The 57,671-nt window shown below is 70.0% G+C and carries 43 protein-coding genes (2 of these 43 cut by a window edge); 22 read left to right on the forward strand and 21 right to left on the reverse strand.

Annotation, left to right across the window (positions count from 1 at the left end; genetic code table 11):
• From ABD143_RS09620 to ABD143_RS09645, 6 genes are all read left to right on the forward strand, one after another.
• Positions 1-2,059 carry the 3' portion of a type I restriction endonuclease subunit R gene (locus ABD143_RS09620; RefSeq protein ID WP_343974460.1) on the forward strand. It extends 983 nt beyond the left edge of the window, so 2,059 of the gene's 3,042 nt are visible here — the last part of the coding sequence; its start codon lies beyond the left edge, outside the window; it ends in the stop codon at positions 2,057-2,059.
• Between the two features lie 30 nt (positions 2,060-2,089).
• Positions 2,090-3,586 carry a serine/threonine-protein kinase gene (locus ABD143_RS09625; protein WP_343974462.1) on the forward strand — a complete coding sequence of 499 codons (1,497 nt, stop codon included), beginning with the start codon at positions 2,090-2,092 and terminating at the stop codon, positions 3,584-3,586.
• Positions 3,587-3,610: 24 nt separating this feature from the next.
• Positions 3,611-4,027, forward strand: coding sequence for a hypothetical protein (locus tag ABD143_RS09630; protein ID WP_343974465.1), 417 nt, complete (start codon positions 3,611-3,613; stop codon positions 4,025-4,027).
• Between the two features lie 126 nt (positions 4,028-4,153).
• A complete protein-coding gene (locus ABD143_RS09635; RefSeq protein WP_343974468.1) occupies positions 4,154-9,988 on the forward strand; it encodes an anti-phage protein ProA in 5,835 nt (1,944 codons plus the stop codon).
• Complete coding sequence (locus tag ABD143_RS09640; RefSeq protein ID WP_343974470.1) at positions 9,982-10,896, forward strand: HNH endonuclease; 915 nt, start codon at positions 9,982-9,984, stop codon at positions 10,894-10,896. The genes ABD143_RS09635 and ABD143_RS09640 overlap by 7 nt, the downstream gene beginning before the upstream one ends.
• Before the next feature lie 122 nt (positions 10,897-11,018).
• A complete protein-coding gene (locus ABD143_RS09645; RefSeq protein ID WP_343974473.1) occupies positions 11,019-11,333 on the forward strand; it encodes a DUF2695 domain-containing protein in 315 nt (104 codons plus the stop codon).
• Positions 11,334-11,515: 182 nt separating this feature from the next.
• On the opposite strand, the gene ABD143_RS09650 is transcribed toward ABD143_RS09645, so the two are convergent.
• A complete protein-coding gene (locus tag ABD143_RS09650) occupies positions 11,516-12,397 on the reverse strand; it encodes an SDR family oxidoreductase (RefSeq protein WP_343974476.1) in 882 nt (293 codons plus the stop codon).
• An 85-nt stretch (positions 12,398-12,482) separates the two neighbouring features.
• Between ABD143_RS09650 and ABD143_RS09655 the strand changes: the two genes are divergently transcribed.
• Positions 12,483-13,061 (forward strand): TetR/AcrR family transcriptional regulator, encoded by a 579-nt coding sequence (locus ABD143_RS09655; RefSeq protein WP_343974479.1) that lies wholly within the window; start codon positions 12,483-12,485, stop codon positions 13,059-13,061.
• A gap of 113 nt (positions 13,062-13,174) precedes the next feature.
• Here ABD143_RS09655 and ABD143_RS09660 read toward each other — a convergent pair whose 3' ends face one another.
• Positions 13,175-13,474 carry a hypothetical protein gene (locus ABD143_RS09660; RefSeq protein ID WP_343974482.1) on the reverse strand — a complete coding sequence of 100 codons (300 nt, stop codon included), beginning with the start codon at positions 13,472-13,474 and terminating at the stop codon, positions 13,175-13,177.
• 38 nt (positions 13,475-13,512) lie between these two features.
• On the opposite strand from ABD143_RS09660, the gene ABD143_RS09665 reads away from it, so the two are divergent.
• The 5 genes from ABD143_RS09665 (at position 13,513) to ABD143_RS09685 (ending at position 20,408) form a co-directional block, all read left to right on the forward strand.
• A complete protein-coding gene (locus tag ABD143_RS09665) occupies positions 13,513-13,965 on the forward strand; it encodes a phospholipase D-like domain-containing protein (RefSeq protein WP_343974485.1) in 453 nt (150 codons plus the stop codon).
• Between the two features lie 114 nt (positions 13,966-14,079).
• The gene (locus ABD143_RS09670; RefSeq protein ID WP_343974488.1) at positions 14,080-15,222 is read left to right on the forward strand and encodes a helix-turn-helix domain-containing protein; all 1,143 of its coding nucleotides are present in this window, start codon (positions 14,080-14,082) and stop codon (positions 15,220-15,222) included.
• Entirely contained in the window at positions 15,222-15,695 is a 474-nt protein-coding gene (locus ABD143_RS09675; RefSeq protein WP_343974491.1) for a flavoprotein, read from the forward strand. The genes ABD143_RS09670 and ABD143_RS09675 overlap by 1 nt, the downstream gene beginning before the upstream one ends.
• A 459-nt stretch (positions 15,696-16,154) precedes the next feature.
• Positions 16,155-18,104 (forward strand): 7-cyano-7-deazaguanine synthase, encoded by a 1,950-nt coding sequence (locus ABD143_RS09680; protein ID WP_343974494.1) that lies wholly within the window; start codon positions 16,155-16,157, stop codon positions 18,102-18,104.
• A 48-nt stretch (positions 18,105-18,152) separates the two neighbouring features.
• A complete protein-coding gene (locus ABD143_RS09685) occupies positions 18,153-20,408 on the forward strand; it encodes a helicase-associated domain-containing protein (RefSeq protein WP_343974496.1) in 2,256 nt (751 codons plus the stop codon).
• 239 nt (positions 20,409-20,647) lie between these two features.
• On the opposite strand, the gene ABD143_RS09690 is transcribed toward ABD143_RS09685, so the two are convergent.
• The 11 genes from ABD143_RS09690 to ABD143_RS09740 form a co-directional block, all read right to left on the reverse strand.
• A complete protein-coding gene (locus ABD143_RS09690) occupies positions 20,648-21,862 on the reverse strand; it encodes a M24 family metallopeptidase (protein ID WP_343974499.1) in 1,215 nt (404 codons plus the stop codon).
• Positions 21,863-22,083: 221 nt separating this feature from the next.
• Entirely contained in the window at positions 22,084-22,593 is a 510-nt protein-coding gene (locus ABD143_RS09695) for a (2Fe-2S)-binding protein (RefSeq protein ID WP_343974502.1), read from the reverse strand.
• A complete protein-coding gene (locus ABD143_RS09700; protein ID WP_343974505.1) occupies positions 22,590-23,507 on the reverse strand; it encodes an FAD binding domain-containing protein in 918 nt (305 codons plus the stop codon). Before ABD143_RS09700 ends, ABD143_RS09695 begins: the two co-directional genes overlap by 4 nt.
• Positions 23,504-25,729: a xanthine dehydrogenase family protein molybdopterin-binding subunit gene (locus ABD143_RS09705; RefSeq protein ID WP_343974508.1), complete on the reverse strand. Its 2,226-nt coding sequence runs from the start codon at positions 25,727-25,729 to the stop codon at positions 23,504-23,506. Before ABD143_RS09705 ends, ABD143_RS09700 begins: the two co-directional genes overlap by 4 nt.
• Positions 25,730-25,848: 119 nt before the next feature.
• Entirely contained in the window at positions 25,849-26,544 is a 696-nt protein-coding gene (locus tag ABD143_RS09710; RefSeq protein WP_343974511.1) for a GntR family transcriptional regulator, read from the reverse strand.
• Between the two features lie 161 nt (positions 26,545-26,705).
• The gene (locus ABD143_RS09715) at positions 26,706-27,716 is read right to left on the reverse strand and encodes an amidohydrolase family protein (RefSeq protein WP_343974514.1); all 1,011 of its coding nucleotides are present in this window, start codon (positions 27,714-27,716) and stop codon (positions 26,706-26,708) included.
• A gap of 27 nt (positions 27,717-27,743) precedes the next feature.
• A complete protein-coding gene (locus ABD143_RS09720; protein ID WP_343974517.1) occupies positions 27,744-29,036 on the reverse strand; it encodes an MFS transporter in 1,293 nt (430 codons plus the stop codon).
• A gap of 410 nt (positions 29,037-29,446) precedes the next feature.
• Positions 29,447-30,355 carry a polysaccharide deacetylase family protein gene (locus ABD143_RS09725; protein WP_343974520.1) on the reverse strand — a complete coding sequence of 303 codons (909 nt, stop codon included), beginning with the start codon at positions 30,353-30,355 and terminating at the stop codon, positions 29,447-29,449.
• The gene (locus ABD143_RS09730; RefSeq protein WP_343974523.1) at positions 30,342-31,049 is read right to left on the reverse strand and encodes a fumarylacetoacetate hydrolase family protein; all 708 of its coding nucleotides are present in this window, start codon (positions 31,047-31,049) and stop codon (positions 30,342-30,344) included. Before ABD143_RS09730 ends, ABD143_RS09725 begins: the two co-directional genes overlap by 14 nt.
• Positions 31,046-32,296, reverse strand: a complete 1,251-nt coding sequence (locus tag ABD143_RS09735) for an MFS transporter (RefSeq protein WP_343974526.1) — start codon at positions 32,294-32,296, stop codon at positions 31,046-31,048. The genes ABD143_RS09730 and ABD143_RS09735 overlap by 4 nt, the downstream gene beginning before the upstream one ends.
• Before the next feature lie 42 nt (positions 32,297-32,338).
• Complete coding sequence (locus ABD143_RS09740) at positions 32,339-33,691, reverse strand: amidohydrolase family protein (RefSeq protein WP_343974529.1); 1,353 nt, start codon at positions 33,689-33,691, stop codon at positions 32,339-32,341.
• Positions 33,692-34,011: 320 nt separating this feature from the next.
• Here ABD143_RS09740 and ABD143_RS09745 point away from each other — a divergent pair, with 320 nt between their 5' ends.
• The 4 genes from ABD143_RS09745 (at position 34,012) to ABD143_RS09760 (ending at position 36,670) form a co-directional block, all read left to right on the forward strand.
• Complete coding sequence (locus ABD143_RS09745; RefSeq protein WP_343974532.1) at positions 34,012-34,671, forward strand: GntR family transcriptional regulator; 660 nt, start codon at positions 34,012-34,014, stop codon at positions 34,669-34,671.
• A 196-nt stretch (positions 34,672-34,867) separates the two neighbouring features.
• Complete coding sequence (locus tag ABD143_RS09750) at positions 34,868-36,016, forward strand: acetamidase/formamidase family protein (protein ID WP_343974535.1); 1,149 nt, start codon at positions 34,868-34,870, stop codon at positions 36,014-36,016.
• Positions 35,985-36,356 carry a hypothetical protein gene (locus ABD143_RS09755; protein ID WP_343974538.1) on the forward strand — a complete coding sequence of 124 codons (372 nt, stop codon included), beginning with the start codon at positions 35,985-35,987 and terminating at the stop codon, positions 36,354-36,356. The genes ABD143_RS09750 and ABD143_RS09755 overlap by 32 nt, the downstream gene beginning before the upstream one ends.
• Positions 36,335-36,670: a C-terminal helicase domain-containing protein gene (locus tag ABD143_RS09760; protein WP_343974541.1), complete on the forward strand. Its 336-nt coding sequence runs from the start codon at positions 36,335-36,337 to the stop codon at positions 36,668-36,670. Before ABD143_RS09755 ends, ABD143_RS09760 begins: the two co-directional genes overlap by 22 nt.
• A 12-nt stretch (positions 36,671-36,682) precedes the next feature.
• On the opposite strand, the gene ABD143_RS38175 is transcribed toward ABD143_RS09760, so the two are convergent.
• The gene (locus ABD143_RS38175) at positions 36,683-36,886 is read right to left on the reverse strand and encodes a DUF2726 domain-containing protein (protein WP_379659885.1); all 204 of its coding nucleotides are present in this window, start codon (positions 36,884-36,886) and stop codon (positions 36,683-36,685) included.
• A 240-nt stretch (positions 36,887-37,126) separates the two neighbouring features.
• On the opposite strand from ABD143_RS38175, the gene ABD143_RS09765 reads away from it, so the two are divergent.
• Together ABD143_RS09765 and ABD143_RS09770 are read left to right on the forward strand one after the other, a co-directional pair.
• A complete protein-coding gene (locus ABD143_RS09765) occupies positions 37,127-40,207 on the forward strand; it encodes a DEAD/DEAH box helicase (RefSeq protein WP_343974641.1) in 3,081 nt (1,026 codons plus the stop codon).
• A 245-nt stretch (positions 40,208-40,452) separates the two neighbouring features.
• A complete protein-coding gene (locus ABD143_RS09770; RefSeq protein WP_343974544.1) occupies positions 40,453-41,778 on the forward strand; it encodes a serine hydrolase domain-containing protein in 1,326 nt (441 codons plus the stop codon).
• On the opposite strand, the gene ABD143_RS09775 is transcribed toward ABD143_RS09770, so the two are convergent.
• On the reverse strand, positions 41,759-42,991 hold the full coding sequence (locus tag ABD143_RS09775; protein WP_343974547.1) for a helix-turn-helix domain-containing protein: 1,233 nt from the start codon (positions 42,989-42,991) through the stop codon (positions 41,759-41,761). The two genes, ABD143_RS09770 and ABD143_RS09775, sit on opposite strands and share 20 nt — an antisense overlap.
• Positions 42,992-43,446: 455 nt before the next feature.
• Between ABD143_RS09775 and ABD143_RS09780 the strand changes: the two genes are divergently transcribed.
• The gene (locus tag ABD143_RS09780) at positions 43,447-45,273 is read left to right on the forward strand and encodes an ABC transporter ATP-binding protein (RefSeq protein WP_343974550.1); all 1,827 of its coding nucleotides are present in this window, start codon (positions 43,447-43,449) and stop codon (positions 45,271-45,273) included.
• Positions 45,274-45,431: 158 nt separating this feature from the next.
• Here ABD143_RS09780 and ABD143_RS09785 read toward each other — a convergent pair whose 3' ends face one another.
• Positions 45,432-46,319, reverse strand: coding sequence for a hypothetical protein (locus ABD143_RS09785; protein ID WP_343974553.1), 888 nt, complete (start codon positions 46,317-46,319; stop codon positions 45,432-45,434).
• A complete protein-coding gene (locus ABD143_RS09790) occupies positions 46,316-46,702 on the reverse strand; it encodes a hypothetical protein (RefSeq protein ID WP_343974556.1) in 387 nt (128 codons plus the stop codon). Before ABD143_RS09790 ends, ABD143_RS09785 begins: the two co-directional genes overlap by 4 nt.
• 94 nt (positions 46,703-46,796) lie before the next feature.
• Between ABD143_RS09790 and ABD143_RS09795 the strand changes: the two genes are divergently transcribed.
• Positions 46,797-50,069 carry a CHAT domain-containing protein gene (locus ABD143_RS09795; protein WP_343974559.1) on the forward strand — a complete coding sequence of 1,091 codons (3,273 nt, stop codon included), beginning with the start codon at positions 46,797-46,799 and terminating at the stop codon, positions 50,067-50,069.
• A 371-nt stretch (positions 50,070-50,440) separates the two neighbouring features.
• Here the strand turns inward: ABD143_RS09795 and ABD143_RS09800 are convergent, their stop codons facing one another.
• The 4 genes from ABD143_RS09800 to ABD143_RS09815 all read right to left on the reverse strand — a co-directional run bounded on the left by ABD143_RS09800 (position 50,441) and on the right by ABD143_RS09815 (position 55,350).
• Positions 50,441-50,878: a hypothetical protein gene (locus ABD143_RS09800; protein WP_343974562.1), complete on the reverse strand. Its 438-nt coding sequence runs from the start codon at positions 50,876-50,878 to the stop codon at positions 50,441-50,443.
• A gap of 162 nt (positions 50,879-51,040) precedes the next feature.
• A complete protein-coding gene (locus tag ABD143_RS09805; RefSeq protein WP_343974565.1) occupies positions 51,041-52,042 on the reverse strand; it encodes a zinc-binding alcohol dehydrogenase family protein in 1,002 nt (333 codons plus the stop codon).
• An 87-nt stretch (positions 52,043-52,129) separates the two neighbouring features.
• Positions 52,130-53,425 carry a helicase-associated domain-containing protein gene (locus ABD143_RS09810; RefSeq protein ID WP_343974568.1) on the reverse strand — a complete coding sequence of 432 codons (1,296 nt, stop codon included), beginning with the start codon at positions 53,423-53,425 and terminating at the stop codon, positions 52,130-52,132.
• Positions 53,426-53,457: 32 nt separating this feature from the next.
• Positions 53,458-55,350: a hypothetical protein gene (locus tag ABD143_RS09815; RefSeq protein WP_343974571.1), complete on the reverse strand. Its 1,893-nt coding sequence runs from the start codon at positions 55,348-55,350 to the stop codon at positions 53,458-53,460.
• A gap of 138 nt (positions 55,351-55,488) precedes the next feature.
• Between ABD143_RS09815 and ABD143_RS09820 the strand changes: the two genes are divergently transcribed.
• Complete coding sequence (locus tag ABD143_RS09820) at positions 55,489-56,883, forward strand: MFS transporter (protein ID WP_343974574.1); 1,395 nt, start codon at positions 55,489-55,491, stop codon at positions 56,881-56,883.
• Between the two features lie 313 nt (positions 56,884-57,196).
• On the forward strand, positions 57,197-57,671 hold the beginning of the coding sequence (locus ABD143_RS09825; RefSeq protein WP_379659886.1) for a YeeE/YedE family protein. The gene runs 794 nt beyond the window's last position; 475 of the gene's 1,269 nt are visible here — the first part of the coding sequence; it begins with the start codon at positions 57,197-57,199; the stop codon falls past the right edge of the window.

A 57,671-nucleotide genomic window follows, 5' to 3' on the forward strand; every position in this document is an offset into this window, starting at 1 on the left:
CACGGAGAACGAGTCGGTGTTCGACAAGGTCATCGTGATCACCGACCGCTCGGTCCTCGACGCGCAGCTGCAGGACACGATCTACCAGTTCGAGCACCACGGCGGGGTCGTCCGCAAGATCAGTGACAAGGACCCGGGCGCGAAGTCGGAGCAGGTCGCCGAGGCGCTGTCCGGCGAGACGACCAAGATCCTCATCGTCACCCTCCAGACCTTCCCGCACGTGCTGGACAAGGTCAGCGGGCTGCGCGGCAAGAAGTTCGCGATCGTCGTCGACGAGGCGCACTCCTCGCAGTCGGGGGAGTCCTCGGCCGCGCTCAAGAGGGTGCTGCTGAAGCTGGGCAGCGACGACCTCGACGAGGACGGCGACCCGCTCACCGCGTCAGCGCTGGCCCGCGGCCGCCACAAGACCCTGTCCTATTTCGCCTTCACCGCCACCCCGAAGGCCAAGACGCTGCATCTGTTCGGTACGCCGCACCCGGCTACGGGGAATCCGCAGCCGTTCCACGTGTACTCGATGCGCCAGGCGATCGAGGAGGGCTTCATCCTCGACGTCCTCAGCAACTACGTCACGTACAAGACGTACTGGCGGCTCGCGAATGCGAACTCCGACGACCGCGACGTCGACGAGCGCAAGGCGAGGACTCAGCTCGCCCGGTTCGCGGTGCTCAGCCCGGCCAGCCTGGAGCAACGCGCCGAGATCATCCTCGAGCACTTCCACGAGAAGGTCGCCGGCCGCCTGGGCGGCCGGGCGAAGGCGATGGTGGTGACCAGCTCGCGGGACCACGCCGTGCGGCTGTACCGCAAGCTTGTCGCCTACGCGGAGATGCGGGGTTACGACGACTGCGGCCTGCTCGTCGCGTTCTCCGGCGAGCTCGCGGTGGACGGCAGCCAGGAGGACAAGGTCACCGAGGTCGGCGTCAACGGGTTCAGCGAGACGGAGCTGCCGAAGAAGTTCGCCTACACGCGGGCCGACGACCCGCACGCCGACGTCAACCCGAAGCCCGAGTACCGGATCCTCGTCGTTGCGGACAAGTACCAGACCGGCTTCGACCAGCCCCTGCTCACGACGATGTACGTCGACAAGAAACTGCAGAACGTCGCGGCCGTGCAGACGCTCTCGCGGCTGAACCGCACGCACCCGCTCAAGAGCCAGGAGGATCTGCTCGTCCTCGACATGGCGAACGAGGCCGAGGACATCCGCACCGAGTTCAAGCCGTTCTACGAAACGACCACGACCCCGCCCGCCGACCCGAACCTGCTCTACGGCGCCGAGCGCGCGGTCATGGGCTTCGCTCTGCTCGTCGAGTCGGAGATGGAGGCGTTCGCGGCGGCGTACCTCGCCGCGGAATCCAGGTCAAGCACCGAGGCGCAGTGGCAGCGCGCGCACGCCGATCTCTACCGGTTCACCGACCCCGCGCGGGACCGGTTCGCGCAGCTGATGGACGACGAGCCAGAGGCTGCCGAGGAGTTCCGGTCGGCATTGCAGAGCTACGTCCGGATGTACGGCTTCCTCTCCCAGGTCGTGTCGTATCAGGACCGGGATCTCGAACGGCTCTACGTCTACGGGCGGCACCTGCTCACCCGGCTGCCGCGGCGCGAGGACCCCGGCATGGACCTCGGCCAGGTCGACTTGACGCACCTGCGGATCGTGCGCACCGGCGACCACGACGTGAGCCTCACGCCCGAGGGTGAGCAGGTGCTCCCCGGGTTCACGGGCGACGGCACGGGCCGCAAGCAGGAGCCGGAGCAGGTGCCGCTGTCCGAGCTGATCGCCGACCTCAACGACCGTTTCGGCGTCAACCTCAGCGACGAGGACCTGATTGGTGGCTCGGCGAGAGCGGCGATGAGCGTGCCCAAGGTGCGCGCCGCGGCGATGGTGAACGACGAGGAAAACTTCGGCCACGTCTTCGACGCGGTGTTCGAGGACAAGCTCATCGAGCGCATCGAGGACGACACCAAGGTCCTGCAGAAGTTCACGGACGACACCGGCTTCAAGGCGGAGCTGACGCAACTGGCGCGCCGGTACGCGTACGAGGCACTGCGGCGGGACGTGGCCTGAGCTGTGGCAGCACCGGGGGGAGCGGCGCGGGTGATCGCGAGTCGCTACGAGGTCACGGCCGCAATCGGGCGAGGCGGCATGGGCGAGGTGTGGGCAGGCTACGACACCCGCCTGGACCGGCGGGTCGCGCTCAAGCTCCTGCGCCCCGACTTCGTTCCGGCCGGGAGCCAGGGCCGATCAGCCATTGCCCGGTTCAAGCGGGAGGCGCGGCTGACCGCGCGCCTCGAACACCCGGGTGTCCCGGCGGTCTTCGACGTCGGCGCGGACGGCGACGTCCTCTACATCGCCATGCAGCTCGTTGACGGCAAGGACCTGAGCGACGTGCTGGACGGCATGGGAGCGCTGCCCATCGAGTGGGCGGTGGCGATCGGGGCGCAGATCGCCGCGGTCCTCGCAGCGGCCCACGCCGTCTCGCTAGTCCACCGTGATCTCAAGCCGCGGAACGTGATGCTCGCCCGCGGCGGCACGGTTCGTGTGTTGGACTTCGGCGTCGCCGCCCTGCTCGATCCGGAGATCACCCGGGTGACGGCGGCCGGGGAGACCGTCGGAAGCCCGGCTTACATGGCGCCCGAGCAGCTCACGTCGGCGACGGCCAGCCCCCGCACCGACCTCTACGCGCTCGGTTGCGTCCTGCACGAGATTCTCGCCGGTGAGGAGGTCTTCGCCGCCGCGACCCCGGCCGCGCAGATGTACGCGCACCTCGAGCGCGAACCTGTGCCGCTGCGAAGCCTGCGCGACGACGTGCCGGAGGCGGTCGAGCACCTCGTCCTCGACCTGCTGGCCAAGGATCCGGAGGCGCGGCCCCCGGACGCGGCGGAGGTGTACCAGCGCCTCCGGCCGCTTCTGCCGCTGCCCGACGCGCGAGGTGTCGCCGAGGACCCGCTTGATCCGACCAGCCCCTACCGCCGACCCCTCGCACCGGCACCCCGGCGTCGTCATCAACCAGTCGCGCCTGACGCCGCCAACGTGCCGCTGGAGCAGATCCGAGCCGAGGCCGTGGAGCTGGCCGAGCAGGGACGGTTCACGCAGGCGGCGGAGCTGCTCGACCGGCGCCTCCGCCGTGCCCTTGAGCCCGCGGCTCAGCTGCGCGGTACTCGCCTTCAGCTGGCGAACACGCTGCTGCTCGGTGGCGAGTTCGCCCGGGCACAGCCGGAGTTCCAAGCGCTCGTGACGGAGCTGACCGCGCTGCGCGGCGCGGGCGACGAGGACGTCTTGCGGTGCCGGATGCAGGTCGCCACTTGCCGGGCCGAACTCGGCGACTTGTCTGCGGCCGTTGACGAACTGACCGACGTGCTCGACCTCGTACGTGTCGAACGGGGCGCGACAGACCCTGAGGTCGTCAACCTCCGGCGGCAGGTTGCTCTGCTCCTGGCGTCGTCGGGCGCGCTTGAAGAGGCCAGCAGGGCTCTGCGCGGTCTTCTCGCCGACCTTGAAGAGACCGTCGGTGAGGACCACATGACAGCGCGAGACATCGCGGAACTGCTCGAACGCGTGGATCGCGGGCGAGGGCGTCGTAGGAATCAGTAGTACCGAGAAGCGCAGTGGGGCGATATGGAGCAGGCCGACGATATCCACCTGGTCGTAGCAGAGGACGGCGACAACGCTCGGTCGCCTGCTACGCCATCGATCCGTGCCGACGGGACCGTCCTCTACGACGGCTGCTATGACGGCCGCATCGGCGTGCTCAACCCCTCGCCCGGCCACGTGATCGTCACGAAGACCGGGGACACAATTCACCATGATCCCGACTGTCAATTCCTGCGCAGATCGCATCGCGCTGACTGGGTGACGTATCAGGATCCCGGCGGCAGTCTGTGGCGGGAGGTGCTTCTGGTCGGCCCGATCGATGATGAAAAAGCTCGTGCCCGGTTCGCGCGGGCCAGAGGTCTGGAGAACGGAAAGGGCGATCCGATCCTGTGGGTGTGTCAGGTGTGCGTTGTGCGTGTGCCACCGAAGCGGGCTCGGTAGTTCCCGCACCGGGTCAGCGCCGTGTTCTCGATGCAGGAACGCGCCGCGAGCATGGGAAGCACAGGCGATGAGACAAGTGACGGTCACGTCGACCGGCTGCGTGGAGCAGTGAGCGAGGAGAAACGAATGACGCAAGAACGGGCCGTGCCGCGGACCACGATCACCCTCGAAGCCCGGCCCGTCCTCAGCTACGCGATGGCGCACAACGAGATCCCCGTGATCTCGCGCCTCGCCATCGAGCACGTCCCCACCGACGTCCAGGCGGCCCGCCTGCGGCTGGAGGTTGCCGACGCCAGCGGCTCGATCGGCGCCCCGCAAGAGATCCTCCTCGACCTGCGAGCCGGTCAGCCCACGGTCCTGACCGATCTCAAGCTCCTCCTCGAGCCGGCTGCGATGCTGCAAGTGGAGGAGCAGCGCCCGGCCGCCATTCGAGCGCGCTTGGAGATCGGCGGTGAGCTGCGAGCCGAGCAGATCTTCCGGACGCGGGTCCTCGCCGCGCACCAGTGGCTCGCCACGCCGCCAGCGCTCGCGCTGGAGATGCTCGCCGCGCACGTCATGCCGAACCACCCGGCGATCACAGCCTTGATGCCGGAGGTTGCCCAGCGGCTGCATAGCAGCACGGGCAGCCCGTCGCTGGAGGGCTACCAGTCCGGCCCGGAGCGCGTAGACCAGATCGTCACCGCCGTGTACGCGGCGATGCAGGCACGGGGCATCCGCTACGCCGAACCGGCGGCCAGCTGGGCAGACATCGGACAGAAGGTGCGGACGCCCGCCGAGGTGCTCGACGACCGCGTCGGGACCTGCCTGGACACCGTCGTCGTCATGGCTGCGGCGCTGGAGCAGGCCGGCGTCCGGCCACTTATCTGGGTCGTCGACGGCCACGCCTTCCTCGGCTACTGGCGTGAGGCGTCCTCCCTCGGCACCGTGGCCGAGTTCGACACCGGCGGTGTGGTCAACCGGATCGATCTGGGGCAGATCGGCCTGGTCGAAACCACGGTGCTGACGGTTCGTCCCGATCCGGTGCCGTTCGCCGAGGCGCAGCGGTTGCCGTACACAGCTCACCTGACCGGTGACCTGGAGAGCGTCATCGGCGTCGTCGACGTCCACCAGGCGCGAGTGGACCGCATCATCCCGCTGCCCGCGCGGACGCGCGGCGACGACGGCCAGGTGATCGTCACCCAGTACGTGCCGGCGGCGACCGCGCCGGGGTACGCGCCGGAGACTGCTCCCGGCCGGGCAGCAGCCGGGAGGACCAGCGAGCCCCCGCGCGTCGCCAACTGGAAGAACGCCCTGCTCGATCTCAGCCTGCGCAATCGGCTGGTCAACTTCACCGCGCGGTCTGCGCTGTCGCTGGCCGTGCCCGAGGGGCGGCTCGGGCAGCTCGAAGACCTGCTGAACAGGGACACCTCGATCACCTTGCGCCCGGCGGACGACCTGGCTGCGATCGACCGTGAGCGCGGAGTCCGCCACGGACGGGACCTGCCGCAGGCACAGCTGGTCGACTTGCTGGAGGGCAAGCGCACGGTCCATGTCGACGTCACCGACGGCGCGTATGCGTCGCGCATGCGTGGTCTCGCCTACAAGGCGAGGACGATCCTCGAGGAGACCGGTGCTAACAACCTCTACCTGGCCCTCGGCTCACTTGTGTGGGACCTCGACGGGCGTGCGCTCCGCTCCCCGCTGATCCTGGTGCCGGTCGTCCTGAAGGCGGCAGGCCGTGGCGGCCGCTACCGGCTTTCCATTGACGAGGCGGGCTCCTCGACCCCGAACTACTGCTTGGTGGAGAAGCTGCGGCAGGTGCACGGGCTGGACGTCCCCGGGCTCGCCGATCCGGTCGCGGATGATTCGGGCATCGACCTCGATGCCGCGTTCGACGCGACGCGTCGCGCGATCGCCGGGCGTGGGCTGCGGTTCCGGGTCGAACCGACTGCAGACCTGGCCGTGCTGCAGTTCGCCAAGTTCCGGCTGTGGAAGGACCTCGACGAGAACTGGTCGACGTTCGCCGAGAACCCGCTTGTCGCCCACCTGATCAGGACGCCCACAGACGCCTTCGTCGACCCCGTTGGCTCGCCGGTCGGCCACGACCTCGACGGGCTCGACGAGCGTTGCCCTGTGCCCGCCGATGCCTCCCAACTACGGGCCATCGCGGAGGCCACTGCCGGCCGCACGTTCGTTCTGGAGGGGCCGCCGGGAACGGGCAAGTCGCAGACCATCACGAACCTGCTGGCGCACGCGGTGGCGGAGGGCAAGCGGGTCCTGTTCGTCGCCGAGAAGCGGGCCGCGCTCGACGTCGTGCAGAAGCGGCTCGATGCCGTCGGCATGGGACCGCTATCTCTCGACCTGCACGACAAGGGGAGTAAGCCCGCTGCCGTCCGCGAGCAGATCAAGCGAGGCCTCGACCACGTCGTGATCGCGGACGGCCAGGACCATGTGATCAAGACCGAGGAGTTGCGTGCTTCGCGCCGGGGGCTCACGCGCTACGCGTACAAGCTGCACGAGCGCAACGGTGCCGGCCTCTCCCTCTACGCCGCCCGCGGCGCAGAGCTCGCGATCGGTGAGGACGTGGGACCGATTCCGGTCTCCGAGTCGCTGCTCACCGGGGGCGGCCCCGACAGCGTCACGCGGCTGCGGCAGCTCTTCAGCACACTGCCCGACCGCGCGGACGCCGCGCGGCCCCGACGCGAGCACCCGTGGGCGTTCATCGACTCCGCCGTGGGGATCGACGTCGGCGCCGTCTTGCTCGCGGCGCGGCGATTCGACAAAGTGCTGCCCACGCTGCCGGGCGTTCTCGGCCCGGCGCTCGCGGCGGTTCGGGTGCCGGCGGATCTCGCCGTCCTCGCCGAGCTGGCCGACGCGGCGATCCCCCTGGACGTGCTCAACAAATCCCGCACGCCCCGGTGGGACGGGGCCGTCCGTGCGATCGTCGACGAGGTCGCGGTCTTCGCCACGGCACCGCACGCCGGGCTCGACGTCGTGACGCCCGAAGTTCTCGGCCTGCCGATCGGCGAGATCGACGCCGACGCCAAGGCCGCAGCCGCGTCCGGATTCCTCGGGCGGAGGAAGCGCCTGATCGCCGTACGGGAGCGGCTCGGGCCTGCGCTCCGGCCCGGATCGAGCGTCAAGCCGAAGCGGCTCACCGAGCTGACCGGCATGCTGGTCGAGCTCGAGACGGCGGTTGGTGCACTCGCCGCCAAGATCTACGCGATCCCCGGCTTGGTGCTCCCGCCCGGCTGGAACCCGTTCACCGAAGAGGGTCGCCGCGTACTCGACGCGCGGATCGATCGGGTGCGACGGGCCGGCCAGGTGGTCGATCCGGCGAACCCCGACCCGGAGCGAGCGCGGTTCGCGCCGTCGTTGCAGATGGTTCTTGCCGCCCGGGTCAAGGCTGATCCCCGGCCCATCCGCGAGGCTGCTACCGCAGGGGAGATGCTGCTGCAGTCGTGCAGGGTCAGGCCGGCCGCAATCGCTGAGTGGGCGGGCGACCCCGGTCTGCTGGGCCGTTGGAGGCTCACCGCGGCGGAGCGTGCGCTGGCCGACCCGCAGCTCGGCTCGCTGCGGCGTTGGCTCGACCTGCTCGCACACCTCGAGCCACTGCGCGCCGAACGCCTCGATGATGCCCGGGCCACGGTGCTCTCTGGCGCGCTCGACCCGGATGACGCGCGCCGCTCGTTCGAGCTGGGGCTCGCCCGCGCCTCGATCGGGGAACGGTTGCGGACGACCGGGCTCGAGACGTTCGACTCCGCAGCGCACGAGCGCTCAATCTCGAGGTTCGTCACGGCCTCCCGCGCGGTGCGGGGCCACCTCGCGACCGTCGTCCCACATCAGGTCCTCGCGGCGCGCGGGTTCAACCCGCGCGCGGCCGGGGGTCAGGTCGGCCAATTGCAGCGCCAGCTGACGGCCAAGCGTGGCGGCATGAAGGTGCGCGAGCTGATGAGCACGTTCGGTGATGTGATCACTCGCGCCCTGCCCTGCGTTCTCGTGAGTCCGGATTCCCTCTCGCGGTTCTTCCCCGCGACCGCCGGCCTCTTCGACATCGTCGTGTTCGACGAGGCCTCTCAGGTGCGCGTCGCCGACGCGATCGGCGCAATGGGCCGAGCCAAGTCTGTGGTCATCGTTGGCGACAGCATGCAGATGCCACCGACGTCGTTTGCGGAGAGCAGCTTCGGGGCGGACGACCTCGACGCTGACGGCTCCACAGAGGTTGTCGAGGACGAGGAGTCGATCCTCACCGAATGCGTGCAGGCGCGAGTAGAGCGCCACAGACTGTCATGGCACTACCGCAGCCAGGACGAATCACTGATCGCGTTCAGCAACCACCATTACTACGACGGTGGGCTGTCCTCGTTCCCCGCTCCCGCGACGAGCGGGACCGGGATCTCCCTCGTGCGGGTGGACGGACACTTCCACCGTTCCGGGCCTCGCGCGACGCTTCGGACCAATCCGGTAGAGGCCGAGGCGGTCGTCGCCGAGATCCGGCGGCGCTTCGCCGCGTCGCCGGACGCTCCGCCCTCGCTCGGCGTGGTGACGTTCAACCAGCAGCAGCGCACGTTCATCGAGGGTCTGCTGCGCGATGTCGACGACCAGCGGCTGGTCGACGCTCTGGAGAACCCGGACGGTCTGTTCGTCAAGAACCTCGAAAACGTGCAGGGCGACGAGCGCGACGTGATCCTCTTCTCGACCGCGTTCAGCGTCAACGACAAGGGCGTGCTGCCGCTTAACTTCGGTCCGCTCAACCGCGCTGGCGGCGAGCGCCGCCTGAACGTCGCGGTGTCCCGCGCTCGCCGGCAGGTGATCGTCTACTCGAGCTTCGATCCGGGGCAGTTGCGCACGGAGGAGACGTCGTCTGTTGGGCTGAGGCACTTGCGCACATACCTCGAGATGGCGGCCAACGGGCCTTCCGTGCTGCCGCGCAAGGCGCAGCGCGGCAGCGTTCCCGACCGGCACCGCGAGGAGATCGCCTCGCGGCTGAGGGACAGAGGCCTGGCGGTGCAGGCGAACGTCGGGCTCTCCGAATTCGCGATCGATCTCGTGCTGGGCGATCCCGACGAGCCGCGGGTCGCGGTTCTGCTCGACGGGACCGCGTGGTCGAATCGCCTCACCGTGCGAGACCGAGACGCGCTCCCGCGTGAGGTCCTGACCGATGTGTTGCGCTGGCCTGCCGTCGAGCGAGTGTGGTTGCCGACGTGGCTCGCGGATCCGGATGCGGTCGTCGAGCGCCTGGTGGCCACGGAGGCCAGCCGACCGGCGGCGCCGGTCACTGAGAGTCCGCCACCGGTCGCGTCCCCGGACGACACGCGCGAACTACGAACGGTGGAGGTATCGGCGCGCGTCGCCGAGACGCCGGTTGTGCCGCTCATCGCCTCAGCCGCGAGCGTGGCGCCACCGATCGTCGATGTCGCATGGCCCACGGCCATCGAGGTGTTCGTCCCGTGGGCGGTGCGTCACCTCGGGCGCGTCGACGTGCTGGACGCCCTTCCGACGCGGTCGGCGGCGTCGGCGGTTTCCGCCGCGCTCGCCGAGGTCGTGGCCGCAGAGGGGCCGATTCACACCGACAGGCTGGCGCGGCTGGTCGCGAACGGATTCGGCCTCAACCGCGTCGCGGAATCCCGAAAGTCCGCGATCTTGCGGCACCTGCCGCCTGCGCTGCGCCAGGACAGCGTGGAATCGGTCGTCTGGCCCGCTGCCCGGGTCCCCGAGGAGTGGACGGGGTTCCGCAGCACTCCGGAGGGGGTCGATCGCCCGCTCGAGCACGTGCCGCTGCGCGAGATCGTCAATGCGATGGTGCCCACAACAGTGGCTGCAGCGGGGATGTCGCGCGAGGAGCTGCACCGTGAAGTGCTGGCCGTTTTCGGGTGGCGACGGCGGACCCGAGGCGCAACCGAGCGCCTGGACGCTGCGCTGGAGCTCGGCGTCCGGTCCGGTCGGTTGCGATTCGACGGTGCCGTGGTCACGCCGTGCTGATCGGCCCGGAATTCGACGCGGTTCTGCGGCGGGAAGCCCAGCGCTGGCTCACCATCCGCACAAACGACGGGCAACTGCCGATATCGTCCAACGACCTCCTTGACTTCGAGGTGGAGGGGCGCCCTTTCCGCCTCATGGACGCCCAGCGCGGCATCCGGAAGCCCCGCGAGCTCTCGTCGGCGTTTTCGATCCGGACGGTCTACACCGTCGAGGGCAAGGAGCGGCCGTACGCCGACGAGGTGGGGCCGGACGGGTTGCTCCGGTACAAGTGGCGCGGCGACGACCCCGACCACGCGGAGAACCGCGCACTTCGGGCCGCCATGACGGAGGAGGCGCCGCTCATCTGGTTCTTCGGTGTGGCTCCAGGCGTCTACAAGCCGATCTACCCCGTGTACCTCCTGTGGGAGGAGCCGGAGCAACACCAGTTCGTGATCGATGCGGATGTGGCGAGGGGACTGGTGTCGCAAGGAGACCAGATCACCGAGCAGGTGCGGCGCTACATCATCCGACAGACCAAACAGCGGCTGCACCAGCCAGTCTTCCGCGCCACGGTGCTGCGGGCCTACGAGACGAGGTGCGCGGTGTGCGCGTTGCGCCATTCCGAGCTGCTCGACGCGGCCCACATCGTGCCGGACAGCGACGAGGCCGGAATCGCGTCCGTACGGAACGGCCTGGCGATGTGCAAGATCCACCACGCCGCCTACGACAGTTCTGTGCTCGGAATTCGGCCGGACCTCGTGGTGGAGATCCGCGCGGATCTGCTGGAGGAGATCGACGGCCCGATGCTGGAGCACGGTCTGAAGGGCCGGCACGGTCAGCGACTGATGGCGCTGCCGAAGGTCCGGGCCGAGCGACCGGACGCGGATCTACTCGAGGAGCGGTACGCGCGGTTCCGATCGGCGGGTTGAGCCTGACGTCGGGCTGACACGGGCGAACCCATAGCGGCGAGGGCCCGGACCGCATCGCTCGCGGTGCGGGGCCCCTCGTTCCGTTGCCGAGAATGTCGGTGAGCGGTGCCAGATTCGTCCTCATGACCTCCTCCTTCAGCAACTGGCCGTGGGACCGCGACCAGGAGTTCGACGACTGGGACGACGACATGCCCCCACGAGCGCCGGCACTGGCCCTGACCGCGGAGCAGCAGTCCGCGCTGGCAGCGGCCGTCGCCCGCGGCCTCGACAAACAAGCCTGCGACAACACCCTTCGCGCTGCTCGGCAGTGGGCCGTCGACGGGGGAGTGGACTGGCCGTCGCTGCAGGCCCAGCTCGAGGGGAACGGCGGCTACTGCGACTGCGAGGTATTGCTGAACGTCCCGGGTGTGTCCGACGACGAGCCCGAGCCGGTCTGAGGCCTGGATGCACCACGCATCACCCTCGGTCGCGGTTCAGCTATCCGGGCCGAGGGCGTGGCCGCCGTCATCCTCCGATCAGAGGGACGTGCTCCAGGAGATGCGCGGCGCGGCGGTGGAGTGCCGCCGTAGCGCCGAGGTCGTTGCCGAGAGTGGTGCGGTGGAGAAGCTCGGCGATGTGGTCAGGGCTGGATGTTCGCCAGGTCCTCCAGAAGGCTGGGGTGCTTCGGCTCCCAGCCGAGCGCCTGCCGGGTGTGGGTGCTGGACGAGGGCTGGTCGGTCGCGAAGATCGGGCCGAGAGGGCCGAAGGTCTCTGCTGGCACCGACTCGACCGGCAGGCCCAGCCGTCGGCCGATGACCGCGGCGATGTCACGCACCTTGTCTCCCTCGTCGGCCACGGCGTGCCAGGAGGTACCGGCTTCCGCCTGCTCCAGGGCGAGCCGGAAGAGGACTGCCGCGTCGAGCGCGTGCACGGCCGGCCAGCGCTGTGCGCCGTCGCCCGGGTAGCCGGACACTCCGGTCCGGCGTGCGATGTTGGTCAGCAAACCGGCGAACCCGCCCGTGCCCTGGTTGTGAACCGTGCGCGGCATGCGTACGGCCGTGCTCTGGACCCCGCGGGAGGCCAGGCCCAGGACCGCCGTGACCGCGCGACCGCGACCACCGACCGGCCCGTCGGTCGGCAGCGGGTCGGCCTCGGTGGAGACGCGAACCGGCGCATAGGGCGTACCCGAGACGGTGACGAAGGGGCGGTCGCTGCCGACGAGTTCCTCGCCGAGGGTCGCGAGGGCGGCACTTTCCTCGGCGACCGCCTTTGCGAGGGCGTCGGGGCTGCTGAAGTCGTTGCCGAAAGCCAGGTGGATCACCCCGTCGGCCTGAGCAACGCCGGCGCGAAGGATGTCCAGATCGGCGAGAGCTCCCCGGAGCGGCTCGGCGCCGGCCGCCTCGGCGGCCAGCGCCGACGCGTCGGAGCGGGCGAGGGCGAGAACGGTGTGGCCGTTGCCGAGCAGTTCGGCGACGACGGCGGACCCGAGCAGACCGGTGCCACCGGTGACAAAGATGCGCATGGAACTCTCCCGCAAGTGATGGGACTCTTGTCCCATCACTCTAGCAGTGTGATGGGACAAGAGTCCCATCGCATATGATGGACCCATGGGTCGGTGGGAACCAGGGGCGCGCGAACGCCTCGTCGTGGCTGCCGTCGACCTGTTCACCGAGCAGGGGTACGACGCCACGACGGTCGCGCAGATCGCCGAGCGCGCCGGGGTCACCAAAAGCACCTTCTTTCGGCACTTCCCCGATAAGCGCGAGCTGCTGGCGGCCGGGCAGGAGACGCTGAGCCGGCTGCTGGCCGAGGGAATCGCCGAGGCGCCCGGGAACGCCAGCCCGCTCGAGGCGGTCGCTGCCGGTCTCGAACGCGCCGCGAGCGCGATGGGCCCCGTGAATCGTGAGCTTGCCCCTCGCCTGAAGGCGGCGGTCGCTGCCAGCGCCGAACTTCAGGAGCGTGACGCCCTCAAGAGCGTCAGCCTCGCGGCCGCGATGACAGCCGCTCTGGTCGCCCGCGGCGTACCTGATCCGACCGCGGCTCTCGCGAGCGAGCTGGGCGTCCTCGCCTTCAAACGGGGGTACGCCGAATGGTCCGAGGGCGACCGTGACGCCGAGGACGAGCTCGCCGGGTACACCCTGGCGGCCCTGGACGAGCTGCGTGCGGCGAGCGCATCGCTGGGCTGACTGGACAACCTCACCCGCTCATCGGCTACTTGCGCATCGACCCCATCGCTCGTCTACCTGCGTTCGACAGCTGTGAGGCGTTCTAGTGTCCCGAGTCACTGTTTAGTTGACGGTCAGCTACCGGGGCCGAGGGCGTAGCCCAGCTTCCGCATCGCCGCGCGCACCTTCGCCTCAGCGCCCGCCGCGAGCAGCAGGTGCCGGTCGCCGATGCGCGTGCAATGCGCTCGCAGTGTCCGGTCGTTCGCGAGCAGGGTGGCCAGAGCCGCGTCCGCGCACTCGACGACCCGGCGCATGCCCAGGTCCTCCGCGATGCGTCTGATCTGCCGACGGTCAACGCTCGGCCACAGACCAGCATCGTGCTCGTGACGGACGTCCGCGACGAGCACACCTTCGGCCGCGAGCTCGAAAATCACCTCGGCAGGGCGCGGCAGTCCGTCTGGATGTGGTCGCCGTGGATCGCCAACCGAGCACGTTAGGTGGTACCGATGATCCACGCGGCTGCCGAGCGGGAGTCGACGTCCGCCTATTCCTGCGCCCCGACGAAGATCGCAACATGGCCAGGGAGTGGGCGCAGCGCCAGCTGCCCGGCCTCCTCGCGTCGGGCGCAACGGTCATTCGCTCCGACCAGGAGCACCGCAAGATCGTTGTCATCGACGACGAGGTCGTGCTGATCGGCAGCCTCAACTCGCTGTCGAACACCCCCGGGACGACCCGGGAGATCATGATCGCGATGGAGGGCAGGGCGTTCGCGGCACGCCTGCTGGCGGAGCTGCGTGTCGCAGAGATCGGAACTCCGCGGGCCTGCAGGGCATGTGGCCGGACCATGGACGTGCGGCGGAGCCGGAGTAAGGCCGCGGGCCTGTTCTGGCACTGCCGGCCCTGCAACAACCGGGTCGCGCTGTAGGCACGCGCTCACCGACCCGGGGCGGCTCAGCCGGTCCCCTGCCGCGGCCGCCACCACCGGTGCTCCTCGGCGTAGGCGAACTGCAGGCGGCCCCCGCCGTGCAACGATCGAATCGTGACCGAACCGATCGGCCGCCGCATCGCCCTCCACCGCCGCCGCCGCGGCCTCAGCCAGGCCGCCGTCGCGGGCCTGGTGGGCCGTTCGGAATCGTGGCTGTCGCAGGTCGAGCGCGGCCTGCGCACCGTCGACAGCTACACGGTCCTCCGCGACCTTGCCCGAGTCCTGCGGGTCGATATCGGCACCCTGGCCGGGAGCGGCCAGGCGAGCGAACCGGAGCGGTCACCGGTTCGTATGGATGTCGTCGAGATCGAGCGGACTCTGCTCGTCGGCGTGGCCGCCGAGCCGGTTCTCGACGTCGCGTCGGCCGTTCCAGAATTGCATGCTGCCTACCAGGCCGCCCGCTACGACGAGGTGCTTGCTGCTCTCCCGGGCCTGATCGCGGCGCTCGACGGGCAGGACGCGGCGCTGATCGCTCGCGGCTACACGGTCGCGGCCAAGACGCTGACGAAGATCGGGTCGCACGATCTCGCGCTGGTCGCGGCCGACCGGGCGTGGGCGGCGGCGAGGCGCAGCGGGGGTCCTGCTGATGTCGGCATGGCGGTCTACCAAGTGGTGTGCGCGCTGCTCCCGACTCCGCGGTCGGCGCTCGCAGAGGAGCTGGCTGCTACGTCTGCAGCCCGGCTCGAGGACGACGCTGACCCGGCCGCGTGCAGCGTCGCCGGCGCGCTCTGGCTCATCGCCGCGGTCGCCGCCGCTAGGCGGACCGACGCTGCAGCCTCCGGCGAGCGCCTCAACCGCGCCCAGCGACTTGCCGACCACCTCGGTGAGGACGCCAACTACCGCTGGACGGCTTTCGGCCCGACCAACGTCGCGATCCACCGGGTGTCGGTCGCCGTCGAGCTCGGCGACGCCCCAGGCGCGCTCGCTGCCGCGGAAGCTGTCGACGTCGACCAGCTGCCGGAGGCGTTGCGTAGCCGCCGGGTACAGGTCCAGCTGGACGTCGCGTGGGCGCACGCGCAGCGGCGGCGGGACGCGGAGGCGCTCGTGGCGCTTCTCGAGATCGAACGAGCCGCACCGCAGGTCACGCGGCGCAACGCGGTCGCGCGCGACACCATCCGCCAACTCCTCGCCCGCGCCCGGGGTTCGAGCGGGGCGGCGGTGCGCGGCCTCGCGCACCGGGCAGGTGTCGTCGTCTGATGCGCCCGCTGACGCTGGTGGTGTGCGGGGCGCCGCTTGCCGCTCGTGCTGACGAGGTCCGCGCCGCGCTTGGCAGCCGCTGGAGCGTCTCGCTCGTGGTCACCGAGGCGGCAGGGCAGTGGTTTGGCCCGTCGGACGGCGACCGCCCGCGGCCGGAGGCGGTCGTCGCCTGCCCCCTCACGTTCAACACGGCGAACAAGGTCGCTGCGGGGATCATGGACACGAGCGCGGCCGGGGTGCTGTGCGACGCGCTGGGTGGCGGGATTCCGGTGGTCGCGGTCCCCATGGTGAACAACCGGCTCTGGGGGCATCCGGTGTGGACGTCCACCATCCGGACCCTCGCCGACGCCGGCGTCCGGTGCGTGGACCCGCGGACAGGACGGCGCGGCGATCCGGCGCCCGTGCAGTCGGGGACCGGGCCGGAGGTCGTGGCCGCGTTTGACCCGTTGTGGGTGGTCGACGCCCTCGGCTGAACCCGCACGTCTGTGTGGGTCGCACGATCTTGCGGGTCGGCGGCGCTCGCAGCCTCTGTGCTTGATCTCGTGACGGACTTCGACGGTCCTGCCCGTGTCCTCGCCGAGGGAGATCCGCGCGTCTGGCAGCGGCTGTTGCGCGAGCACGTGCCGAGTACCGACGGACGTTGCCCGCTGTGCTCGCTGGGCGGGGGTCAGGGCCGGCCGAAATGGCCGTGCCGGCTGCACCTCGTTGCCGCATCTGCCGCTGATCTGGCTCGACTTCGCGGCCTCGGTCCCTGACCGTTCTCCGCCGCTCGTATGACCCGTGGCCTCAGATCCTGATCTTCCGCGTGTTCCGCGGAACGCAGCCCTCCCAGCCGGGCGCCTTGGTCGCGCTGCGCCGAACGGGTAGATCATGACGCTTTGCGTTCGCTCTCTCGCAGAGCGTTCGTAGCGTGAGGGGTCGGGGGTGGGCCGGTGGGCACGTCGACGGGGTGGCGCGGTCCGAGGTGGGGCGACCCGCTGGGGGCGTCGAAACGCGCGACGCGACCGGAACAGATTCCGTTCCCGCGAGATGGCGACCTCGATGTGCTGGACCGGGAGTGGGCGGCACGCTGGAGCGGCCGCTTCCTCGACAAGTTGTGGCAGGACCTGCGGGATGATCCGGACGCGTACGAGCTGCGCAGCCGGATGACGGTCATGGGCCGTGAGCTCGTCCTCGCCTTTGCGGGCCTCCGCGACCGGGGCAGCACGTACGCCGACCTGACGGTCCTCGGGGAGTTCACGAACCGCGTCGCGGGCGAGGGGACGAACGTCATCGACGCGGTCGGGAGGCGAGCGGCCGTACGCGCGGGTGAGCGCCTGTTCGCGGGCACCGGAGACACGCTGTTCTGCCTCGTCTACCGGGGGTTCTTCGCAGATTTCGTCGCCGAGTTCCTTCGCGCGGTGATCGCCGAGGAGATCACCGCTGCCGTTCCGGCACTGGCGCTGGTCGACCCGTCCGGGCAGATCGCGGACTGGGGTGGCGGGTCGGCTCGTCGCTCTCGTGCCCGATCCGTGCGCAGCGGTCGTTCCCGGCCGCAGCGTTCTCGAGGTGGCGATCGAACAGGTTCCGGTGGCGGTCAACGCCGTCCTGGGGCTGGGGGAGCGGGAATGACGGCACGCTCGGCTCCGCTTCGACGGTTCGCGTTCTCCAGGCGGCAGCTCTCCAGGATGGGGTGGGAGCACCTGAGCGAGGAGGACTTCCTCGACCAATCTGGGCGCGTCACGTCCGCGGCAACGATGAGTGGCCGCGCTGCGCCGGACTGGGCCCGCGATCTCCTCGAGATCGCCCGAGCCGCGTTCCTCGTCGACAAGCGCTTCCGGCGCGAGTCCGCGCCGGACCGGTGGACCCGGCGGATCGAACTCCTCGTCCAGCTGCGGGCACCCGCCCTGTGGAACGAGGCGGTGCGCCGCCGCGTCGACGCGCTGCTGGGCACGTTGACCGGCGACCAGTGGCAGGTGAGCGTCCATGGCGGCGCTGCGCCGGAGCAAGCGGAGCTCGAGCTGGAGCCGCCGCGGACGGTCTCGGCCGTCGCCCTTCTCTCGGGCGGCCTCGATTCGGCCTGCCACGCCGCCAGCCTCGCTCGCGCGGACCACGGGGGATCCCTGCTCTTCGTGAGCTTCGTCGATCGGGTGCAGGAGCCGCAGGAACGAGTGGTGAAAGCGGTCAGGAAGATCGGCGGGGATGTCATCGCTCGCCACCTGGATCAGCGGCCGAGGAGGGGCCCTGATGGGAAGCGGCTGGAGCGCTCCAGTCGATCTCGCGGCTTCCTCTACATGGCGGCCGCCGTTCATGCCGCCGCCGCGCACGGTGTCCGTCGAGTCGACGTCCCCGAGAACGGGCAGCTCGCCGTGAACCCGCCGCTGACCCCCGCCCGGCTGGGGGCTCTGTCGACCCGATCGGTCCACCCGTGGACGATGTACCAGTTCAACCAGTTGATCACGGCCGTCGGCGGAGACGTCGAGCTGGTCAACCCGCTTCTGCACCTGACGAAGGGCGAGGTGTGCGCCCGAGGGCTGGAGAGCGGCCTGACCGAGGCCGACCTGTTCGCCACGGTCAGCTGCGGGCGCCACACCCACCTGGGGAACCGCAACTGTGGCTGCTGCTTTCCTTGCCTCGTTCGCCGGTCCGGCCTCCTGCGCGCGGTCGGCGACGACCGCAGTGACTACGAGCAGGACAAGGTTGAGGGGGACAAGGCGCGGGACCTACGCGCGGTGCAGTCGTGGCTGGATCGGGAGTTCGGGGAGCGTGACCTGGTCGCCGACATGCCGTGGCCGCCGGGTACGACACCGCGGTCGGTGTTGCCCGTGCTTGAGCGCGGCCGTGCGGAGCTGACGGTGGCGCGACTTTCGGCGACGGTGTTTACGGGTGGTCGCGGACGGTGACAGGGGTCGGCCGTCGCCCCTGACCGGACGCATGGTGCGATCGTCGGCGTGTCGCTCGCCACCTACCTTGCGACCCTCGACTCCGACCGGCTGGTGGTGCTGCTGCAGCGCCGGCCCGACGTTCTGGTCGAACCTGCCCCGCGCACCGTCGCCGAACTGGCGATGCGGTTGAACGGCGTCGAGTCGTTGACGCGTGCGCTGGCCGTCCTGAATCGGGACGAGATGACCACCGCGCGAGCCGTTGCGCTGCTGGACGAGCCGACGACGGCCACGCTCGCGGCCCGGCTCAGGGCGCCGGAGCCCGAGGTCCAATGCGTGATCGACGGGCTGTGCGGATATGGGCTCGCCTGGCACGTGGACGGGCGCGTCGGGCTTCCTCCCCGGCTGGCGGAGCACTTCACGGACAGCGTCGCGCGGTTCCGCCCGCTCGCCGCCATCGCGCGGCAGGCCAACGTCGAGAACCTGCGAGCCGCGGTGGCGGGCCTCGGCGGCGATCCGAACGGGCTGCGCAAGCCCGAGCTCGGCGCGCGACTGGGGGAACTGACCTGCGAGCCTGCTGTGATCGTCAGGGCGGTCGCAGGCCTCTCGGCGCGGGCTCGGCGCCACCTCGACCAGATGTGCCGGGGTACCTACATCGTCTTCGGTATCGGGCCCGACAACCGCAGCCCCGTCGTGGAGCTGACCCGCGCCGGGCTGCTCGTCGACGGGCCGTACCACCAGACCGAGCTGCCACGCGAGGTCGCCGTGATGCTCCTGCTCGGCGAGGGTGACGGCCTGACCGGGGCGCCGCAGTTGCCGGCCGCGGCGGATGGCCCTGCTGACGGCCGGGACGGCGCCGAGGAAGCGCTGCGCGCCCTCACCACCGTGCTCGACGAGGCCAGGAACCGCCCGCTCGCCGCGTTGAAGAACGGCGGAGTCGGCACGCGGGAGCGCACGCGGATCAGCCGACTCGGGATCCCCGAGCCAGCCCTCTGGATCGACATCGCATTCGCGGCCGGGCTGCTCGCTCTCACGCCGGAGGGCTACGCGGCGACGAGCGGGTTCGACGAGTGGCGGGAAGCGGGCCCCGGTGTCCGCTGGGCTCGGATCGCCCTCACCTGGTTCGGACTGGAGCTCGCGCCGACCAGCAGGGAGATCGACGACGATGAGGTGCCGCCCCCGCTGCCCCTCGAGTCCTCCGGCGGGCTCCTCCGGCGGGCGCTTCTGCGCGCCGCCGCGGACGGACACTCGATCGCGGCAGCGGGCGAGCAGATCGATTGGTTCTGCCCCCTGCACGCGTACGACGCCGCGGGCCGGACCCGCAAGGTGGCGGCGGCGGTGCACGAGGCGACCCAGCTGGGGGTGGTGGCCGGCGATCGGCTCACCGCGCTCGGGGAGCACCTCGTCGCGGTCGCCGACGGTTCGGTCGCCGAGCAGGATCTGGCGCGTCGCGTCGCCGAGATGTTGCCGGCGACCCGTGGGCTGCTGGTGCTGCAGTCCGATCTCACCGCCGTGGCGTCCGGACAGCTCAGCGCGGTGGCGAGCCGGCTGCTCGCTGTCGCGGCCGCCCCGGAGAGCCGGGGTGCGGCGACCATCTGGCGGTTCACACCGACGACCATCCGCGGCGCGTTCGATGCCGGCTGGAGTGCTGATGAGCTACGTGGCGAGCTCGTTGCCGTGTCCGGTCGCCCGTTGCCGCAACCGCTGGACTACCTGATCGGCGACGTCGCCCGACGGCACGGCAGCGTGCGGGTGCGCGAGGTCAGGTCGTGCATCACGGGGCCGGAAGCCGAGGTCAGCGAGATCATGCACACCCGCTCCGTGCGCACTCTGCAGCTCCGCCGGCTCGCCCCGACCGTGCTGGCCAGCCCGCTCGCGGCCAGCGATGTGCTGCTCAAGCTGCGCGCGGCCGGGTTCGCCCCGATGCCAGAGGGCGCCGACGGCGTCGTGATCGTCGCGGAGCGGGAGCGCGAACCGACCCCGTCGGCTCCGATCCTGCGAGCTCGGGCCAAGGTGGACGCCGCCGATCTCGCCGCTCGGCTGCTCGCCGCCGGAACCGGCTCGACGCCCAGGTCCGGGACGCAGGCAGAACTCGCGCACCTGGCATCCCAGCTCGACATCGCCGAGGTAGCGCTGCTGGCCGACGCCCTCGAACGCGGCTTGGACGTGCGCATCAGCTACCGCAACAAGCAGGGCAACCGCACGGTGCGTGACATCCGTCCGCGGGAGCTGTACGGGCGGTGGCTGAGCTCGTGGTGCCATCTGCGGTCGGCGGAGCGGGAGTTCGCGGTGGCGGGGATCGAGTCGGTCGGGCCGGTCGGCTGATCTCGTTCCGTCTGCTCTGCCGCCTGCGGACAGTTCGGGCCGAGGTTCACCCAGCAGTCACGCTGCTGCCCGTTCTGATGCCGTTGGCGCCCGCCGCCACACTGCTGGCCAGGATCGCCGAGCAGGTTGCCATAGTCCTCGCCGCCTACGGTGCGCCGGATACGGTCATCGGTCTCCACCGAGCGCAGGAACGGCCGGGGCGCCGGCACGGCGCCGAAAGCCGCACGGCATCGTCCCGCTCATGCACACCGCAGGAACCCCATCGGGTGCTCCTGGAGTACCTCGGCGCCGTCGTCGGTGATCCGCAGTGCGTTGCCGACCTGGACGCCGGCCCGAGCGTCGGGGGTGATGACGTTCGGCTGCACGACGAGCACCGTTCCGGTCGGGTAGGCGTAGTCGTCCGGGTGGGTCGCACCGCGGGTCTGCCGCGTCCGCAGGATCGGGGGGAGGTAGGCGCCGCCAAAGCCGTGCACCAGGTCGTCCCAGATGCTGTATCCGGCCTTGTCGATGACCTCCGCCGCCTCCAGCAGCTCCCCGACGGTGACGCCCGCGCGCAACAGCCCGGTGATGTCGTCGTAGGCCTGCACGGCGACCGCATGCAGGTCCCGGTACAGCGGGGTCGGCTCGGCACCGACGGTGAACGAGCGCAGGATCTGCCCGGCGTACCCCCAGAACGTGGTGCTGATCTCCGTCACCACCACGTCGCCCTCCTGCACCACGCGGTCCGGGTGCTGCTGGTGCGGCACGCAGACGCGCGGGTCGGACATCGGCGTCGACATGGTGAAGTGGATGAGGTTGACGCCTCGCTGGTCGAGGTAGACGTCCTCGATGAGCTTGGCGATCTCGTACTCCCGCATACCCGGGCGGATGCCCGCTTCCATGGCCGCGACCGCCGCGTCGTTGAAACCGGCGGCGATGCGCGTGTAGACCATCTCCTCCTCACTCTTGACCAGGCGGAGGTCCTGGTAGGCCGCATTGAGATCGGTGAAGGTCGCGCTGGCCAGCCGCCGCTGCAAGGTGGTCATGTCGGCGGCGCGGAGCGGGCCGATCCAGCCGATGCCGCGGCCGTCGAACCCCATGCTCGCGAGCAGATCGGCGACGTTCTCCGCCTGCTCCACCGGGGTGTCTCCGCCGTAGCGGACGTCCTCGACAACCGAGATGAGCCGGGCGTCGGGGAGGTGGTTCCACAACCGCGCGAGCAGCACGGGGTCGCCCTGCCGGGGCACCACGAGATAGCTCTCCACCGACGGCGCCCAGTTGGTGAAGTACAGCACCGATGTCTCCAGACCGCTGGTGCCGCCGCAGACCACGGCGACATCGGTGCCGACGTCGTCCATCACCCGCCGCAGCGCGTCGTAGCGGCGCTGCATCTCTGCCTCCGAGTAGCGCGGAAAGCCGTTGACCGACGACAGGCTGTCCTGGGAGGGGGTCGGGAGCTTGTCGATCCGGGGCATTGTGGTCTCCTCGGGGAAAGGCGTCGGGGGCGAGCGGGACGGAGGCGGGGGGTGCGTTTAGGGCGTGTCCGGTGGATCTTGTTCGATGAGAGCCGTGATGCAGGTGGTTCCTGGCGGCGCCGCCGGATCGCCCTCATACCGGGCGTATCCGGGCGATCCGGCGGTGTCGACAGGGGCCGCCTGGGCGCGGCTATCGCGGACGAAGATCCGCCGGACACGCCCTAGTGCCCTTCGGCGCCGTCCTTCTCGTGCCTGCCGTTCCTGCCGTACGCACGCAGCACGGCGCGACGGATGCCCTCATAGCCCGTGCAGCGGCACAGGTTCGAGCTCAGCAGCCCGTCCAGACGCTCGGGATCCTCGGCGATGCTCGGGTCGTCCTCCAGGGCACCGACCACCAGCATCACGAACCCGGCGGTGCAGAAGCCACACTGCAGGCCGTGCTCGGTGGAGATCGCCTGCTGGAAGGCGTGCAGCCGGCCGTCCGCCGCCAGCCCCTCGACCGTACGGATGTCGCGGCCCGCACACTGCACCGCGAACATCAGGCACGAGCGCACCCCCTCGCCGTCCACCAGCACGGTGCAGGATCCGCACACCCCGTGCTCGCAGCCGAGCTTGGTGCCGGTGAGGTTGCAGTCCTCGCGCAGCACGTCGGCCAGCAACCGGCGCGGCTCGACCGTCACGTCGTAGTCGGTCTCGTTGACCGTGAGCCGTACCGGAGTCCGCCCTGTCATCGTGCCTCCCGGCCCTCGTGTCGATCGCGACCCTCGTCGCCGTAGTAGCCGTTGCTGTCCTCGCGCGCCTGCGCCAGCGCGCGCCGTACGAGCACGCCCACTACGTGCCGCCTGTACTCCACGCCGGCATGCGGCTCGGCGAGCGGATCCGAACCGGCGGCGGCGAGTTCGCCCGCCTGGGCGAACACCTCAGGCTCGGCCTCCCTGCCCAGCAGGTGGCGCTCCGCGTCGTGCGCGCGCACCGGCCGGTCCGCCGCCCCCGCCAGCCCCAGCCGCGCCTCGGCGATCACGCCGTCCCGCAGGGTCAGCACCGCGACGGCCGCGACCTGGGCGAAGCTGGCGTGCGTACGGCGCTGCTCGCAGAATCCGACGCCGACCTGCCCGGGCAGCAGTGGCAGCCGCACCGAGGTCAGGATTTCGGCCGGCTGCCGCGCCGTCCGGAAGGGGCCGAGGAAGAAGTCGCCAGCCAGCACCCGGCGCTTGCCCAGGGGCCCGGTCAGCTCGATCCCGGCGTCGAGGGCGACCGCCGTCGCGCACCACTCCGAGACGGGGTTGGCCCAGGCCAGGCTCCCGGCCATGGTTCCCCGCGCGCGTACCGGCGGATGCGCGATGTACGGACTGACCCGGCTCAGCAGCCGCCCCAGCGCCGCCGGCGCCACGGTCGGCGTCTCGAAGGCGCGGTGCCGGGCGAGGGCGCCGATCCGTAGCGTGTGGCCGTCCACCGTGATCACGTCCAGGCCGCGCACGTTGTTGATGTCGACCAGCAGGGCCGGTCGTTCCCGGCGGTAGTGCATGTCCAGCACGAGACTCTGGCCGCCCGCCAGCACGCGGGCCGTCTCGGGCCGCTCGGCCAGCGCAGTGACGGCGTCGGTCAGCTCCGCCGGTGCCGCGTAGTCGAAGGGTGCCGGTTTCATCGTGCGCCCACCTCCTGGCCTGCAGCGGCCCGCCAGCAGGTCTCCGGCGTCAGTGGCAGCTGTACGCCGCCGATGTCGGTGCCGGCGACCGACTGTCCCAGTGCGTCGATGACGGCGTTGACGATCGCGGGCGGGGTGCCGATGCATCCGGCCTCGCCCGCGCCCTTGGCGCCCAGCGCGGTGTTCGGGTTGGGGGTGACGGTGGTGTCGAGGGTCAGCGGCGGGAGCTCGCCGATCGTCGGCAGCAGATAGCCGAGCAGCCCGTCGGCCTGTGGCGTGCCCTGGTTGTCGTACGGCATTTCCTCGTAGAGCGCCTGTCCGATCCCCTGCACGATGGCCCCGATCGTCTGGTCCTCCACGATCTCCGGGTCGACCGCCACCCCGCAGTCGTCGATGGCGACGAGGCGCAGCACGCGGACGTTGCCCAGCTCGGGGTCGACCTCGACCACGGCCACGTAGGTCCCGAAGGGGAAGGCGGCCGCGTTGTCGTAGACGCCCTCGACCCGTAGCGGTTCCGGCGACGCGGTCGCCAGATCGCCCAGTGTCCAGCTGCGCTCCCCGGCGCTGACGGTTCCGTCCGCGTAGCCGACGTCCGGCTCCGCGCAGCCCATCCGGACCGCGCGGCGCTTCGCCACCTCGATCAGCTCCAACGCGGCTTGGTGCAGCGCCGAGCCGCCGGCCTGCATCGAGCGGCTCCCGAAAGTCCCGATGCCCTGGACCACCTCGTCGGTGTCCCCCTCGATGAGCGAGACGCACTGCGCGGGGATGCCGAGGGTGTGCGCCACGAGCTCGGGAAAGACCGTCTCGTGGCTCTGGCCGGTCGAGCAGGTGCCGACGCGCGCGACGACCCGCCCGTCGGGCGTGACGTCGAGGGAAGCCCACTCGTGTGCCATGGGCGCCTGCTCGAGCCCGGAGCGCTCGGCGAAGCTGCACAGCCCGATGCCGAGCGCCCGCACGGTGTCCGACCGGCGGCGCCGGCGCTGCTCTTCGCGCCAGTACCCGTAGTCGACCAGCTCCAGCGCCTTGTCCAGCGCCAGCGCGTACTGCCCGCTGTCGTAGCGCCTGCCCGTCGGCGCCTCGTACGGGAACGCCTCCGGCGGGATGAAGTTGCGCCGCCGCAGCTCGGCCGGGTCCATGCCGAGGCGCCGGGCGAGAAGGTCGACGGTTCGCTCGACGGCGTAGACCTGCTCGGGGCGTCCAGCGCCGCGGTATGGAGCGGTGGGCGTCGTGTTGGTGACGACCGTGCGGACACGGGCGTGCACCTTCGGGGTCAGATACGGACCGGCGGCGGCGAGCCCTGTCTCGGCCGCGACGAACCCGGCGATCGGATAACCGCCGACGTCGGCGTCGACCTCCAGCGCCAGCGCCAGCATCCGGCCGTCCTCGTCGGCGGCGATGCGCACCCGCTGGTTCTGGCCGCGACCGTGAGTGGCACCCGACAGAGTCTCGGCGCGGTCCTCGATCCAGCGCACCGGGCGGCCGAGCCGCAGCGCCAGCCGGACGACCGACAGGTACTCGGGGAACGTGCCGCTCTTCGAGCCGAAGGCGCCCCCGCTGTCCGGCACCCGCACCCGGATCCGCTCTACGTCCAGCTGAAGCGCCGTGGCCAGGTCCTTCTGCAGCCGGTGGGGCGCCTGGTGTGACACCCAGACGGTCACCCGCCCGTCCAGCTCGGGAACGGCGAGGATCGCCCGCGGTTCCATCGGGGTGGGTGCGAGCCTCGGCTGCCGGTAGGCGCCCTCCACCACGACGGCGGCCCGCTGCCACACCTCGTGGTCGATGGGCTCGCCGAACTCCATCTCATCGGCGACGTTGTCCACCCCGTCGAAGAGCCACGTGGAGGACGCGGCGGCCTGCCCAGGGTCCACCAGCACCGGCAACGGGTCGATGTCCACCCGCACGGCGTCGGCGCCGTCCTCGGCGACATAGCGATCGATGCCGACGATGACGGCGACCGGCTCCCCGACGTACCGGACCCGGTCCACCGCCAGCGCCGGGCGCTGTCGTTCCTCGTCCGCCGAACCGGGAGTGGACGAGGGCACGACGGGCAGCTCGTCGCCCATGTCCGCCGCGCTCCACACCCCGACGACGCCGTCGATCTCCGCCGCCGCGCCCGTGTCGACGGCGAGCAGCCGCCCGTGGGCGACCCTGCTGCGCACGAATGCGGCGTCGAGACAGCCGGCGACCTTGAGGTCACCGACGTAACGGCCCGCCCCGGTCACCAGCCGGGCGTCCTCCCGTCTCCCGAGGAGCCACGACTGCGCTCCCTGGGGAACATGAGTGATCGTGGGTGGCGGCGACACCGGAGGCTGGACTGGGGCCCGAGTGGGCGGGAAGCCACTCACCTCGTCGCCTCGCCGTGGTGGGCTGCATAGATTTCGCGAGCTCGTTCGGTGTGCCGCCGCGCGATCGCCGACGCGCCGATTGCGTCACCCTCCGTAATCAGCCGCACGAGATCATCATGATGCACATGCATCTCTGTCACCCAAGCGTCATCGTCGATGATGTTCCTCATGGCGGAGATGGCGATGCGGCTCCACAGCCGATCCAGCGCATCCTGCAGGAACGGGTTTGCGGCCAGGACGTTGACGTACTCGTGGAACTGGTGATTCACCTCGGAGACCCCTGCCAGGTCCCGGTTTGCGGCGCACTCCTTGATCGCCTCGGCACGTCGACGAAGTTCGCTCAGCTGGGCACGAGACAGCTCGCCGGCAGCGGAACGGGTGGCGGCCAGCTCTGCGGCGAGCGCCTCCAACACAGCGCGCACCCGATAGACGTTACCGACCTCAGCAGTGGAGATCGTGGCGGCCGCGAGGCCACCGTGCGCGGAGACCGGCACCAACAGGCCCTCGTTCTGCAGCCGCTTGAGTGCCTCGCGCACCGGCGTTCTGCCCATTCCCAGTTGGTCGCTGAGTTGGCGCTCAAACCACACGGCATTCGCGTTCGCGCGGCTCCGGAGGACCAGGTCGTAGATCGCCCGGTAAGCGACATCCGCCTGACTCTCGACCGCCTGGCCTGTCACTGATCTCGGACTCATGGCCGGAGTATATCGACGGCTCCGACGATATCGAGAGCAGTGCTTATGGTACAGCGGTATGCGCATCCGTTTTCGAGCCCGCCGCTCGGGGTCACCCTGACGTGGTGCAATGGGAAGGATCCGATCTCGGGCCAGGACGACCGCGCCGCCGCTGTCCGAGTTCACCCACCCGCCTCCGTCTCGTCGTGTCGACAGCTGACGCCCCGGGCGGTCCGAGCAATCCGCGCCAACGCGGGCTCACCAAGCGTGTCGGCGACCATCGAGCGGACGGCGGGCGGCTCCATGTCGAACGGGTAGTCGGTGCCGAGCACGAGTCGTTCCACGCCGACGATCGACGCGAGCGCGCTGAGCACCGCCGGGCTGTACACGACGGTGTCGTAGAAGAACCTGTCGAGGTAGTCCTCGGGCCGGCGGAGCAGTTCTGGCGCAACCCCGCGCGCCGCCCTGCCGTGCGACAGGCGTCCGACGGCATAGGGCAGGTATCCGCCGCCGTGAACCAGCACGAAACGAAGTCCGGGATGGCGGTCGAGTACGCCGCCGAAGATGAGCGAGCTCGCGGCGATCGTGGTATCGAACGGGTTGCCGAGGAAGTTCGAGAGCTCGTCGCCGCGCAGCCGATCCGCGCCTGCAACATTGACCGGATGCAACTCGACAGGCGCGTGCAACCGTTCGCTGGCCCGCCAGAACGGCGCCAGCCGCTCGTCGTCAAGATACCGGCCGTGCACGTTCGTGCCGATCATGCTGCCCACCGCGCCCAGCCTCGTCATGGCGTCTTCGAGGACGGTTGCCGCGGCATCCCCCCAGGGAAGAGGCACGCTTGCGAAGAACCGGAAACGGTCGGGATGGGACGACACCGCCTCCGCGAGACCCTCGTTGATACTTTTGTGATAGCTGACTGCGAGTTCTTCCGGCAGGTCGTAGCCGAACATGTCGATCCAGGTGGACAGCACCTGGATGTCGATCCCGCACTGATCAAGATGCCGAAGTCGCGCGTCGAGGTCGGCCATTGCGGGAAGCATGGTGCGCGTAGCCCCGGTCGGGAAGGTGAACCGCGCTCGGCCGTCCTCGTCGGACAGGGTCACCGCCGGCGCGAACTCGCCTGCCCGGATACGATCGATGGTGGAGGGCGCCAGATAGTGCGCATGTAGATCTCGGAACTCTGTCGTTTCCACGCTCTGCCTTTCTGCGGCATTGTCCGGTCAACTCGTGGTCGCGGTTCGAGTCGCCCTGGGCGTCCCAACCGTCCGCTCCGGGATCCGGACGAATATCATCAGGATCGCGCCGACCAGCGGAAAGCACATGAGCTGCACGACTGCGGCGCCAGCCCACCCGGTGGCACTGACGAGTTGAGCGAAGAGATAGCCCGCGACCGCGGAGGGTAAGTAGAAGAACGTCACGAAGGCGCCGGACGCGCGCCCGACCAGCGATGGATGAATCGAACGCTGCAATGCTGCGTAGAGGTTGACGTAGACAAATCCGCTACCGAACGCGCCCTCGAGGAATGACAGTACCGTTTGTTCGGCTGTGCTGGTGGCGACCATAAACATCAGCGCTGCGACAACGATGGCGCAGAGAAAGGAGACCTGAACAATGATGCGGTTTCCGAAGCGGTCACCCAGGTAGCCAGACGGGATACTCGCTACCAGCGAGCCGATCCCGAACATGGACGCGGCCAGGCCGGAGTCGTTCACGCTCAGGCCGAGATGACTTTGCAGGAACGTCGGATACAACCCGAGGTAGCTATAGAGCGAGAGGCCGCCGGCTGCACACGCCAGACACAGGAAGACGGTGGTTCGGTTGAGTAGCGTCCCAGGCAGTGGTGAGCTGTCGTCTCCGGCGCCTGGTTGCTCGCGCCCGGTGTCCTTGGCCTCCGTGTAAGCCTTGTTGACCGTCAGCAGAATGATGAGGACGAAGAGGAAGCCGGCTATCCCGAAGACGTAGAGCGGTAGGGCCCAACTCCCGCTTGCGGTGAAAAGTCGCGCCCCGATGAGTGGTCCGAGGGCGCTACCGATCCCATAGGAGACGTTGAGTATCCCGAGCGCGAGTGATCTGCGCGCGTAGAAGTAGGCGCCGACAGCGGAGAACAGTGCGGCGTTCTGCAGCGACTCGCCGACCCCGGACAGCGTCCGGTAGGCCGCCATATCCGCGAAGCCGAAAGCGAGCGGGGTGAGGATCGTGAAGGCGGAGTAGATCGCGATTCCGATCAGCATCACAGTCTTGCGGGACAGGCGGTCGAGAAGCCGGCCGGCGGGAATGCCGCCGATCCCGATGCCGAGCGTGAAGATCGTCGACAGGAAGCCGCCCGCTGCGAGCGGGAAGCCATAGTGCTTGTTGATCGAGCTGAGCAGGACCGGGAAGACCTGCCGGTCGGCGGCGTTGATCGCGTATGACGCGGCGAGAACCACGAGGACCACGATCGCGATAGCGGTGACGCGCCAGGATCGAGGCGGGCCCCCTGAGGTCCGAACCGCCTCCGACGAGACCTGGCTCATGTCTGCTCCTCAGCAATGTCGGGTGAAAGACGAAGTTCTGTCGATTGACCAGGTCCTCACGACATTCACAGGTAAGGCGGTGCACGACCTCGGCCGACACAATCGATCTTCCGCAGGACGGTATACCAGGTATGCCAAATATACAACCGCGGCCTAGCTGCGTGGTGCCGCCCGGAGTCGTCGGCACGGGTTTCGAGCTCTGCTACGGCAACTCGCGCGAGGAACAGCGGAGTTGTTACGATTAGTTTTCACCGTGTCCATCATGGACTGATGGAGGGCCGATGCCACGACCGGCTCGGCGGCCTCCTCCACGAATATCGGCAGGCCGCATGACGTGAGCCAAGTTTCGGCACCCACACGATCTACTGGTCCAGGCAGCCGCGCCGGACAAATCCGGAGCGCACCAAGCGTCAGCTCGCGTCTTCCACGACCCGCCCATCAGCGGTCAACTCGGCCGTCCGGTACCAGTCCAGGATCTGCTCGCCGGTGCAGAACGTCGCCTCGTCGTGTCCCCGGATGTGCTCGAGTGCCAGGTCCAGGTACTTCAGCCGATGCGGCGCTCCCATGATGTACGGGTGCACGACCAGCGCCATCACGCGCGCGGAGTCGTCTGCTCGTGCGTCGGCGAGGATCTGGTCGAACTGGTCGATGGCGCGGCGTCGGTATTCGTCGGCGGTGTGGTGCTGGATGAGCATCATCGCGACGTCGTTGCACTCCTGGGTGTACGGCACGTTGACGATCCGATTGCCGCGGGTGCGCAGCTCGGTCGGCTGGTCATCGAGCACCCAGTCGCATACGTATTCGTAACCCTCCTCGACGAGTAGGTCGGGGGTTTCCCATGTCTCGGTGAGGCCGGGGCCGAGCCATCCGCGCGGCTGCCGGCCGGTCGCCGCGGTGATCGCGTCGCGTGTCTTCTGGATGTCGAGCCGTTCGTCGGGCACCTTCTGCATGTTCTTCTGGGTGTAGCCGTGTCCGATGAATTCCCACTGCCGGGCGATCGCTGCCTCGGTGATCTGTGGGTAGGCGCCGATTGCTGACCCGTTGACGGCGATGGCCGCCGGTATCGCATGCTGGTCGATGACCCGGAGCATTCGCCAGAACCCGACGCGGTTGCCGTACTCGTGCCAGGCCCAGTTGGGCACGTCCGGGGAGGGCACGCCGCCGGCAGGAGGGGTCAGGACGGTGCGGGGCATGGGCTCGCTGTCGGACCATTCCTCGACGTTGACGATCAGCCAGACGGCGACGCGGGCTCCTCCCGGGAGGTGCAGCGCCGGGCGGCCCTGGATCGGCTCGTAGTCGATGCGCTCAGTGGGTTTCATGGTTCCCGCTTTCGGTGATGATGACGGACAGCGGCTCCAGGCCGTCGATCTCGACCCGGATCTCGTCGCCGGGAACGACCGCGCCGACCCCGGCGGGCGTGCCGGTGTAGATCAGGTCTCCTGGCATGAGGCGGTAGTCGCCGGACAGATGGGCGATGATCTCCGCGATGTCCCAGATCATCAGTGCAGTCCGGGTGTGCTGACGGACTTCGCTGTTGACTGTCACCTGCAGAGCCGCTCCGGCGATGTCGCCGGCTTCCTCCCGAGTAGTGATCGGTCCGCAAGGTGCGGAGGCGTCGAAGGCCTTGCCCGCCTCCCAGGAGATCTGCCGTTCGCGGCAGTCGCGCTGCCGGTCGCGCCGGGTCAGGTCAATGCCGGCTGCATAGCCGAGGACCAGGTCGAGCGCGCGGCTCACCGGGACGTCCGCCCCGTCGGCGCCGATCGCGACCACGAGCTCGCCCTCGAACTGGAAGTCGCCGGTCCGAGGTGGGTAAGGCACGCGAGCTCCGTCCCCGACGACACTGTCGGTCGGTTTCTGGAAGAAGAAGGGGTCGTCGCGCTCGTCGCCCTCCTTCATCTCCCGGACGTGGTCGACGTAGTTGCGGCCCACGCAGTAGATCCGTCGCACCGGGAACCGCTGGTCGGAGCCGGCGACCGGCACGAAGACGGTCGGTGGGGTGAACAGCAGAGTCATGAGATCTCCGATCCGGTGTGCGCGGTGGTGCTGAACAGAGCCGGGCGCAGGAACACGGCCAGCAGCGCTCCTACCGCCGAGAAGCCAACGATCTGCACCAGCCCGGCGCCGGCCCAGCCGACGCCGTTCACGATGCGGCTGAACAGGTAGCCCGAGAGTCCCGCGGCGACGTAGATGCAAGTGATGAACACGCCCGACGCGTGCCCCACGATGTCGAGATGCACCGACTTCACGAGCAGGCCGGCCAAGGCGACGTACACACCGCTGCTGGCGAAGAGCCCGAACAGGAAGGAGAACGCCGCCTGCCATCCCGGCGACGGCGGCCCGAGGAACAGAGCGGCTGCAGCTGCGGCCGTCAACAGGTTCAGTAGACCCAGGCAGATGCGGGGATCGAGCCGGTCGGCGAGCAGCCCGCCAAGCGGGGAGGCGAACGCGGCCAGACCTGACAAGCTCACCGCGAGCGCTGCCTGCCCGGGCGTGAAACCGAGTTGCTCACGCAGATAGGTCGCGTACAGACCGATGTAGGCGAAGTCGACCAGCCCGAACAGCACGGTGATCACGCCCAGGAGCATCGGATTCCAGCGCAACACCGACCGGGCCCCGCCGATGTGGTGCGCCTGCATCGGCGCCGCCGTCACCTCGGTGAACCGGCGCGACACGCAGAGCATGACGGCGATGGTCACGACCAGTCCGGCGGCCCCGAAGACGATCATTGGCGAGCGCCAGGTGCCGTGGTCTACCAGCAGGGCCGCCGCCACCAAGGGCCCGACGACCGAGCCGGTGGCGAACGCCATGTTCACCGCGCCGATGGCGAGCCCGCGATGCCGCGGGAATGCCGCGGCCGCCACGGTGATGATCGCCGCCAGCTGCAGGGCCTCCCCGACGCCGGAGAGCACCCGCCATGCCAGCATGTCGGCGAAGCCCGCGCTCGCGATCGTCATGATCGTGGCCACCGAGAAAGCCGCTGTACCGACGACGATCAGGGCCTTTCGGCCGAACCTGGCCAGCGCGATCCCCGCCGGGATTCCGGTGATCCCCATGCCGAGCGCGAATATCGTGGACTGGAGCCCGGACTGGTCGAGGCTGAACCCGTACTCGGCACTGACCTCGGGAAGCATGACCGGGAAGACCATGCGGTCCATCGCGTTCACCGAGTAGGCCAGCAGGAGCAGCCCGAACATCGCGATGGCGGGCCCGTTCGCGACGCGCCCCGTTGCCGAACCCGTCGGCGCAGCGCTGGTGGTCATCTATTTACCGCCTAAGTCGTCGTCGCAATAGGAACGATTGCGTCATGCCCAGTCACCGGCCGCGCGGGCACGCTCGACCAGGGCGTCCCGCCGTGCGTCGGCGCCGGAGATCGCGTCGCGGGCCGACGGCTGGGTGAGGTGGCCGCCCTCGAGGAGGATCCGGCCGTCGACCACGACGGTGACGATGTCGGTGGCCCGGCCCTGACGAACGAGCGCCTCGACGACGTCCCCCCCGGGGAGCAGGTTGGAGGCGCCCGCGTCGAGCAGCAGCAGATCTGCCCGCTTCCCCGGGGTGATCGACCCGGTCACCTCGCCGAGCCCGAGGTCATGGGCGCCGTCGATGGTCGCCATCTGCAGGAGCCGACGCGGGCTGACTGCCGACGACCCACACCGGGCAGCCTCCACGGCCTCCACGGCCCGGAGCGTGGTGAGCACGTCGGGTGCGGTCGGCATCGCCAGCGTGTCCGTCGACAGCGAGACCGGCACCCCCGCCGTGATCAGCTCAGTGACCAGCGGGAACCCCATCGTGCGTAGCTCGGTGATCGGGCTCAGCGACACATGGGTACCCGTGGCGGCCAACGCGGCGATGTCGCGTTCCGAGGCGTGCACGGCGTGGACGATCTGGACGTCGCTACCCAGCAGCCCTTCGTCGGCAAGCCGCGTGAGACCGCAGGAGCGGCATCCGTCCTCGCGCAAGCAGCGGTCGCAATGCATGGTGATCGGCAGGCCCAGCTCGCGCGCGGTCGCCCACTCGCGCCGATAGACCTCCCCAGGCGTCCGGTACGGGCCGCGCAGCGCCGCCCCGAAGTCCAGCAGGCCGTCGACGCGGGCTGCGGGCCAGCGGTCGGCGAACCGGCGCAGGTCGTCGAGGTCCATGGACTGGTCCGCGGGCGTGGAGTCCCGGGGGCCGTAGGAGAACCTGCCACGGACACCCGCGTCGAGTTGGGCGCGAACGTTCACGTCAGCGTCCTCGGCGGACCGGACGTTGTGGTCCCAGTTGTGCACGGTGGTGATGCCGGCGCTCACCGCCTCGGCGAGCGCGAACCGCGCCGCCCAATAGAAGTCCTCGAGATCGTGGTGCGGGCCCAGACCACGCTTCACGGAGAAGTAGTCGCGATCGCGGGCGTCGCTGACGGTGCCGCGGAGCAGGCTGTTCCACAGATGCCAGTGGGTGTCGACGAAGCCGGGCAGCGCCACAAGGCCTTTCCCGTCGATCACCGTGGTGTCCGGCCCAGCGGCCACATCCACCGGTTCGGTGGACACGGCGGTGATCACACCGGCCTCCACCGTCACGTTGGCGCGCTCCAGATCCCCCAGCCGCGGATCCATCGTCACCGCCGTTACGCCGGACAGGACCAGGTTCTCTCGTGCGGGCAGATCCGTGTCAGGAAACATGCCTACTCACCTCCAGGGCGATAGCGCATCCACAACCCAGGCGGCGGCCTGTCCAGCGGAGTGCGGCCGGCGAGATGCGTCGGGCGGCCAGCACGCCAAGCCCCCCACCGACAGACCCGTTGCAGCCAGCAACACCGCCGCACCCCAGGCCACCGAGGTGAGGTACACGAAGGCAACTGCGCGTGCGGGGCGCGACGAGTGCCAGTTCGAGGCGCGCTCCGATGCTCATTCCACCTCCGTACAAGGCGGAAGGTATGCATTGCATGCAACGTATGTCAAGGGTTGGTGTCCGGGGTCGTATGCAACGTATGCTCTTCGCTGTGGAACATCCGGGGGCGGCGTCGAGCAGTGCGCAGGCGGTGTACACGGTCCTGCGCAGGCGCTTCGCGGACGGGGACCTGGCGCCGGCCGAGCGACTCACGGAGGCTGCGCTGGCGCAGGAGCTCGGGGTGAGTCGCACCCCGGTCCGGGAGGCGATCGGACGGCTACAGGCGGACGGTCTTGTGGTGCCTGCGGCGCGGGGGGTCGTAGTGGCGACGCTTGACAGCGCCGAGATCGAGCAGATCTACGAGCTGCGAGCGGCCCTGGAAGGACTTGCGGCCGCGCAGGCGGCGCGCCGGCAGGCCTCAGGACGGATCGCCCCCGTGGAGATCCGCGGCATCCAGGACGCGGCTGACGAGGTCGAGAAGGCCTTGGCCGAGAGCGACGCGAAGCGCTCCGCCCGTGCCAACCTGGAATTTCATCGGGCCTTCGGGCATGCCCCCGGCAATCCCTTCCTCGAGGACGCCCTGCATCGGGTATGGGACAGGATCGCGGTGTCGACGGTCTCGAACCTGTCGGATGCGGCTTGGGCGAAGACCGTGATCATCCAGCATCGGGAGATTTGTCAAGCCATCGTCAACGGTGACGAGGACGCCGCCCGGCGCGCCGCGGAGGAGCACGTCAAGGCGGCCATGCTGATCTACCGCGCCGCTCATTGACGGCGGCGACCAGCGCATCTCCCGGCGCCGGGCCACCGACGGGCACCTCGACCACATCGACCCCCTCCCCGCCGGCCCGAACAACGACAGGGACCTCGCCGGCTGCGGCGGGCACGACCACCCGAGATCGCCGCCGAGCGGGGCCTCCGGAGCAGGGGGAGCGAACGGGCACCGATCACGCACGGAAGGCACCACGATGACCACGTTTCCCGCCCCGGCCATGGGCGCGTTCCCTGTGCTGCAGGAGGGGGTGGAGGTCGACGGCGGCACCGTCTACGTCCCCGCGGATCCCGGCCGCGTGCTGTGGGGACGACTCCCACACCGGTCCGACACCCCGGTGGCACGCATCGGGGCCGGCGATCCTGTCGTGATCGACACCATCAGCCACGAGGGCATCCTCGAGGACCAAGGATCGGATCCGGTCGGATACTTCGGCCGGCACGGCGTCGCGCCCGACCAGGTGCTCGCCGACGCGATCGAGGTGACCGCGCGTCGTCGCCGCGATCCCCGCATCGACGGGCCACACATCGTGACCGGTCCGATCGCCGTCGACGGTGCGCGGCCGGGCGACCTGCTCGCCGTCCGTGTCGACGACCTGCGCATGCGCGCTCCCTATGGTGTCGTCTCCACCCGGCACGGACGGGGCGTCCTCACCGGGCACCCCATACTGGACGACGGGTACAATGCCTTCTGCTCTGTGCGTGAGCTCGACGGCGCGTGGTTCGGCACCATGCCCCTGCGACCCGACGGTGACGAGGTCGCCCACTTCCCGCTGGCCCCGTTCCTCGGCATCATTGGGGTCGCCACCGACACCGAGACCCGGGCCCACTCGGTTCCACCGGGCCGGCACGGCGGGAACATCGACATCCGGTTGCTGACTCCCGGCGCGACCCTCTTCGTGCCGGTCCAGGTGCCCGACGCCCTGCTCTACGTGGGCGACCCGCACTACGCCCAGGGCAACGGCGAGGTCGCATTGACCGCCCTGGAGGCCCCGCTGCGAGCGTCGCTGACGGTCGACCTCATCCCCGCCGCCCAGGTCCGGCACAAGCTGGGCCGAGTCGAGGGTCCGTTCGCCGCCGGACACGGGCTGCTCATCCCGACCGGCATGGACGAGGACCTGAACCTGGCCCTGCGCATGTGCGTCGGCAACGCGGTCGAGCTCGTCACCGCCCTGTTCGACATGGACCCACGGCAGGCCTACCTCTACCTCAGCGCGGCGACGGACTTCGACGTCTCCCAGGCCGTCGACCTCGTCACCGGGGTGCACGGCTCGATCCGCGTCGCCGACTTCCCACCCGGCGCCGGCAGCGGGCTTGCCCGCCGGATCCTCGATCGCGCCCGCTGACCCACGACCCCGCCCCGACGACCGTCGCGCCGCCCCGTCGAAGGCGTTCCGTCGGGCGGTCGCGCCCGTCTATCTGCGGCGCAACCAGGAGGACGTGCTCACCGAACTGCCGGACAAGATCGAGACCGAGTCGTGGGTGCAGCTCAGCGCCACCGACGAGGCACGGTACGAGGCGGCGGTGTCAGCGCGGAACCTGATGGCGATGCGACAGGCGGCGTTCAGCACGCCCAGCTCGGCGAAGCTCGAACGGCTCAAGGACATCGTCGAGGAGGCAGCCCAGGACGGGATGAAGTCGAGGCCGGTGGCGTCGGGATCAACGTGCAGGCCGCTTCGGTCGTGATCCTCACCGAACCGCAGTGGAAGCCGAGCATTGAGGAGCAGGCGATCGCCCGTGCGCACCGGATGGGGCAGGTGCGCACGGTGCAGGTCCACCGGCTGCTGGCCAAGGACTCAATTGCCGAGCGGATCAGAGAGATCCAGCAGGGAAAGCGGCTGCTGTTCGACGAGTTCGCGCGCAAGAGCGAGGCGAAGGACGCCGACCGTAGGGCGGTGGACACCTCCGACCACCGGCCCGACGTGCTCGACGACGAATCGGCGCCGGTGGAGCGGCGGGTGCTGGCGACGGAGCGGCACCGGCTGGGGCTCGATCAGTAGCCGCTCGTGTGTTCACCGGCTCGACATCCGAACCCACTGCGCTTCGGCGACGTCCAACGCCCGCCGGATTCGGCTGTCCTCGCCGCTCCCCGTGGTCGGCAGCCGCAGCAGAGGCATCTGATGAGTCCGGAGGATCTCGTCCTTGATCGCGTCCCGTTCGAGCTGAGTCGGGTTGTCCTCGTGGTAGGCGAAGCCGTCCACCTCGATGGCCAGCAGCGGGCGGTTGGTTACCCGGGAGGTGGCTCGCCGACCGGCTGGCTCGGGTGGCGGCGTAGCGCGATCGGCGCGAACGAGGCCGCGACTGCGCGGAGCCGATCAGCGGGGTCACGTCCTCCGTCGTTCGGTCTCCTCCGCGCCGGCCGGTGCTCGTAGAACGATCAGCATGGGCCGCGCCGAGGGCGCCGCCGGTGCTGTGGCACGGTGATGATCGCAGCTGCCGTGATCGAGAGGCTCGCGTTGACCCCACCGCTCCCTGAAGGCGTCTACGAGTCCCTGCGCACCGTCGGCCTCGACGCCACGCTCGCGCAGCTCAGCACCCTCACCCCGCGCTTCGCACGAGTCGAGGAGGCGGACGAGCCCCATGTCCTCGCCCGCCACGTCGCGAAGGTCGTCGAGCATGCCCTGAGCCGGGAAGGCGACACCGGTCGGCGCCTCGCGCTGGTCAACGATCTGCTGGCCCGCGTCGCCGAGCAGAGCGAGCAGGTCATGACCGACGAGGCGGAGCACCTCGTGGTCCTCAGCCGCGAGACCGCTCCCGGTGTCCACCGCCTCGAACGACCCGTCACGCCGCTTTCCGCGGCCGCCCTGATCACCAACGCCCGGGACGAGCCATCGCTCAGCGCTGAGCTGCGCGCGGAGCTCGCCTCGGCCGACCGGGTCGACCTCCTCTGTGCGTTCGTGCGGTGGCACGGTCTGCGGGTCCTCGAGGAGCAGCTCGACCTGTTGCGCCGGCGCGGCGTCCCGTTCCGCATCATCACCACGACGTACGTGGGAGCCACCGAGCAGCGAGCTGTCGACGCGCTCGTGCGCCGGTTCGGGGGCCAGGTCAAGATCAGCTACGAGACGCGGACGACGCGGCTGCATGCCAAGGCGTGGCTGTTCCACCGCAACTCCGGCTTCGACACCGCGTTCGTTGGTAGCAGCAACCTGTCTCGTTCTGCCCTTGTGGACGGGCTGGAGTGGAACGTGCGGCTGTCGTCAGTGGCGACGCCCGACCTGATTCGCAAGTTCGCCGGCACCTTCGACAGCTACTGGGCAGATCCCGGGTTCGTCGACTACGACCCGGACGACGAGGACGCCGCGGAGCGGCTCCGGTCGGCACTCGGCCGTGACCAGATCACGACGTCGACTTCCCTCGTATCCGGGCTCGAGGTCCGTCCGTACCCGTACCAGACGCAGATCCTCGAAGGGCTCGAGTCGGAGCGGACGGTTCACGACCGGCACCGCAACCTTGTTGTCGCGGCGACCGGAACGGGCAAGACCGTGGTCGCAGCCCTCGACTACGCCCGGCTCCGCGCGAGCCTCCCGCGTGACCGGCTGCTGTTCGTCGCGCATCGCAAGGAGATCCTCGAGCAGTCTCGTCGGATGTACCGGGAGGTGCTGGCCGACGGGACGTTCGGCGAGATGTACGTGCAGGGTGAGCGACCCGAGCGGTGGGAGCACGTGTTCGCGAGCGTGCAGTCGCTCGCCGCGTACGGGGTCGACCGGATTCCGCCCGACCATTTCGACGTGGTCGTCGTCGACGAGTTCCACCACGCGCAGGCACCGACCTACCGGCGGCTGCTCGACCACGTGCAGCCGCAGGAGCTACTCGGGCTGACCGCCACTCCTGAGCGCGGCGACGGGGTCGACGTCCGCGAGTTCTTCGACGGCCGCACGGCCTACGAGCTGCGACTGTGGGACGCGCTGAGCGCCGACCTGCTGGTGCCGTTCCACTACTTCGGCGTCGCCGACGACGTCGACCTGCAAGCCATCGAATGGAAGCGCGGCTCCTACGACGCGAGTGCGCTCGACAAGGTCTACACGGGCAACGACGCTCGCGCCGCCAAGATCGTGCGGGAGACTAAGGACAAGGTCACCGACGTCCGCAGGATGAGGGCACTCGGCTTCTGCGTGTCCGTCGCCCACGCGCGCTACATGGCTGAGGTGTTCACCCGCGCCGGGATCCCCAGCGTCGCGGTGTCCGGGGAGACCGCGCCCGCGGACCGCGCCGGCGCGTTGGAGAAGCTGCGCACGTTGGAGGTCAACTGCCTCTTCGCGGCCGACCTGTTCAACGAGGGCCTCGACCTCCCGCAGGTCGACACCGTGCTGTTCCTGCGACCGACCCAGAGCGCGACGGTCTTCCTGCAGCAGTTGGGCCGGGGTCTCCGGCGGGCGCGGGGCAAGGCCGTGCTGACCGCCCTCGACTTCATCGGCCAGCACCGCCGGGAGTTCCGCTTCGACCTCCGCTATCGCGCGCTGACCGGCAGCACCCGCCGCGGTCTGGAGCGGGATATCGAGCAGGGGTTCCCGTTCCTCCCGTCCGGGTCGCAGCTCGTGCTCGACCGCGTGACTGAGCGCATCGTCCTGGAGAACGTCCGCCAGCAGCTGCGCCTGACCCGCCGCGAGCTCGTCGCCGACGTCCGCTCGCACGGCGACCTCCCGCTGGCGCGCTACCTGGAGGAAGCGGGCCGCGAGCTGGCCGACGTCTACAAGCATGGTTCGTGGACGGCGGTGCGGCGTGATGCAGCCTTGCCTACGCTCCCTGGCGGCCCGGACGAGGCGGCCCTTCTCAAGCGGGCAGTCGCGTTCGCCCATGTCGACGATCCCGAGCGGGCAGAGCTGTACCTGCGCCTCGCGGATCCGGACGCTCCGGCCTACGACGCGCTGACGGAGCGTGAGCAGTGCCTGGCGCGGATGATGTTCTTCCTCATCTGGCCGGACCGCGGCGGTCACGCCTCCTACAGCGACGGGCTGGCGCACCTGCGCCGGCACCCGGCGCTCTGCCAAGAGATCCGCGAGCTGGTGGCGATTGCGCTCGATCGCGCCCGCCACGTCCCCCGACCGCTCGGGGAAGGACTGCTGCACGTGCCGCTGCTGAGCCACGCGCACTACCGCCGGGAGGAGGTGCTCGCGGCGCTCGGCTGGGCGTCGATGACGAGAAAGGCGCATGGTCACGCTTCGGGGGTGGCGTGGGCGCCCGACGCCCGGACGGATGTCCTGCTGGTCAACCTCCGCAAGACCGAGCGGGACTTTTCGCCGACGACCATGTACCGCGACTACGCCATCAGCCCTGACCTGTTCCACTGGGAGTCGCAGAACAGCACGAGCGTCGCCTCGGGAACCGGCCAGCGGTATCTCCGCCACCGTGAGCAGGGCACACACGTCGCGATCTTCGTCCGCGACTCACCGACCGACGACCTGGGCCCGACACCGTTCCTGTGCCTCGGTCTCTGCTCCTACGAGGAGCACGCCGGCGAGCGTCCGATCGCGATCACCTGGCGGCTGCGACGGCCCATGCCCGGGGCCACCTTCCGCGCTGCCAGCGTCGTCGCGTAATCCGCCGACCGACAACGGCGAACCCGCGGCGATCGAGGGCCTGGCTGCGTCACCGCAGTGGAGAAGTCGCCCTCGCGGCGCAGCTATCGCCTTCAGCTCGCGCAGATCCGCGATGAGACGTGCACGCAGCGCGTCCACACTGGACGCTGTGGAGGCGGTGGTCTCCGCCAGACCAGGCAAATTCAGTAGTCAGGCCAGGGACGGGCGCCCACGAGGACTGTGTGGGCGGCGGCTACCTTCGGCCTGTGGATAGCAACGACGGGCTGAGCGGCGCGCGCATCGATATCGGCGAGATCGCGATCCGCGAGCAGTGGCGTTGCCGGCTGCCGAGCCTTGTGGTCGCGGCGGCCCGGGATGGTGCCGACCTCGATAGCACCGTCGTTGGGCTGGCGAACGTGGAAGACGGAGTCGACGCCGAGACGGGGACGGCCTACCGCATCGGGTCGATCACCAAGACGTTCACCGCCGTCATCGTGCTCACGCTTGCCGAGCGCGGCGAGCTCGGACTCGATGCTCCCGTCGGGGCCTACCTCTCAGGAACGTCGTTCGGGGACGTTCCTCTGCGGTATTTGCTCGCGCACTCGGGCGGGTTACAGCGCGAAGTGCCGGTTGACATGTGGGAGTCCATGCGCGGTCCGGATCGGGCGGAGCTGCGTGCCGCCTTCGGGAAGGTCGAGTTGGTCGACGGGCCCGGTGCCCGCTGGCACTACTCGAATCTCGGTTATGCCGTTCTCGGGCAGATCGTCGAGGACGTCACCGGCACGAGTTGCGCGGAACTCATCGATACGCAGCTCCTCAGTCCGCTCGGGCTGACCTCGACCTCGTGGGTGCGGCCACCGGCTGCGGCGGTGGGTTACCGAGTGGACCCGTACGCGGACATCGTGCACCGGGAGCCCGACATGGATCAGGCGTCCGTCGGTGTGGCAGGGCAGCTGTGGTCGACCGCCGATGATCTGCTCGCGTGGGGCCACGCACTCGCCGGCGGCTCGCCCGACGTCGTATCGCCGCGGGTCGTCGACGCGATGCACACGCTTCAGGTCATGGTCGATCGCCGCGGCTGGACGTCAGGGTGGGGACTGGGCTTGATCCTGGACCGTCGTCCGTCGTGCATCCTCGCCGGACACACGGGGGCCATGCCGGGTTTCCTGTCGGGCCTGTCGATCGAGCGGGAGTCGCGTTCGGTCGCCGTGGTGCTGACCAACGTCACTCGGGGAGCAGCAGTCGGTCGGCTCGCGGCAGACGTGGCTGAGCGGGTCGCCGCGGCAAGGCCTGAGCCGAAGTCGCCGTGGCGCCCGTCGGCTGCCTACCCGGCCGAACTACGCGGGGTGCTGGGCCGCTGGTGGTCGGAGGCGGACGAGACCGTATTCACCTGGCGGACGGACGGGCTCCACGCCTACCTGGCGTCTGCACCTGAAACGAGCGACACCCGTTTCGGCCAGGAGGCGGCGGACACGTACCGGGCCGTTGCCGGCCGGATGACGGGCGAACGCCTGCTGGTGCGCCGGGATCGTGACGGCAACGTCGTCGGCTTGGAATGGGCGACGTACCCGTTCACGCGTTCGCCGCGATGAGTCCCCGCAATCGCTCGCGTGCCTCGCCGACGCGGTCTGTCATCGCGTACTCGCGAAGCTGTATGTCGACCGCCCGGAACCGGCGTAGCACCCTCGGTGTGACCGAGCCACTGGGCATCGCCATGGCCACGTCGAGATCGTGGCATGCCTCGTCGATCTTTCCCATGCGTAGATGCGCGTCAGCGCGGTCGAGCTGCCAGATCACTCGGTTCCGGACGAAGCGGCTGTCGCCGGCCGAACTCTGATCCTGGAGCGGCGCCACGGCGCGGTCGGGCAGCCCGAGGTCGAGCAGGCAGGACCCGCGGTGTCCGTCCAGAGCGGCCTGGTCGAAGACCGCGAGCCAGCTCTTGTCGTCCTCGGTGGAAGCGTGCTGCTGCAGTTCATCGGAGGCTTGGTCGAGAAGGTCGAGGCACAGCCTGGTTTCACGGAGCCGGGCATGGGCTCGAGCCGCGATTGTCAAGGTGAAGGCGGTGAGGCGATGGTTCTCGCTGCGTCGCGCCCAGCCGAGCGCCCCGTACGCGCGCTCGACACCAAGCGCTGACTGACCGGTGTACGTGGCGACGAACGACAGATTCGGACCGAGGATGTAGGCGACGAGCTGGATGTCCGATGTGCGCTCGGCCCATTTGCGAGCGCGTTCGAACAGGGTCTCGGCGCGCGCAGGCATGCCTTGATCGAAGCTCATCCACCCGGCGAGCTGATACGCCTCACCGATCGTACGACTGAGGTCCGGACGCAGACTCCGATCGACCTGCCTTATGACCCGCTCTGCGGCTTCCGCGTGTGCGACGATCAGCCCGATTTCAGCGCCCGCGTTCATGGCGTGATCGCCGTTCCGGGCCGCGTCGACGACTCCACGAAGGACCGGAACGGCAGCTTCGGCTGGCAGATTCAGCTCAGGGGGAGCCCACTGGCCTCGAGTGTCGGCGACGATATCCGCAGCAAGTCTCTTCAGCTTGCCGTTTGCGTCGAGGACCGCGTCCAGTTTGTCGACCAGGTCGGTCTGCGCCCGTCGATGAGCCTTCTCGATCTTGCGCAGCATGTCCGGGCCGACGTGTACCAGCCGACCGAGTTCAGCAAGGGTCAACTGCTTGTCCTCGCGCATCGAGCGAAGCTCGGCGCCGAACAGTGCGGCAGGCGAGGCCTGCGGGTCCAGTTTCCCCGTGGCCAACCCTCGGCGCTCGCGCAACATCACGTCGGTTGACGAGCGCACAGCGCGCAGTCCCGGCCAGGAGCCGCTCCGAGAGACGTGCTGAGCACGAACGCTCCGCACCGAGCCATGTACCGGCCGTTGGGCGACGTCGTGAAGACGGCTTCGTCGACCAAATGATCCAACCCATCGGGCGAGGAGACTACGAGCTGCGCCCACCTTCTACGGTCGCGCGGTGTCACCTGACGTGAGTCTTCCCTGGTGTACATGAGCCGATACCTCCTTCCTTGCGGCGGTCCGGAATCCATCGTCACAGGGTGGTCGGCCATTGCCAAAGGGTCGGCACCGGACAGCTGGAACTGTCCGGAACTGCGCTTCGCGTTCTCTCAATCCCGTTGATCGGGCGGCGTTGATCGCCGTTATCTTCCTGTGGTGTGACCGTGGGCGCACACGTGCGGACCGCCGCATATTCGGTCGCCCTCGGCCGTCCCCTCCGCCAGCATGGACACCACGGGGTCATGAGAGGGATGGGGGGATGGATGGTCGCGCCGCGCCGCAGGTCGGCGGTGTTGCTCGCGCTGCGCTACTACGGGCGTGAGCTCTCCCGCCTTCGGCTGATCGCCGTTCCCGCGCTGCTGCTGCCGGCGTTGGGCAACACCTGCCAGGCCTACCTCGCGCCGCTGATGGTCGCCGCGCTCGCGGGTCGCATTGCCGCGGGCGCAGATGTCGGCCCCGCGACCGTGCTGCCCTACGTGCTCGGGTTCGCCGCGCTGCTGCTCCTGGCCGAGGCGTTGTGGCGCGTCGGCGTGCATTGCCTGAACCGCACCGACGGCCACGGGATCGAGAATCTGTACGTGCTCGGCATGAACGAGCTGCTCGCGAAGGACGCCGCGTTCTTCCACGACAACTTCGCCGGGTCGTTGACCAAACGGGTGCTCAGCTTCGCCGCGCGGTTCGAGGAGTTCGTCGACACGCTCGCGTTCGCTGTCATCGCCAACTTCGTGCCGCTGGTGTTCGCGTCGGTGGTCCTCTGGCACTACGACCCGATGCTGGTCGTCGTTCTGGTGGGTCTCATCGTGGTGACCGGGTTGGTCATCGCTCCGCTCGTGCGGCGCCGTCAGGCGCTCGTCGACCAGCGGGAGGCGGCAATTGCGAGGGTGTCCGGTCACGTAGCCGACAGCCTGATGAATATGGAGACGGTGCGGGCCTTCGCCGCCGAGGAGCGCGAGGCCGCCGAGCACAAGTCACACGTCGCCGAACAGCGCAGGCTCTCCATCCGGTCCTGGGACTACGCCAACCTGCGCATCGACACGGTCGTTGCGCCGCTGTACGTGCTCACCAACGCCCTCGGCCTGTTCGTCGCCATCGGCCTCGGCGGCGGACGGCTGGGCGTGGAGGCGATCGTGGTGACCTTCACCTACTACTGGAGCGCCACCCGGGTCATGTTCGAGTTCAACCAGATCTATCGGCGGCTGGAGAGCTCGATGACCGAGGCCGCCCAGTTCACCGAGCTGTTGCTCACGCCGCCGACCGTGCTCGACCCCGTCTCACCGGAGCCGCTGCGAGCGACGGCCGCGGACATCCGTTTCGAGCACGTGACCTTCGCCCACGCCGGCGCGCCGCCGCTGTTCACCGGCCTCGACCTGACCGTCCTCAGTGGCACCAAGATCGGGCTCGTCGGACGTTCCGGCGGCGGGAAGAGCACCCTCACCCGGCTGCTGCTGCGGCTGATGGACGTCGACGAGGGATGCATCCTGATCGGCGGCCAGGACATCTCCCGGATAACGCAGGCGGACCTGCGGAGCCTGATCGCCTACGTGCCGCAGGACCCGGCCATGTTCCACCGCAGCCTGCGCGACAACATCGCGTTCGGCCGGCCTGGCGCCAGCGACGCCGAGATCCGCCGCGCCGCGCAGGCAGCCCACGTCACCGAGTTCGTCGAAGCCCTGCCTGACGGGCTCGACACGGTGGTCGGGGAACGTGGGATCAAGCTGTCCGGCGGTCAGCGCCAGCGGGTCGCGCTCGCTCGCGCCATCCTGCGAGACGCGCCGATCTTGCTGCTCGACGAGGCGACCAGCGCTCTGGACTCGGAGAGTGAGATCCTCGTCCAGCAGGCCCTGTGGCAGCTCATGGACGGCCGGACCGCGCTCGTGGTGGCCCACCGGCTGAGCACCGTCGCCCGGATGGACAAGCTCGTGGTGCTCGACAGCGGCCGGATCGTCGAGCACGGCACCCATGCGGAGCTGCTCGCGATGCAGGGCACGTACGCGGCGCTCTGGGACCACCAGTCGGGCGGATTCCTCGACGAGACCGCGGCCGACCTCGTGTCGCGAGATTCTCGGTAACGTCCCGACGGTGCGGTCGCGTTCTCGGGGCCCGACACGCCCTGGGTTCGGCCATGATGGATCAACTCATGCTGATGATGGCAGACGGTGGTGAGCTCGATCGGTGGGCGTAGCGGCCGCCACTGTGAGCGACGAACGGACCGGTGGCGGCCACATCGTCAGATGCCTTTGCGGAATCGCTCGGTGATCTGCTGGCCCCAGTGCGGGCGGGCGGGCCGCACGCCCTGGTCGTCGGTGAACCGATCAACCAACTCCTCGAGGTGCACGTCCACGGCCGCTTCGACCAGGCCGGCGTAGACGTCAGCCGCTGATCGGCATCGCTGCAAGCCGACAAGCCCCACGACCGCGCCGATGATCGCGGATGGCCACCACACTGCACCGAGCGCCAGGTAGAGCAGCGCCCATCCGCCGAGCGTGGCGGCATCGTCCAGTTGGCGTCGGCCGGCCGTCAGTGGGGTTCGTGAGCTCTCCGGCAGCAGCAACCACAACCGGGGCCAGATGAAGGTCAGGTCCACGCCGTACTCCTGGTGAACCCGCAGCGTTGGCGCGTCCAGTCGGTCACCGATCCAGGTCGCATTGATCGGCTCGATCAGCGCGATACGGTTTCGGCGTTCGGCCAGTTCGGCGAGGCGGTCGCGTTCACCCGCGTCACGGGCGCGCTCCCACTCCTGGTTCGCACGCGTCCAGGCGGCGCGTCGGCGACGGGTACAGGCGCGTGCCGGTCGTCGCAACGGCGCGGGCCAGCGGCCCGCGAGGGCATGTTCGACGGGCGTCGTGAGAGCGTTCGCGAGCAACCCGCTGCCAACCGACGCCACCAGCAATACCACCAGCAACAACACCGTCCGGGACAGGTCGCCCGACGCCCCGGCGTCGGGCGGCACCAGCTGCCCCAGCCGTTGCCCCACCATCCCGAGATCGGCCCACTGCCGGTGGCCGAGCAGCGCTGCGACGGTCGCCGTGGCGGTGAACAACAGACCTGGCAGCACCAGGAGCGCCACCCAGCGTTCGGCCAGCTTCTTGCCGATCTCGGTGACGAAGGCGTTCACCGGGTTGGCTCACCGTCGGTGTGGAAGCGCAGCGCCTGCTGGTGCACATCACAGCGGGGCACCGGGGAGCCGGCCCGGCGCGACTCGACCCGGTTGCACGCATCGACGGGGCAGACATAGCCGCCGGTCACCGGTGGGAGCGCAACCTCGGGCAGCCGCGGCGGCAGCGCTGATCGCGGCGACTCGCCATCGACGTCCGGGGCGTCCGTCCGGTCGAGCGCCGCGATCAGCTCGGCGACCGGTTCGCCGCGGCGGGCGGCCCGGACCACCTGTTCGACCTGGGCACGGCCGGCCGCTCCCGCTGGGCCGCGCAGCATTGCCCGCAGCGGAGCCAGGTCGGCGCAGAAGCGAGTCAACCCGTCCCGCTCGACCTGGTCACCCACGATTCCCCCCAGAGTCCGGTGACAGCCCGGGAATTGTAGGTGAGTGTCCACAGTGCATCGACGCCATCTGGGTGAACCACTAGTCTCGCCAGACGTGCGTGATCGGCTTCTCGCGGCGGTTGCTGCCCGGCTCGAGGCGGGCGATCCCGAGGCGATACTCGCCGAGGACACGCGCGCCGAGCTCGACCAGCTGCTGGGCTTCCTGGCCATCCCCGGTGACCTGGACGTGCATGTGGCGTACCTGGTCGGAGGGTCCCATGTGGCGCGTGGTGAGCTGCTCGGCGCCGAAGGGGAGCAGGATTGGTTGATCGCCGCGGTCCTCCTGCTGCCGGTGTTGCTGAGCAATGCGGATGCGCTGCCGGAGGAGGTACGGCTCTGGCTGGAGCCGGTGCGGGAGGCGTTGGTACAGGCCGGAGACACCCCGGCGCAGGCCATGGGCCGAGCGGTGACCGACGTGGTCTGGTTGCTGCTCGAACGGCTGGCACGGCGCGACGAGACCGACCGGGACGGACTGGTGGCGGGTCTCGCCGAGCTCGCGGTCAGCCTGCTACCGGCGGGGCACGAGGCACGGCCCGCCGCGCTCTGCGCACAGGGCTACGCGCTGATGCGTGCTGAGGAGCTGGCCGGCACGGACGCCCCCGAAGACCGTGTCGACCAGATCGTCAGGGTGTTCCGGGAGGCGTTCGACGGCATTTCGGCGAGTGATCAGCACTACGCCCGTTGCGCCCTCGGCCTGGCAACTGTGCTGGTCATGAAGGCCGAACGGGTCGGGGACAGGCCACTGATGGCCGAGGCCGCACGCTTGTTCCGGACGGCGGCGGACCCGGAGTCCGGCGGTGACCCGGGTCTGATCCAGAGTGCGGAGGAGGCGGCCCGCCGCGCCGAGGCCTGGGCGCGGCCGAGCGGGATGCTCGGACAGATGTGGCAGGCGCTCGACCGACTGGACGAGCTCGGCCGACAGTTCGACGACTTGCGCTCGGGGCTGGACCAGGAACGGGCGACGCGTGGTGGGGCGCCTCCGGAGCTCGATCGCGCGCGGGCCGAGCTCGACAAGGCGCAGATGGCGATCGACAAGCAGCGACAGCAGCTACGCGAGCTGCTCACCGATGCGGAACGCAGGTACCGGCAGTCCGGGCAGGTACGTCGCCCGGCGCCCGACGAGGGCGGCTTTGCAGAGGGGCTGGTGGCTGCGCTCCAGGATCAGCTCGGCACCGACTCACGGCTCGTCGATGCGGTGACGACGAACCCCCAGTTCTTTCGCGATCTGGGCTACCTCGCGCGATCGGCCTTTCAGTCGCTCGACGACCTGACGCGGGAGTTCATGCTGGGTCCCGGTTCCGGAGGCGGACCGTCTCCCATGCTGACACTGGGGACCCCCGCACCGCCCTCGGATCGAACCGATCTCGACGAGATCATCCAGCTCCACGAGCGGGCGCTGCGCGAGCTCCCTCCCGGCACGCCGGGGCACAGCCAAGTGCACGTCAACCACCTTGCCCTCTCCACGGCGCAGCTCACCGACCCCGAAGCCCGCGCACGGGAGCTCCCCGAGCGGTTGCCGTTGCTCATGCAGGCGGTGGCAGAGGCGTTGGAGCAGCAATTCACCGACAAGAGTCACGTGCAGGGCCACGCCGCTATCGGTATCGCCATGTCGTCGCCGTTCGAGACGATGGCCGAGGCCAACGAAGCAATCACGCGGAGTCGGCAGAAGCTCGCCGCTATGTCGCCCGATGACCCGGGCCGGCGCTCCGAGCAGATCTCGCTGGCCAACGCGCTGTTCAGCCGCTACGTGATCACCAATGAGGACAGGACGTTCCACGAAGCGGTGGACGCGGCCCGTCAGACCATCACCGCCGAGCAGCCACCGGACGCCGCGCTGCTGCATCTCTGGGGTATGGCGGCACTGCTGCGGGACCCGACCGACCACCTGTTGGCGAGCGAACGGCCGTCCCTCGACGCCGCGACCGTGAGCAATCCGCTCGTGACACTCAAGATCGCCGACGGTGACGCCGAGGACGCCCTGACGTCCTGGGAGGTCGGCCGGGCCCACATGCTGACGTCAGCGCTGATCACCCGGCACGAGCTGGACCGGCTACACGCCGCCGAACCCCGGCTGGCCGGCCGATTCGTGGCGCTGCGCGGTCGCCTGCGTGCCGACTCCCGTTCCGGGACACAGCCGCACGAGGCGCTGACCCGGGAGTGGAACGTCCTGCTCGAGCAGATCCGGGCCCGGCCCGGGTTCGACCGGTTCCTGCTGCCGCCGGTGGTCACCTTCGCCGAGCTGGCGCCGGCCGCCGCGCACGGGCCCGTGATCGCCATCAACCTGGACCGCTCCCGCTGCGACGCGCTGGTATTGCGAGACGGCACCGCGGCGGTGGTGCCGCTTCCCCGGTTGCGGGTGGACGAGCTGGTGGAGCAGGCCGACGCGTTCCGCGACGCGATCGGAACGCTGTCCTCGACGGAGTCGGCCCGGCTGGTGCGCAGCATGGCCGGACGAGTCGTGGTCGACACGCTCGCCTGGCTGTGGGACGTGCTGGCCGAGCCGGTGCTGGAGGTGGCGGGGCCAGCTGTGCACCCGGGCGGCGGGGCGCCGTGGCCGCGGGTGTGGTGGTCACCGAGCGGGCCGCTGAACTTCCTGCCGCTGCATGCCGCCGGCCGTCACGACGTTCCTGGCGCGTCCGTGCTGGACCGTGTGGTCTCTTCGCACACGCCGACCATGCGCGCGCTGTTGCACAGCCGCGCGCGGCCGGTGCCGGCCGGGGAACGTACCGCGCTGGCGGTGGCCATGCCGGAGACACCGGGCCATGCCGCGCTGCCGGCGACGACGCGCGAGGCCACCGCCTTTGCCGCCGGGTTCACCGGCGGGGGAGCCGCACCGGAGGTGTTGGTCGGGCCCGCCGCGACCGGGGAGGAGGTGCTCGCGGCGTTGCCCAGGGCGGCGTTCGCGCACTTCGCGTGCCACGCGAGCAGCGATCCGCTGAACGCGGAGGCGAGCCACCTGTTGCTGCACGACGGGCCACTGGCAGTCACCGAGCTGAGCCGGCTACCGCTGGACGGCGCGCAGCTGGCGTATCTGTCCGCGTGTGCCACCGCGCGGGGCAGCGCCGCCCTCGCGGACGAGGCCGTGCACCTGGCGTCGGCATTCCAGCTGGCCGGGTATGCGCAGGCGATCGGCACCCTGTGGGAGGTCGGTGACGAGGTCGCGGCGCGCATGGCCGAGCAGGTGCACCACGAACTGGCTCGAACCACCGACGACACCACGCACCGACCGGCGGCCGCGCACGCCCTGCACGCGGTGACCCGCCGGATGCGTGCCGAGCGGCTCGATGCCCCCTGGACCTGGGCCGCGCACGTGCACAGCGGGGCCTGACTCTCGACCCCCCGATTCCCGCATCATCTGGCTCCTCGCCGTCGGCCCAGCGCACCCGAAGCCCACCGAGTAGCGAGCAGACCCGTAACGCGCCACTCATGAAGCCGCGCCCGACGACGTTGCCGACCATTCGCATCGTGCGCGGCGGTGAAGACGAGTAGCGGCATCGTTAAATCCTGGCGATGTCGACTGTCGAGGTCTCGGGGGCCCGGTGCTCGTCCCGGCACGTGTGGACCGCCACCGCTCTACTCGCCCGATGAGTGGGACTCTCCTCGAAGGGTTATCGACGGACGTCCCACTCCTCTACGGCTGCACCGAACCGGGGCGTGCCGCTGCACCTGACGACCCGCGGCTGGAACCCCTCGCGACCGTCACGGCCAGGCGCGGAGCGCGGCGCGCGTGAACGTGATGCCGCCCGGTGTCGGTCGCTCGTCTCGTCGGTACGGCGTGCCGGGCAGGGCGTCCAGCCGCCGGAGCGCGGCGCTGGTGTCCCAAGCTGCGTGGCCGGCGACGCCGCCGGTGATCGGGCTGCCGTCGTCGCTCATCCAGCCGATCGCGTGCAGTGTCCGGGCGATGGTGACGTCGAGGTCTCCGGTCAGACCGGCGGCGACGGCGATCAGCAGGGTGAGCCCGGCCTGGGTTTCGCAGGGGTCCGGGGACATCAGGGGGGTCCGCTCGGCGACATGCCACCACAACCCGACGGGGTCGGTGCGCAGCCGACGTCCGCGGGTGGTGAGCAGCAGCCTCCCGCGGTGCTTGCGGAGCAGCCCCATCTTCTGCGCGGATTCGCGCAGGCTCAGCACCGGCATGGTCTGGATCTCGCGGTTGTGTCGCTGCGCACGGTGCGACTCGACGCCGCCCTCGAACAGCTCGTCGGCCTCACCCCACGCTTCGCCCCCATCGACGAGGCGGACGAGCCCACGTGCTCGCCCCGCACGTGGCGCAGGTCGTCGTCGTGGCCTGAGAGGCGTTTACACGGAGAGGACGACCTTCCCGACCATCCCACCGGACTCGACCATCCGGTGCGCCTCGCGCAGGTTCGCAGCGGTCAGTCCATCCAGGCGGGTGGTTTCCGTGGTCCGGATCCGGCCGGCGTCGACCAGCCGCGCCACCTCGTCCAGGATCTCGCGCTGGGCGGTGCTCTGCGGCTCGAACAGGGGACGGGTGAACATCAGCTCCCAGTGCCAGGTCAGGCTCTTGGGCTTCAGCGGCAGCAGGTCCATGCCCGGCGGCTCGTCGATCGCGACGATCTCGCCGCGCGGGGTGAGCAGCTCGGCGTAGGCCTCGACGTTCCGGCCCGAGACCGGCGAGAAGATGTACTGGACGTCCGGCACGACCTCGCGCACCGACTCGACGAGCGCATGGTGGTCCGCGATGTGGTGCGCGCCCATCTGCCGGGCCCACTTCGCGGACTCCTCGCGGGACGCGGTCCCGACGACCTCCAGCCCGGTCAGCGTGCGGGCCAGCTGGATCACCATCGACCCGACCCCGCCCGCTGCGGAGACGACGAGCAGCCGGCCGGTGCTGTCGGCGCCGAGGCGGAGCTTGTCGAACAGCGTTTCCCAGGCGGTGAGGGTGGTCAGGGGGAGCGCGGCCGCCTCGGCGAAGTCCAGCGACGACGGCTTGTGCCCGACGATGCGCGAGTCCACGAGCTGCAGCCCGGCGTTGCTGCCGGGACGGGTGATCGAGCCGGCGTAGTAGACCTCGTCGCCGGGCGCGAAAACGGTCACCTCCGACCCGATCGCGCGGACGACGCCTGCGGCGTCGAACCCGAGGATCTTCGGCTCGTCCTGCTTGGCGAGGCCGGCGCGGACCTTGACGTCGACCGGGTTCACCGACACGGCCCGGACCTCGACCAGGAGGTCGTGCGGGCCCGGCTCCCCGATCTCGATCTCGACGTCGACGAGTGCGGCCTCGTCCTCGATCGGAAGACTCTCGTACGCGCCGACGGCGGTGGTGGTGCGTGTGCTCATGGCGAGGACGGTAGGCGATGGGGTACCAATTGCCCGGAAGGGGTACGAGTGTCCCGCAGATACCGCGGGTCGAGTACTCGCCAACGGTCAGCTTCGGCTACCGGGGCCGAGGGCGTAGCCCAGCTTCCGCATCGCCGCGCGCACCTTCGCCTCGGCGCCCGTCGTGAGCAGCAGGTGTCGATCGCCGATCCGGGTGCAATGTGCTCGCAGCGTCCGGTCATTGGCGAGCAAGGTGGCCAGGGCCGCGTCCTCGCACTCGACGACCCGTCGCATGCCCAGGTCGCGAACCTGGCGGGTGCGGGCCGCGACGTCGTCGAGCAGGGTGCGCACTGTTGCGGGCACTTCGTGTGCGGCGCGGTCGGCCAGGAAGGAAGCGAGGTCGTCGAGGGACCGCCCGGCATCAGTCGCGGCGAGCAGGCTCGCTGCCGAGAGGGTCCAGACCCGATCGGCGGTGCGCGTGGCGTAGGCGTCGAGCACGAGCCGGTCGGCGGTGGGCAGCTCCGCTGTGGCGACGACGTCGAAGTTGGCGAGCACCTCGATCGAGCGTTCCGGAGTGGGGCGGCTCGACGCCTCGTACCGCGCGGCCGACCCGACGGCGTAGGCGCCGAGCGGGTTGAGCCGGATCGCGAGCAGGCCGTCGTACCGGCTCAGCGCGTCGATCCAGTCGGCTCCCCATATGTGCTGGTAGTCGTCGCGGGCATCGGCCGGCGCGGTGTACTCGACGTCCACCAGGCCGAGGGTCGCCGCGTACTCGAACAGCACGGCGAGCGTGTAGCGGCCCTCCACGATCGGCCAGTCGCCGAACCCGCTGTATCCGAGGCTGCCGTGCTCCGGGTCCTCGATGTAGAGCCGCCACAGTGCGCGCTCGCTGCGCGCGATCGTGAGGGGTGGGCCCTCCTTGCGGATCGTCGTGAACAGCTCGTCGACCGTGATCCACTCGCCGGGCGGGCGGGCCGCGAGGGTGGCGGCGACCGCCTGCCGGCGCGGCTTCGCCGCAGTCAGGACGTTTGTGCCGCGCTGCCCCTTGATCTGGTCGACGCGGCTGAACTCGTCGATCGGGGCATGTAGGGGCCACCGGTTCCAGATCTGGCGGATGGCGTCCTCCGGCGCGCCGGCCAGCGCCTTCTGGCCTTTCGGGGTCAGCTGGAGCCGGCCGCCCTCGATGCGGGCGAACCCGCCCGCCTGCACGAGCAGGGGCCAGGCGAACGCGGCGATGGCCTCGTCCGGATAGAAGTCGCCGTTGTGGAGTGCGCCGGCGACGGTCGTGACCGTGGCGGCCGAGGGCCGAGCGGTCTTCTCGCTGCAGCGGAGCCGTCCGGCGGCGCAGAGTTGCAGGACGGTGTGCACGTCGGTGAGTGCCTCGTGCTCGGTCGGCCGCTGCATGCGGTCGTCCGACTGCACTGCATGACCGGCCGTCACCGCTGCGCCGCCGTTGATCCGCTGGAAACACGGCTCTGGTGCCGCATCAGGGCCTTGCGGGCTGCCTTCGCGACCGCCTTCACCTGGTGCTGCCCGCCGATCGCCCCCAATACGTCGGGCAGCCGAGGGTGATCGAGCCGCCAGATCTGATCGAGGATCTCGACACCCCCGTCTGCCACTCCGTCGCTGAAGTAGGCGACGACCTCCTCCGGACCGCCGGCATCCAGCCCGGCAGCGAGGACATCGATCAAGCCCGACATGAACCGGGCGGGGTCCACCGAAGCGGGGTCAAGCACATCCATGTCGATCAGCCACTGCACCACGAGCCCGTCGTGCGGGCCGCCCAGATGGGCCCGGATCACCTCGACGGCGTGCTCGGCCGCCAGCTCGTCGAGCATCGTGATGCCGGCCATCGCAGTGACAGTTGCGCGGTGCTCTGCGAGGCACTCGGCGGCCAGCGCCGCGGCGGCCGCATGCCGGTCCGGCTGCGCGACGAGCCAGTCCGCGACGTCGCGGCGGAGCTCCTCCTCATCAAGATGATCGAACAGTTCGACGATCGCTGCGACGTCGGCGTCGGCCGGCTCCGGCCGGATCGGCACCTCGACACCGGCCCGCCGCAGCAGCTCGATCGTGATCGGCACCCCGGCCGCAGTGAGCGTGACGTGCCCTCCCTGCTGTTGTGACCCACCGCTGAACGTGAGCACGCCCAGGTCCACCAGCGCGTCCACGTGGTCACCCGCCCGGCCGACGAGAAGAGCGGTCATGAAGTCGGGCAGCCCGGGCATGACGCTGTGCAGGAACTCGCCCATCATCGTGCCGACCAGGTCCACCTCGACGCCGCTGCTGCTGTGGCGGAGCAGCTCGGCGAGCAGGGCGATCGCCCACGCGTCGACGACGGCGTGGAGCTCGGCGAGGACGGGGAGCGCGAACGAGTTCGCCGGCCCGATCAGACCGCCGGCCACGGCGGCCAGCACCACCTTCTCGTGCGCTGCGCACTCGTCCAGCTCGGCGAAGCGTGCCACTGCGACCAGCCTGCCCCGGTGTCGGCGCACGACTCCGGCCTCCAGCGCGAGGGCGACGAGCCGGCTCAGCTCGGGCAGCTGGTCGCTGGACTGGAGCTTCCGGACGCTGCCCATCGTCGGATCGTCGCCGGTCTCGAGCGCGTCGACGAGGTGTCGGGCGTCGGCGACCTGCAGGTTCCCCTTCGCGGTCAGCTTCCGGCCGGGGGACGCGCAATACGCGGCGAGGGCCCGCAGCTGCCCCATCACGGGGGTGGCGCGCACCGCGGCGATCCGGTCGCTGTCGGGAGGCGGCCGGACGGGTGGGATCGCCGGCGGCTCGGCGTCGCGTGCCAGACGCTCGAGCGTGTCGCCGACCGCTCCGGCCGGCACGTCCTGCAGCTGCTGCAGCATCTGCAACACGCCGTCCGGGGACGGGTCCGGGTCGGGCTCCAGCGCGCCCACCGACCCGAACAGGCTCTTGGCCATCCCGAAGTTCGCGGGGTTGCCCATCTCGCGGACGAACGCGCCGACGTTGCGTTCGCAGTGCTGCCGGACCGTCGGGGGCGCGGCGCTGCCGGGTGCGAGCATCCCGGTGTCGGCGAGGAACTCCACGAACGCGGCCACCGACAGCGGGATCTCCACACAGTCCGCCGGTGCCGCCGACAGCTTGCGCGGACACCACTCGAACAGGAACTCATGCACGTCAGGGACAGTCCAGCGGTCGAGCCCGCCATCGGCGTAGGACCACTTCCAGTCCATCAGCAGACCCGCGTCGTTCGGATCCCCTGCCACCCTGTGCGTGTTCACCCACTGCGCGAACTGCTCTCCGAGCTCGTCGCGTCGCCTGAAGTAGGCGTCCTCGTCCTCCTCGCCGAACGTCATCCGCATCGGGGCAGTGTGCCGAAGCCGGGCCCCGTCGCTGGATCGGGGCGGCCGAGCTCAAACCCGGCCACCGCCCTGACTCATCTGATGTGTCGGCGCTCGCAGTCCGGCTCCGGAGCCTCACGACTGATCTAGCGTGTCCGCGTGAGTGGGAGTGCAGGGCTGCAGCAACGACCTCTCGCGCTCCTCGTCGCCGGGGCCTTCTTCATGGAGATCCTCGACGGCACGATCATCGCCCCCGCCGCCCCGCACATCGCCGCCGAGTTCGGCGTCGGGGCCGTCGACATCAACGTCGCGATCACCGCCTACGTGCTCACCCTCGCCGTCTTGATCCCGATCAGTGGGTGGCTGGCCGACCGCTACGGCGCGCGGCGCGTGTTCACCGCGGCGCTGGTGGTGTTCACGCTGGCCTCGGCGGCGTGCGCGGCGGCGCCGAGCCTGCCGGTGCTGACGGCCGCCAGGGTGTTGCAGGGGGCCGGCGGGGCGATGATGGTGCCCGTCGGACGGCTCGTGGTCCTGCGGACCACGGCGAAGACCGATCTCGTCCGGGCCATCGCCTATCTGACGTGGCCGGCGCTCACGGCGCCGGTGGTCGCCCCCGTCCTCGGTGGGGTGCTGAGCGAGTACGCGTCGTGGCGGTGGATTTTCGTGATCAACGTGCCGCTGGGGCTGGTTGCGCTGGTGCTCGCCCGCCGGCTGGTGCCCGACCTTCGTGCCGAGGACGTGGGGCGGCTGGACCGGCGCGGGTTCGTGCTGACCGCAATCGGGGTCGGCGCGCTGGTCGTCGGCATGGAGAGCCTGGGGGCGGGGGAGCCGCGGTGGCCGGTGGTGGCAGGCGCCCTCGTGGTCGCCGCCGTGCTCCTCGGCAGCGCCGTCCGCCACCTCCTGCGCAGCCCGCGCCCGCTCGTCGACCTGCGGATCCTGCGTGTCGCCACCTTCCGCGTGACGGCGGTGAGCGGGTCCGTGTTCCGCGCCGTGATCACCGCGGTCCCGTTCCTGCTCCCGCTGTTCTTCCAGCTCGGGTTCGGGTGGACGGCCGCGGAGGCGGGGGCGGTGGTGATCGCACTGTTCCTCGGCAACGTCGGGATCAAGCCGGTGACCACGCCCCTGATGCGCCGCTTCGGGATCCGGACGGTGCTGCTCGGGGCGGTCGTCGCCTCGGCCGCCTGCCTCGTCGCTATCGCGTTCCTGCAGGCGTCGACGCCCCTGCCGGTGCTGCTTGCGGTGCTCGCGCTCAGCGGGATCTTCCGGTCGATCGGCTTCACCGCCTACAACAGCGTGGCGTTCGCCGACGTGGAGCAGGCGCGGATGACACACGCCAACACGCTGATGTCGACGCTGCAGGAGCTCGGTGCCGGGTTGGGGGTGGCCGTCGGGGCGCTGCTGGTCCGGCTCGGGGCGGCCATCGGGCCTGTCCCCGACGGCGACGGGCCGTTCCGGGTGGCGTTCGTGCTGCTCGCGGTGCTGTTGGTGGTGCCGGCGATAGAAGGGGTGCTGATGGCCCGCGCCGCGGGCGACGCCGTGACCGGGCGCGCGTGAGCGTGGGCGAGACCCAGGAGCGCCCTGAACAGCTCGGCCCTACTGCGCGACGCCCAGGCAGGCACCTCGCGGCGTTGGACGATCGGACCGATACAACAGCGGTATCGGCCCGATCGCCCGCCTTGCGATGCACCCACCTGGACGCCGCTCGCTACGGGCGGAGTCGTTCAGGACCCTCCTAGGCCCGAGATTCGGCGAAGATAAGTTAGCCTTGCAAAGTGATCCTGACGCGTCGACGCCATGTCGACCACTGCACGCAGCGCGCGGCGGCCTGTCGTCCCTGACGACCGCTGCCCTTCCTGCGCTCCCGAGGATCATCGTGACGACCACCGCTCCCTCCCGCTCGTTTCTTGCGCCCGCCCCGACGTGCGCAGCCCCTCCTGTCCCCGACCCGGCAGCACCCGTCCAGTGGCGCCCGCTCGCGTCGATCGGCGTGCTCGGCGCCGCGTTGGTGACGTACGTGGGACTCGCGCACGGCGCCCGGCAGGCCGTGCTGCTCGCGCTCGGCGTGGGGCTCGGTCTTGCCCTGTTCCACTCCCGCTTCGGGTTCACCTCGGCGTGGCGCCAGCTCGTCGCCGTCGGCAACGGTGCGGGCTTGCGTGCCCACGCCGTGCTGCTTGGCACCACCGCCACGCTGTTCGCGCTGATCATCGGCACAGGTACCGGGCTGTTCGGCTCCACCCCGGCCCCGTCGGCAGGCCCGTTGGGTGTCGGGCTGGTGCTCGGCGCGTTCCTGTTCGGCATCGGCATGCAGCTCGGCGGGGCCTGCGCGTCGGGCACGCTGTTCG

The sequence above is a fragment of the Pseudonocardia aurantiaca genome, from assembly GCF_039526725.1.
In the GTDB taxonomy this organism is placed as follows: domain Bacteria; phylum Actinomycetota; class Actinomycetes; order Mycobacteriales; family Pseudonocardiaceae; genus Pseudonocardia; species Pseudonocardia aurantiaca.

Coding starts and splice junctions, on each gene's coding strand:
- ABD143_RS09810 (WP_343974568.1), bottom strand. CDS start 53,425: ATGCAGCGGCCGACCGAGCACGAGGCACTCACCGACGTGCACACCGTC.
- ABD143_RS09800 (WP_343974562.1), bottom strand. CDS start 50,878: ATGCCGGTGCTGAGCCTGCGCGAATCCGCGCAGAAGATGGGGCTGCTC.
- ABD143_RS09735 (WP_343974526.1), bottom strand. CDS start 32,296: ATGACCACCAGCGCTGCGCCGACGGGTTCGGCAACGGGGCGCGTCGCG.
- ABD143_RS09720 (WP_343974517.1), bottom strand. CDS start 29,036: ATGAGCCAGGTCTCGTCGGAGGCGGTTCGGACCTCAGGGGGCCCGCCT.
- ABD143_RS09650 (WP_343974476.1), bottom strand. CDS start 12,397: ATGCGCATCTTTGTCACCGGTGGCACCGGTCTGCTCGGGTCCGCCGTC.
- ABD143_RS09645 (WP_343974473.1), top strand. CDS start 11,019: ATGACCTCCTCCTTCAGCAACTGGCCGTGGGACCGCGACCAGGAGTTC.
- ABD143_RS09740 (WP_343974529.1), bottom strand. CDS start 33,691: ATGTTTCCTGACACGGATCTGCCCGCACGAGAGAACCTGGTCCTGTCC.
- ABD143_RS09750 (WP_343974535.1), top strand. CDS start 34,868: ATGACCACGTTTCCCGCCCCGGCCATGGGCGCGTTCCCTGTGCTGCAG.
- ABD143_RS09805 (WP_343974565.1), bottom strand. CDS start 52,042: ATGAGCACACGCACCACCACCGCCGTCGGCGCGTACGAGAGTCTTCCG.
- ABD143_RS09815 (WP_343974571.1), bottom strand. CDS start 55,350: ATGCGGATGACGTTCGGCGAGGAGGACGAGGACGCCTACTTCAGGCGA.
- ABD143_RS09780 (WP_343974550.1), top strand. CDS start 43,447: ATGAGAGGGATGGGGGGATGGATGGTCGCGCCGCGCCGCAGGTCGGCG.
- ABD143_RS09725 (WP_343974520.1), bottom strand. CDS start 30,355: ATGAAACCCACTGAGCGCATCGACTACGAGCCGATCCAGGGCCGCCCG.
- ABD143_RS09710 (WP_343974511.1), bottom strand. CDS start 26,544: ATGAGTCCGAGATCAGTGACAGGCCAGGCGGTCGAGAGTCAGGCGGAT.
- ABD143_RS09690 (WP_343974499.1), bottom strand. CDS start 21,862: ATGCCCCGGATCGACAAGCTCCCGACCCCCTCCCAGGACAGCCTGTCG.
- ABD143_RS09630 (WP_343974465.1), top strand. CDS start 3,611: ATGGAGCAGGCCGACGATATCCACCTGGTCGTAGCAGAGGACGGCGAC.
- ABD143_RS09695 (WP_343974502.1), bottom strand. CDS start 22,593: ATGACAGGGCGGACTCCGGTACGGCTCACGGTCAACGAGACCGACTAC.
- ABD143_RS09675 (WP_343974491.1), top strand. CDS start 15,222: ATGCGCCCGCTGACGCTGGTGGTGTGCGGGGCGCCGCTTGCCGCTCGT.
- ABD143_RS09655 (WP_343974479.1), top strand. CDS start 12,483: ATGGGTCGGTGGGAACCAGGGGCGCGCGAACGCCTCGTCGTGGCTGCC.
- ABD143_RS09635 (WP_343974468.1), top strand. CDS start 4,154: ATGACGCAAGAACGGGCCGTGCCGCGGACCACGATCACCCTCGAAGCC.
- ABD143_RS09730 (WP_343974523.1), bottom strand. CDS start 31,049: ATGACTCTGCTGTTCACCCCACCGACCGTCTTCGTGCCGGTCGCCGGC.
- ABD143_RS09700 (WP_343974505.1), bottom strand. CDS start 23,507: ATGAAACCGGCACCCTTCGACTACGCGGCACCGGCGGAGCTGACCGAC.